The sequence below is a fragment of the Candidatus Accumulibacter sp. ACC007 genome, assembly GCF_907163205.1.
Taxonomy (GTDB): Bacteria; Pseudomonadota; Gammaproteobacteria; order Burkholderiales; family Rhodocyclaceae; genus Accumulibacter; species Accumulibacter regalis.
In genome coordinates this window covers 1-57671 of the sequence record NZ_CAJQUD010000009.1, presented here as the reverse complement: position 1 = coordinate 57671, position 57671 = coordinate 1, and the positions used below count along the sequence as shown (strand labels likewise).

The following is a 57671-nucleotide window of genomic DNA, read 5'->3' as shown; positions in this document are numbered from 1 at the left end:
GCCGGCCATCAGGCTGAAGCCGGTCTGATACGCGGTGGCATCATAAATGCGGGCACCACCTGCCGTAACTCCCAGCCAGTTGTCGTCGAGCAGCCAGCCAACGGCCGGTTGCAGCAACATGCCGCCGAGCAGCGGCCCCATGTTGCAGATCCCCGAAGCGGTTCCCGTCAGGCGTGCCGGCACCGATTCCTTGGCGAAAGCGAAGCCGATGATCAGATTGCCGGAGACCAGACCGGTGAACAACAGGGTGACGATCAGCAACCACATCGGTATCGGCGCGTAGATGACCACCAGCCAGCCGGCGAGTGCCGCCGCGGTCGTCCACACATAGAGCGGTCGGCGGCGGCCCATGCGCTGGGACAGGGTGCCGAGGAGCGGTCCTCCGACCGCCCAGGCGATCAGCAGCAGCGAGGTAATCGCCGCCGCGGTCCGGGTATCGAGGCCATGTACCTGGCGCAGAAAGGGTACGCCCCACAGACCGGCGAAGGTGAGGATCGATCCGGCAATGCCAATCGGCGTAATCAGCAGAATCCAGGTGTTGCGGTAGGAGAGCACTTCGGCCATCCCGCGCAGGATCGAACCGTGCTGCCCGCTGCCGTGCGCTGCCTGCGCGTGGCTTTCGTAAGCCCAGTCGGCCGGGTCGTCGCGCACGCGCAGCCAGATGGCGATGGCCAGCAGCGCGGTCAGCGCCGCCGAGACGCCCATCACCGAGCGCCAGCCCCAGGCTTCGATGAGCATGCGCAGAGGGACGCCGGCAATCACTCCGCCGACGACGCCAAAGACCAGTGCCAGTCCGGAGGCGAGGGCGAATTGCTGCGCCGCGAACCAATGGCTGGCCAGCTTGAGCATCGAAACGAAGGCGACGGCGACCGAGGCGCCGATCAGCAGACGTCCGCCGTTCGCCCACCACAGATCGGGAGCGCAGGCGAAGAGCGCGCTGCCTAAAGCCGCCACGAACGCGCCCGCGCTCAGCAGACGGCGTGGCCCCCAGCGGTCGGCAAGGATCCCGGTCGAGATCTGCATCGCCACGTACGAGTAGAAATAGAAGGCCGAGAGATTGCCGAGTTCGGTCGCCCCGATCGAGAAGTCGATCATCAGCTGGTCGGTCATCACCGCGGGGGCGACACGCTGGTAGAAGCCAATCAGATAGAGGAGGGCGCCCAGCCCCCATACGCTCCAGGCGACGGCGGCGGGTGGATAGCCGCGCCGGCCAGCGTTCAAGGGCGATCCTGGCGACAGCACGCAGTGCATTCTCCGGCTTCTGCCGAGCGACGCCGTCGCCGGCCCCCGTCTGCGCGGCGTCCGCATTTGCTGATCGGCTGCGCTGCCTTGCGGGCAGTACCTGCGGGGTCGATCGGGCTCACAGGGGCTCCTTGCTTTCGGGTCGTCTATACTCGCGGCTTCGCGGAACCGATTCTAGTCGCAGTCAGTGGAGCGCGGTAAAACATGTCGATGAAACTCTTCGCCGGTCTTCTCCTTTCCGGACTGGCCGCACTTGCGTTCTCGGCCTGCGATGCGGACAGGCTGAGCAAACTCAAACCCGGCATCAGCAGTGCCGATGAAGTGCGCAAACTTATGGGTGAACCCACTCTGGAGTGGGTGCAAGCCGACGGCACGCGTGTCTGGGAGTATCCGCGCACGCCCGAGGGGGTCGTCAACTACATGCTGGTCATCGGGCCCGACAAGTTGCTGCGCGAGGTGCGTCAGGTGCTCACCGAGGAAAACTTCGCCAAAGTTCGCCCGGGCATGAGCAGCGACGAAGTGCGTTACCTGCTCGGTCGACCGGCGCACGAGCTTTACTTCTCGCTGAAACAGGAAAAGGTGTGGGACTGGAAGACCAAGGTCGAGCCGGGGATGACCTGGTATTTCAACGTCCATTTCAACAACGACGGGGTGGTCACCAGGACCAGTACCAACTTCGCGCCGGCCGGCCGTTGATGCCGCGCTGCTTGGCCAACGCTCCCTGCCCGTGGCAGGCACGGGCGCAAACCCGCAGATGACAGCTTCCAGCGCCTCGGTTGCCCAGGAGAGGGCGGTCTTGCGCAGCCCGTAACACTGACCTTCCGGTGTGTTTTGCCGCGCCGCTCAGTGTTCGGCGGTGGTGATCAGTAGGGGTGTCCCGGGGTATACTCCGCGGATTCGCTCAACAAGAAGAATGCCGGGAGGTTTCGTGGAATCGCTGCGCATTACCCTCGACCAGTCCGAAATTCCGACGCACTGGTACAACGTCGTCGCCGACCTGCCGACGCCGCCGCTGCCGCCGCTCGCTGCGGATGGCCAGCCGGTTTCGCCGGAGCAGATGGGGGCGATATTTCCGGCGGCGATCATTGAGCAGGAAATGTCGGGTGAGCGCTGGATTCCGATCCCCGAGCCGGTGCGCGAAGTTTATCGGCTGTGGCGTCCGTCACCCTTGATCCGCGCTCGGCGGCTCGAAGAGCTGCTCGCCACACCGGCGAGGATCTATTACAAGTACGAGGGCGTTTCACCCGCCGGTTCGCACAAGCCAAACACCGCCGTAGCACAGGCTTTCTACAACCAGCAGGCGGGGATAAAACGGATCACTACCGAGACGGGGGCTGGCCAGTGGGGTTGCTCGATGGCTTTTGCCGGCCAGATGTTCGGCCTTGACGTGCGCGTCTACATGGTCAAGGTCAGCTTCCAGCAGAAGCCCTACCGGCGTTCGATGATGCAGACCTGGGGTGCCGAGGTGTTCGCCAGCCCTTCGCCAATGACGCAGACTGGGCGTGATCTGCTGGCGAGCGATCCAGACAACCAGGGCTCGCTCGGAATTGCCATTTCCGAGGCCGTCGAAGAGGCCGCCGGGCGCGCGGATACCAGTTACGCACTCGGCTCGGTGCTCAATCACGTGGCGCTTCATCAGACGATCATTGGTCAGGAAGCGAAGAAACAGTTCGAGAAGGTCGCCGACTGGCCGGACGTCATTTTTGCACCCTGTGGTGGCGGTTCGTCGTTCGCCGGGCTGGCGTTTCCGTTCATCGCCGACAACGCCGCCGGTGGCCGGAACGGTCGACCGACAAGGCTGGTTGCCGTCGAGCCGACCTCGTGCCCGACCTTGACGCGTGGCGCCTACGCCTATGACTTTGGCGATGCCTCGGGCTTTACGCCCTTGATGAAGATGTACACCCTCGGGCATGACTTCATGCCACCGGGGATTCATGCCGGTGGATTGCGTTACCATGGTGACTCGCCGCTGGTCTCGCAGCTCTACCACGAGGGCCTGATCGAGGCGGTCGCGGTCGCGCAGCTGGCCACTTTTGAAGCCGGCGTCATGTTTTCTCGTGCCGAGGGCATCATTCCGGCGCCCGAGTCCAATCACGCGCTGCGGGCGGCGATCGACGAGGCCTTGCGCTGCAAACTCAGTGGCGAGGCGAAAACGATTCTTGTCAATCTAACGGGTCACGGGCATTTCGACATGGCGGCCTACGACCGGTATTTCGCCGGCGAACTCGATGATTTCGAGTATCCGGCGGAAGCCATACGTGCGTCGCTAGAAAACCTGCCCAAGGTCGGATGATCATTTCGATGCGAATCACCGTTTTCCTGCTCCTCCTCGCCAACCTTCTGTTGTTCGTGTGGACGCAGGGTTACCTGGGCGCGTCGGACAACCCTGACGCGCGGCGCCTTGCGCAGCAACTCGTGCCGGAGCGTGTGAGTATCGTCTCGCGTGGCGAACCGCCCCGGCCAACGAGCAAGAAAACGGACGCCGAGAAAGTGCTCGACAATGGGGGGGACAAGAAGCCCGTCGAAAGCTGTCAGCTGTGGAGTCAGCTGGTCGCTGGCGATGCCGACCAGGTCGAGCGTCTGCTGGCGGATCGGTTTGCGGCGCTGAAGGTGAAACGCAATACGGTTGGCGAGATCACTGGTTACTGGGTTTTCATTCCGCCGCTGGCCAGCAGGGAGGAAGCCAACCGGAAAGTCGTCGAGTTGCAGGAACTCGGTGTAAAGGACTATTTCATCGTTTCGAGCAGCGGCCCCAGCCCCCTGGCGATTTCACTGGGAACCTATCGCAACGAGGACGCCGCCAAGGCGCGCCTCGAAGCGCTGCGCGCCAGAGGGGTACGGTCGGCCCGCGTGGGCGAGCGCCGGAGTGAGGCGGCGCTTACTCAGCTTGAAGTCCATGGTCCTGCTGTCGAGCTGGACGCCTTGCGTCGGGCGATTGTCGTGCTGCTGCCGAAGGCCGGCGCTGCCCCCTGTCCAGCGCCGGCTGAGGTGACGCAATGAGTTTTGTGGTTGGTTTGACCGGAGGCATCGGCAGTGGCAAGAGTACGGTGGCTGAGCTCTTCGCGGCGCGTGGCGCGGTGCTAGTCGATACTGACGCCATCGCCCATGAGCTGAGTGGCCCGCAGGGTGCGGCAATGCCGGCGATCGAGGCGGCCTTCGGTGACACTGTGCTGCGTGCTGACGGCGGTCTCGATCGCACTGCGATGCGCCGTCTCGTGTTTGCCGATCCGCTCGCCAAGGAGAAGCTGGAAGCGATCCTGCATCCGCTGATTCGCCTGCGCAGCGACGCTTGCTGTGCCGCCGCCGAGAATGCCCCGTACGTGCTGTTGGTGGTGCCCTTGCTGATCGAAACGGCGAGCTATCGTCGGCGCGCTGATCGGGTGCTGGTGGTCGATTGCCCCGAAGCTCTGCAGATTTCCCGGGTTACGGCGCGAAACGGCCTGGCCGTCGAGGCCGTACAGGCGATCATGGCCGCGCAGGCGACGCGTGCCGAGCGGCGAGCGGCGGCCGACGACGTGCTGCACAACGATGGCGGACTCGACGCCTTGCGTCCTCAGATCGAAGCCCTGCACCAGCGCTATCTGCAGCTGGCCAGTGCCAAACTTCATGCTGGGCGTTGAGGTTTTGTTGCAAATGCTTCAGAATTATCGAAAATTCCCGTTTCTGACGCTGGCGGAAGTGTGATTACCTACGAATATCCTTTCAATGAACGCATACGCACCCTGTTGCGTCTGGAGGATTTGTTCCAGAAGGTTGGCAGCTTCATGCAGCGTGACGGCTCGCATGAGCACCACGTCGCGCTGCTGACCCTGTTCGAGATTCTCGATGTCTCGGGCCGTGCCGACCTGAAAATGGACTTGATTCAAGAGCTGGAACGTCAGCGCCAGAGTCTGCTCGCTTTTCGCAACAACCCGGAAATCTCTGAACAAGCGCTCAACGCCGCCCTCCAGGAGGTCGAGCAGGCGTCGGCGGCGCTGCTCGCCATGACTGGAAAGATCGGCCAGCACCTGCGCGACAACGACTGGCTGATGAGTATCAAGAGTCGGGCCAGCATTCCCGGTGGTGTCTGCCAGTTCGATCTACCGTCCTACCACTACTGGCGGCACCAGGAGCCTGGCGCGCGGCGTGAGGCGCTGCTTGGCTGGCTGCAACCGATGCTGCCCTTGCGTGATGCCCTGGCAATCGTCCTGCGCCTGTTGCGTGCGAGTGGTCGTCCCGAACATCATGTGGCTGCCAATGGTGCTTTCCAGATGATGCTCGGTGGTAGCAGCTCACAGATGGTGCGTATTTCTCTGAAACTCGACGATCCCTACATTCCCGAAATCAGCGCCAACAAGTACGCACTGAATATCCGCTTCACTCGTCCCGACAGCGATCATCGACCGCGTCAGTCGGATAGTGAAGTCGAATTCGACATGCTTTTCTGCAATCTGTAGGCAGCACGAGTGCCCTTTTGGGCTGGCTTCAGATCACGCCGGCCTCGCTTCCTGCTTCCTTCTCCCTGTTTCACTGCCTAGTGCCTCCCTGATCCAGCCCGCTCCTTGCCCGTCGGCAAGCGCCTGGCCGTCGGCAGGGTCGGCAAAAGGCCGACCCGAACGGGAGCCAACTCGTTCTACAATCCTGGCTTCCGGACGACAGTCCGCCAGATCACGAGCCGCCCGATGTTCCGAACTCTCAATCAACCTGCCTTGTGGGCGATCACGCTGTCGGCTGCCGGCATCCTGATGGTCACCATGGGCGCCCGGCAATCGCTCGGGCTTTTCCTCTCGCCGTTGAATACCAGCACCGGCCTGGGCGTCGTCTCGATCAGTCTGGCGATGGCCGTCGGGCAATTCACCTGGGGCGCCATTCAGCCCCTCGCCGGCGCAGTTGCTGACCGTTACGGGCCGGGGCGGGTGCTGTTCGGCGGGCTGCTGCTCCTCGCTTTTGGCAGCGCGATTACCCCATTCATGAGCAGCACCGCCGGTCTGATCGTATCGCTCGGCCTGTTCTCGGCGATCGGCTCCGGTGCCGGCAGCTTCTCGGTTCTGATCGGGGCTTCCAGTCAGCGGCTGCCGCCCGCGGCGCGTGCGGCAGCTTCCGGGGTGATCAATGCTGGTGGATCGTTCGGTCAGTTCGTTTTTGCGCCCCTCCTGCAGGCCTTGATCCAGATGTTTGGCTGGATGGGGGCGATGTGGTCACTGGCGGTGATGACTCTGGCGGCGACGCCGCTGGTCCGAGTGGTCTCGCGACCGATTGAAAAGCCGTCGGCGCCCGCCGCCGGCGAAGCGGGTTTGTGGCAGAGCGTGCGCGGCGCTGTCGGCGATGGCAGTTACCAGCTGCTCAATCTCGGCTTTTTCAGCTGTGGCTTCCACATCGCCTTTCTGGTGACGCACTTGCCGGGCGAAGTCGCCCTTTGCGGCCTGCCGTCGTCGGTCGCCAGCTGGGCACTGGCGATCATCGGCCTGACCAATATCTTCGGCAGCCTCTACGCGGGTGCCTGCATCGGCCGCTACCGCAGCAAGTACGTCCTGTTCTGGATGTATGCCTCGCGTGCGGCGATGATTGCCATCTACCTGCTGGCACCGAAGACCGACCTGACCTTCTACATTTTTGCCGCTGGACTGGGTTTCACCTGGCTGGCCACGGTGCCCCCAACGGCGGCGATCGTCGGCAAGCTCTTCGGCGTGCGCTACCTCGGAACGCTGTTCGGCATGACTCTGCTCTCGCACCAGATCGGCGGTTTTTTTGGCGCCTATCTTGGTGGCCTTGCGCTGACGCAGTTCGGCGACTACAGCTGGATGTGGTACGCCGACATTGCCTTGGCGGCGGTGGCAGCCTTGCTGAACCTGCCGATTAGGGAGGCGGCGCTAGCCCACCAGCCCGGCACGGCGAGCTAGCGCTTCAGGGCGTCGCGCTGTTTCCGGTAGGCGGCGTGGAAAGCGCTGCGCTCGGCGGCACTCCAGCCTTCGGTATGGCGCATCAACTGGTCGAGATCGTGCGCACCGACCCGCTCGCGGCTGATCCCCTGGCGTAGTTTTTCCAGGTCGATGAAGCGGATGTCGCTTTCCTGGTAGGCGGCGTCCAGCGTCGCCGCGCGCGGCACGAAGATATGTTTGCCGTACAGACAGCTGTGCTGCAGGCGATGATGATGCAGGCGCGCGCAGGCTTGGGCAACGGCCGTAATCAGCGATTGGCGCTGCCCCCGCCCGCTGTCCGCATGCGCGACATTCCACTCGTCGAGGCTGCTGAAGCTGTCGAGTGCGCGGGTGACCAGGATTGCCCGCCAGTGACCGGCTTCCTGCCGGTGGCCATAATAGAAGGCCTCGAGCGTGCCAATCCGGTGCTGGTCTAGGCGCCGGATGTTGCCGTATTCGCGATAGAAGGTCGGGATGCCGCGGAGGGGATGGCGCAGCGTCCGGCAGAGATGGTTGTCCTGTCGCTTGAGGAAGATGGCGCTGCCGTCGCGCAGCAGGTGCCGACTGACGCCGCTCCAGCCGCCGCGCCGTTCATTGGGCGCCTCGTGCCAGTCGGTATCCAGAGACCACAGTGCGCCAAAGCCCGCCAGATCGTTGGCGGCCAGTTGCTCGCGGCTTGCCTGGTCGGGAAAGAGGTCGACAGCGTTCATCGCGCAAGTCCAGCCCGTCTGGCCGTCGAGGGTTCAGGCGGCTTTCTTGCGCAGAACGCAGGGGCGCCATATGAACAGGCGTAACCGGAAGTCGATAGGCGGTCGGAGAGCCACGTGCGATGGCGAAAGTGGAGGTGCCGTCGCGAACGGACGTCCGCCGAGGAATCCGAAACGGATGGCTGGAGGGGCCGTTCTTGCTTGCCGCGCATAGGTCTGCTCTGAGTCGGAGGCCCGGGCCGGAGCGGCACTCGGGAGGGCACAAGCATAGCACAGCGCCCTCACGGCCAAGCCCGGGCTGGCGTTGCGCGCCGATGGTGTGTTGGACACCGCGCAGCAATGCTTCCGCATGAGGGCCGCTGGCGGCCGGGCCGTGCTAGCTGAGAACGAGGTTGTCGCGGTGGATGATCTCGGGCTCCTCGACGTAGCCGAGGATGCTTTCGATATCCTGGCTGGGGTGACGTGCAATTCGTCGCGCGTCGCTGCTGCCATAGTTGATCAGGCCGCGTGCGATCTCGCGGCCTTCATTCGAAACGCAGGCTACGGCTGCGCCGCGCTCGAAATCACCGCGCACGGCGGCGACGCCGATGGACAGGAGGCTCTTCCCTTCGCGCAGGGCATTGATCGCGCCGTTGTCGAGAACAAGTTTGCCGTTTAGTTGCAGGTGGTCGGCGAGCCATTGCTTGCGTGCCGTGATTGGCTGCGTTTCGGCCACCAGCAGCGTACCCAGCGACTCACCCCGCGCCAGACGCAGAATGACGTCCTGTTCGCGACCACTGGCGATGACGGTATGCGCGCCGCTACGCGCGGCGCGCTTGGCGGCGATGACCTTGGTCAGCATGCCGCCGGTTCCGAACTGCGTGCCGGCGCCCCCAGCCATGGCCTCCAGAGCGGCGATCCCGGCGCGCGCCTCACTGATCAGGCTGGCTGCCTGATCCTTGCGCGGGTCGGCGGTGAACAGGCCCTGCTGATCGGTGAGAATGATCAGGCAGTCGGCTTCGACGAGGTTCGCCACCAGTGCCCCAAGCGTGTCATTGTCGCCAAACTTGATCTCGTCGGTGACCACGGTATCGTTTTCGTTGACGATCGGCACGACGCCGAAGCGGAGCAGCGTGTTCAGGGTCGAGCGCGCATTGAGGTAGCGCTTGCGATCGGCGAGGTCGTCATGGGTCAGCAGGACCTGCGCCGTGTGCAGCGAGTACCTGGCAAAGGCTCTCTCGTAGACCTGTGCCAATCCCATCTGGCCGACGGCTGCCGCTGCCTGCAGCTCGTGCACGGCGTGTGGGCGCTTGCGCCAGCCAAGACGCTGCATTCCACAGGCGATCGCACCGGAGGAGACGAGAATGACCTGCTTGCCCGCCTGGCGCAACTCGGCGATCTGTCTCGCCCATTCGTCGATGGCGCCAAGATCCAGGCCTTCACCGTTGTTGGTGATCAGCGCCGATCCGGCCTTGATCACCAGTCTGCGGGCGTTGGCGATGCGGCTACTGGCCATCTTCAGGTTTCGTCTTGCTCGTCTGCGAACAGGTCGCCGGCGAAGGGGGCGGCGACTGTGGTGCTGCTCGTCTCGACGGCTGCGGCGGCGACCAGGTTCTGCAGCGCCTCCTGTAACTGGCGCGTGAGTTCGCGGCAACCTTCGGCGCTGATCGCGCTGATGCGGAAATGCGGAATGCCCGTCGCCTCCGCGTGACAGCCCTGCAGGAAGTCCGCAATGCGTTGCTCGCGTTCGTCCGCGGGGATCAGGTCAAGCTTGTTGAGGACCAGCCAGCGCGGCCGGGTGGCGAGTTCCGGATCGTACTTCTCGAGTTCGCGAACGACCGTTTCTACGTCGTGTACGGGATCGGCGGCGGGGTCGACCGGCGCCAGATCGACAATGTGCAGCAGCAGGCGGGTTCGGGCGAGGTGCTTGAGAAAGCGGATACCGAGGCCAGCGCCCTCTGCCGCGCCGTCGATCAGCCCGGGGATGTCGGCGATGACGAAGCTCTGGTCGTGGCCTACCCGCACCACACCGAGATGTGGTTGCAGAGTGGTGAACGGGTAGTCGGCGACCTTGGGACGTGCTGCCGAGACGGCGCGCAGGAAGGTGCTCTTGCCGGCGTTGGGCAGGCCGAGCAAACCGACATCGGCCAGCAACCGTAGTTCCAGGCGCAGTTCGCGCTGCTCGCCTTCCTCGCCACGCGTGCACTGACGGGGCGTGCGATTGACGCTCGACTTGAAATGGATGTTGCCGAGGCCGCCTCGTCCGCCTTTGGCGAGCAGCACCTTCTTGCCGTCGACGTCAAGGTCGGCAAGAAGTTCGTTGCTGTTGACGTCGGCGATGGTGGTGCCGACCGGGACGCGCAGCGTCAGGTCTTTGCCGCGCTTGCCGTAGCAGTCGCTGGAGCCGCCATTCTGGCCGCGCTGGGCGCGATGCCGGCGCGCGTAGCGATATTCGATCAGGGTGTTGACGTTGCGATCAGCGACAAAATGCACGCTGCCGCCGTTGCCGCCATCGCCGCCGTCCGGGCCGCCCTCGGGCTCGTACTTGTCGCGTCGGAACGAGGCGATGCCGTTGCCGCCGTCACCAGCGGCGACAAGAATTCTCGCCTCATCGATAAATTTCATGGCTGCGTCTGTCCGCTCTGTCCGTCTTTCCAGATATGCAAGCAAAAAGCCCTATCGCCAGCGATAGGGCTTGGTACCGTCGGGCTGGCTGTTTGCGCTAGCCAGCGTGCCGGTGGTTCAGTCGGCAGTGGGAACGATGCTTACTGTGCGCCGGCGCTGGGCGCCTTTGATGGCAAATTGGACGTGGCCGTCGACCAGCGCAAAGAGCGTGTGATCCTTGCCCAGGCCCATGTTCTCGCCGGGGTGAAAGGCCGTGCCACGCTGGCGGACGATGATGTTGCCGGCGCGGACCAATTGACCGCCGTAGCGCTTGACGCCCAGCCGTTTTGCTTCGGAATCGCGGCCGTTGCGTACGCTGCCGCCAGCTTTCTTGTGTGCCATGAGTCAGACTCCTCTCAAATCAGGCTGAAGGGTCGAGCGCTGCACCATTGGCAATCGCGTCAACCCGGATTTCGGTGTAATTCTGGCGATGCCCCTGATGCTTCTGCGAATGCTTGCGCCGACGAAACTTGAAGATCCGGATCTTGTCGTGACGACCTTGCGAAAGCACAGTGGCCTTGACCGAGGCGCTGGCGATGAACGGTGTGCCGATGGCCACCGTTTCGCCTTCGCCAACCATGAGCACCTGGTCGAAGGTGATTTCTGCGCCAACGTCTGCCGGTATCTGTTCTATTTTCAATTTTTCGCCGTTGACAACGCGATATTGCTTGCCACCGGTTTTTATGACCGCGTACATGTTGGACTCCAAGGAACTGAACAAAGTGAGATGAAGAACCGCGCATTATACGTAATCTTCCTGCTCCGTCAAAGAGTTTGCGATCACTTTGGCCATCGCTCGCTTGACGCAAGGCGGGCCGGCGCCTAAGATTCCGGGGTTTTTGTGCCAAGGTGCCTTCTCGTGAGAATGGAGCAGTTGTACAGCCTGATCGGGGCGGACATGAGGGCCGTTGACGCGGTGATCCGCCAGCGCCTCCATTCCGAAGTCGCTTTGGTCCGTCAGGTTGCCGAGTACATCGTGCAGAGCGGCGGCAAGCGCTTGCGTCCGGCGCTGGTGCTGCTGTCGGCAGGGGCCTTGGGCTACCGTGGCACCCATCATCACGAGTTGGCGGCGGTGATCGAGTTCATCCACACGGCCACCTTGCTCCATGACGATGTCGTCGATGGCTCGGACTTGCGGCGCGGCCGTGAGACGGCCAATGCCATGTTCGGCAATTCGGCCAGTGTACTGGTCGGCGATTTCCTGTATTCGCGAGCTTTCCAGATGATGGTGGTGGTCGACGACATGCGCATCATGCGGGTGTTGTCGGATGCGACGAACGTCATCGCCGAGGGCGAAGTACTGCAGTTGATGAACTGCCATGACGCGAGCATCGATGAACAGGGCTACCTGCAGGTCATTCGTTACAAGACTGCCAAGTTGTTCGAAGCGGCGGCGCAATTGGGTGCAATCATCGGTGGCGGTGACGCAGCGGTCGAAAAGGCCATGGCCATTTACGGCATCCACCTGGGCACGGCGTTTCAGTTGATTGACGACGTTCTCGATTACTCGGGCGCCGAAGTCGAGACCGGCAAACATCTCGGCGATGATCTGGCTGAAGGCAAGCCGACGCTGCCGCTGATTTTTGTCCTGCGCAACGGCAATCCGGAACAGGCGGCCTGCGTACGGCGGGCCATCGAGAACGGTGGCCGGGACGATTTCCCGCAGGTTCTGGCGGCCATTCGTACTACCGGTGCACTCGACTACGCAAAACAGAAAGCCAAGGCCGAGGCGGAACTTGCAGCAGCAGCTTTAGACCTCGTGCCGGCTTCTCAATACAAGGATTCCTTGCTAGAATTATGCCTCTTCGCTGTCGCTAGAAATTATTAGCGCAGTTGTCGCCTCGGTCGGGGCGTAGCTCAGCCTGGTAGAGTACTGCGTTCGGGACGCAGGAGTCGGAGGTTCGAATCCTCTCGCCCCGACCACCCCCTTCACCGCGGCCTTTCTGGCCTTCGCGGCATCGTTTGATCCTCTTCGTGACCAGCCGCAGCCATCTTCGCGGTAGCTGCCAGTCGCGTGCTGTGCGCCATGATCGGTGATAATGGTTCGCCCCTGCGGGCCGTGGCTGGTGAGGCTTCTTCCTGCCATCTTGTCGCTTGCCGTTCCCCGTCTGCGGGCGCCTCTGCTATTCTTGAGCGCTGTGCTGGGTTTTTCTTTCGATGACGAAATTTCTACTGCTAATAGGGCTGGTTTGGGTGCTCTGGTGGTTCTGGCGCAAGTCGCGGACGTCGTCACGCGGCAGCGCGTCCAACCACACCACCGTCCAGCGCGAAGCCGAACGCATGGTGCAGTGCACGCGTTGCGGGGTTAATCAGCCAGTAAGCGAGAGTGTTCTGGCCGACGGCCGCTATTACTGCTGCGCTGCCCATCGCGACGATGGTGCGTCTGACGATTCCTGAGGTGCCCTCTTGACCACCGCTACCCTCGGCGTTGAACATTTCTCCGAGACGCACTGGAAGTCACTACGCTACTTCAACCTCTACCGCTTCGTCGTCGCCTCGCTGCTCTTCACGTCGGCGCTGTTGTACCCCTCCGCTTTTCCCTTCCTCAGCCCGAACGAGAGTCTGCAGCACCTGGCCCTGGCCAGCGCGTACCTGTTGAGCACGGCGCTGGCGGTGATCCTGGCGTATCGTCATCGGCAGCACGCCACCATGCAGTTGACGGCCAGCGTGCTGGTCGATGTCCTGGTCATGACGCTGTTGATCCATGTCGGCGGCGGCCTGGGCAGCGGTCTTGGTTCGATGCTGCTGGTGACCCTGGCCGGTGCCGGTCTCGTCGGGCAGGGGCGCCTGGTCTTGTTCTACGCGGCGATGGCGACCTTGGCAGTCTTGTTCGAGCACTCCTACCGCGCCTTGCAGGACGCTGTCGACGTTGCCGGATTCTTTCACGCCGGCCTGTTCAGCGCCGGCTTCTTTGCGGTCGCGGTATCGGCGCGCTTGCTGGCTCGCCGGGTGATCGCCAATGAGGCCTTGGCGCTGCAGCGTGGCGTCGACCTGAAGAACCAGACGGTGATCAGTCAGCGGGTCATCGAGGAGATGCAGGATGGTGTGGTCGTACTTCGCCGTGATGGCCGGGTCAGGCAGAGCAATCCGCGCGCCAGGCAATTGCTGGCCCTCGACAGCAGTCGCGAAGATCTATTGGCCGAGTACTCGCCCGAACTGGCGCTTGGTTTCGTCGAGTGGTGTCGGAGCGGCGGCGAAGAGGTGGTGCTGGTGCGCATTCCGGGGAGCGGCATGCAGTTGCGAGCAAGGTTTGCGCCGACCGCGAGTTCGGAAAGCGATGTCCTGGTCTTTCTTGAAGATCTCGGTCGTTTGCAGGAACAGGCTCAGCAACTCAAGCTGGCCGCGCTCGGCCGCCTGACGGCCAATATCGCGCACGAAATCCGCAACCCGCTGTCGGCGATCAGTCATGCCGGCGAACTGCTGCGTGAAGAACGCCGTGGCGAGATGTACGAACGCTTGCTGCGCATCATGCTGGATAATACCAAGAGGCTTGAGCGTATCGTCAGCGATGTGCTTGAACTCGGACGCCGCGATCGCACCTATCGGGAACTGATCAACTTGCGCGAGACGTTGCCGTTGTTGATCGAGGAGTATCTGGTCAAGGAGGAATTGTCGGCCGACGTGGTGCACCTCGAGTTGTCGGGCGTGGCAGCTCTTTGTTTCGATCGCTCACACTTTCATCAGGTGTTGGGAAATCTTCTCGGCAATGCGCTACGTCATTCGCAGCGCAGCGCCGGCAGCGTCTGTGTCCTCGCTTGCGATGGCAAGGCCGACACGCAGGTCGAATTGCATGTCATTGACGACGGCGAGGGGGTTGCCGCCGAGCAGCGCGAACACATTTTCGAGCCCTTCTTCACCACGCATCACCGCGGTACCGGTCTGGGTCTCTACATCGCGCGCGAATTGTGTGAGGCGAACGGAGCGCTGCTCGAACTTCATGGCGCCGGACCGGGTGCCGATTTTCGTTTGTCGGGGAGGTCTACAGGGTGTCAATAGCCAAGACGGAGCGTCGCCCGCGCGGCGAGTTGGCGAGAGTGCTGGTGGTCGATGACGAGGCAGACATTCGTGAACTTCTCGATCTGACGGTGGCGCGTATGGGTTTGTCCGCCGACTGCGCGGCAAGTATCGCCGAGGCACGGGGATTTCTCGAACGGCAGTCCTATCAGTTGTGCATTACCGACATGCGTTTGACCGACGGTGACGGGCTGGAGATCGTCAAGCTGATCGGCGAGGATTACGGCGAGACGCCGGTGGCGGTGATCACGGCTTTCGGCAGCGCCCAGAACGCCGTCGCTGCACTCAAGGCGGGTGCCTTTGATTATCTGGCCAAACCGGTCGCCCTGGACCAGCTGCGCAGCCTGATCAAGTCGGCGCTCAGTTTGCCAGGGCGGAACGGCGTTTCGGATGACGGGCGTTTGGTCGCCGCCACCGGCCAGCTGATCGGTGCGTCGGGGGCGATCGAGCAGGTTCGCCAGATGATCGAAAAGCTGGCACGAAGTCAGGCGCCGGTCTACATCTCGGGCGAGTCAGGAACCGGAAAGGAACTCGCTGCACGCCTGATCCACGACCAGAGTTCACGGCATGCGGCGCCCTTCGTTCCCGTGAATTGTGGCGCGATTCCCGAGAACTTGATGGAGAGCGAGTTCTTCGGCTATCGCAAGGGGGCGTTTACCGGCGCCGATAGCGACCGTGAAGGTTTTTTTCAGGCGGCGAAAGGGGGAACGCTCTTTCTCGACGAGGTCGCTGATTTGCCATTGGCGATGCAGGTAAAGCTGCTGCGCGCTGTACAGGAGAAGAAAGTCCGCAAGGTGGGTAGTGCCGTCGAGGAGTTGGTCGACGTGCGCATCATCTCGGCGACCCACCAGATCCTGAAGGTCTGCGTTGAGGAGGGGCTCTTTCGCCAGGATCTTTATTACCGCCTGAACGTCATCGAACTGCGTATGCCGCCGCTGCGCGAACGTCACGAAGATGTGGCGCCACTGGTGGCGGCCTTGCTGGCGCGCATTTGTGGCGAGCAAGTACCTCGTCTGGAGCCGCAAGCCTTGCGTGCGCTGGAGAATTACAGTTTTCCAGGCAATGTCCGCGAACTTGAGAATATTCTCGAACGCGCCACTGCCTTGTGCTCCGGCAATGCGGTCCTCGTTGACGATCTGCAACTGGCGCCCGCCGCCGCGGTCGGTGGCAGCCTCGGTCGGGACGGTGAAACACTCGACGATTACATCAACCGCATCGAGAAGCAGGCGATTCTGGAGGCCTTGAGCAAGACTGCTTTCAATCGTACTGCCGCGGCCAGACTGCTTGGTGTGAGCTTCCGTTCCTTGCGCTATCGCATCGAGCGGCTGCGCATCGAGGAATGACCTTGCGCCATTGCGCGAGCGCTTGCCAGCTGGGCCCTGACGGCTGGTTGCCAGGCGCGCGGCGAAGCGAATCGGCCAATCAGGACGCGCGTCCCGAAGGAGAGGCGGTGTCACTGATCGTCGTCCATGCGATCAGCCTGCCGCCGGGAGAGTTCGGTGGTGACGGGATCGTTCGTCTGTTCGGGAATTGCCTCGACGCATCTGCGCACCCCTATTTTGCGCAGATCAGCACGCTGCGCGTTTCGGCCCATTTCCTGCTCCGTCGAGACGGCGAGCTGATCCAGTTTGTTTCCTGCGCGCAACGCGCCTGGCATGCGGGTCTGTCGAGCTGGAACGGGCGCCAGCGGTGCAACGACTTTTCTCTGGGTATCGAACTCGAGGGCTGCGACGATTCTCCCTTCGCGCCGGTTCAGTACCGTCGTCTTCGCGCCTTGATCAGGGTCTTGTGCGCGGCCTACCCGATCGAAGCGGTCGTTGGCCACAGCGATATCGCGCCAGGTCGAAAGACCGACCCGGGTCCTCACTTTGACTGGCGCCGCCTGGCGTCAATCGGCGCCTTCCCGGGTGCTTGCCGCTGACGGCCTGGTGCGGCAGGTGAGGGCCGTTCTCGCGATCGGTCAGCCAAGAAAGCGGCGAATCCTGTCGACCGCTTCGGCCAGGCGCTCGACGCTGGCCGTATAGGCGAAGCGCAAGTATTTTTGTGGGTCGTTGCGACCGAAGTCGAGGCCGGGGGTGACCGCCACACCAGCCGCCTCGAGCAATTCGCGCGCAAAGCGATCGCTGTTGTCGGTCAGTTCACTGCAATTGGCGTAGACGTAGAAGGCGCCCTCCGGCTTGGCCGCCTGGCGGAAACCGAGGTTTTCCAGCGCTGGCGCCAGGAAGTCACGGCGGCGCTGGAACTCCTGACGGCGCATTTCGAGGATGGCGAGGGTGGCTGGCGAGAATGCGGCCAGCGCCGCGTGCTGGGCCGGCGTCGATGGCGAGATAAACAGATTTTGCGCCAGCTTCTCGATTTCGCGCGTGTAGTGCTCGGGCACGACCAGCCAGCCGAGTCGCCAGCCAGTCATGTTGAAGTACTTGGAAAAGCTCTGCACGACAAAGATGTCATCGCCGAAGGCCAACGCCGTCGTTGCAGCACGCTCGTAGGTCAGGCCGTGGTAGATCTCGTCGACCACCAGTTGTCCGCCTTTCCGACGAACAAAATTGGCGATGGCGGCCAGCGTTGCGTCATCGATGAGAGTGCCGGTAGGGTTGGCCGGTGAGGCCAGCAAGGCACCTGCCGTACGTGCTGTCCAATGCGCTTCCACTTCGGCCAGCGTTGGCTGGAAGTTGTTTTCGGCGCGCACCGGGATGCTTACCGGTAGCCCTTCGAAGCTGCGCACGAAGTTGCGGTTGCAGGGGTAACCGGGGTCGGAGAGCAACCATTCGCTGCCCGGTTCTGCGAGGCAGGCCATGGTCAGCAGCAAGGCGCCGGAGGCTCCGGCAGTGACCACGATGCGCGATGCGGGAATGTCGATGGCGTAGCGTGTGGCATAGAAACCGGCGATCGCCGCACGCAATTCGGGAAGTCCGAGCGCTGGCGTGTAGAACACGCGGCCGCTGGCAATCTGCCCTTGCGCGGCGGCGACGATGGGCTCGGGCGTCGGGAAATCGGGTTCGCCGATTTCCATATGAATGATGTCGCGTCCGGCCGCTTCGAGTGCTTTGGCGCGGGTCAGAAGTTCCATGACGTGGAAGGGCGCGATGTGCGCAAGGCGGCTGGCGGGAAAGATCGGCATGATTCGTCGGGAGCAGTTGGTGGCGAAGAAAACAGTCTAACGACTGGCTGTGATCGAGGCGAAAAAAAAAGGCCGCCCGCAGGCGGCCTTTCCAGGACCCGGATCGGGTCGAGATCACGGGTCAGGCGGCGAAACCCTTCTCGAGTTCGTCACGGATGGTCGCCAGCTTGGGCGGCAACTTGTCGCCCATCTTCCCGAACCATTCCTTGACGCCATCGAGCTCGCTCTTCCAGGCCTGCTTGTCGAGGCTGGTCACGTTGGCGAATTCCTCCTTCGAGAAGTCGCTGCCGGACCAGTCGATGTCCTCGTAGTTGGGCATCCAGCCGAGGGTCGTCTTGTTGGCTGAAACCTTGCCTTCGCAGCGGTCGATGATCCACTTGAGGACGCGCGCGTTATCGCCAAAGCCGGGCCACGCGAATTCGCCTTTTTCGTTCATCCGGAACCAGTTGACCATAAAGATCGGCACCGGAGTGTCGGCGGCATTGCCCATCTTCAGCCAGTGGCTGTAATAGTCGGCCATGTTGTAACCACAGAACGGAAGCATGGCAAACGGGTCGCGTCGAACGACGCCCTGCGCGCCAAAGGCGGCGGCAGTGGTTTCCGAACCCAGCGTCGCGGCAGCATAGACGCCGTGATCCCAGTCAACGGTCTCGCAGACCAGCGGCACGGTCGAGGCGCGACGGCCGCCGAACAGGAAGGCCGAGATCGGGACCCCTTCAGTGCTCTCCCACTGGTCGTCGATGCACGGGCACTGCGAGGCGGGAGCGGTGAAGCGGGAGTTTGGATGCGCGGCCTTGGTGCCCTTCTCCTTGGCGATGGCTGGCGTCCAGTCGTTACCCTGCCAGTCGATGGCGTGCTCGGGTGCCGGGCCCATGCCTTCCCACCACACGTCGCCATCGTCGGTCAGCGCGACATTGGTGAAGATGGTGTTCTCGGCCAGAGAGGCCATGGCGTTGAAGTTGGTCTTGTCGTTGGTGCCCGGGGCTACACCGAAGAAGCCCGCTTCCGGGTTGATGGCGTAGAGGCGGGTGACTCCGTTGGCATCCTTGCGCGGCTTGATCCAGGCGATGTCGTCGCCGATGGTGGTGACTTTCCAGCCGCTCAGGGTGGCCGGCGGGACGAGCATGGCGAAGTTGGTCTTCCCGCAGGCCGATGGGAAGGCAGCAGCGACGTAATGCTTCTTCCCCTCGGGCGATTGGACGCCGAGGATCAGCATGTGCTCGGCCATCCATCCGTCATCACGCGCCATGTTCGAGGCAATGCGCAGGGCCAGGCACTTCTTGCCGAGCAGCGCGTTGCCGCCGTAGCCCGAACCGTAGGACCAGATTTCGCGCGTTTCGGGATAATGGACGATGTACTTGGTCGTCGGGTTGCACGGCCAGCGCGGATCCTTCTGGCCAGGTTCCTTGGGTGCGCCGATCGAATGCACACACGGAATGAAGGTCCCGTCGGTGCCGAGGACGGGGAATACGGCCTTGCCCATGCGGGTCATGATCTTCATGTTGACGACGACGTAAGCGCTGTCGCTGATCTCGACGCCGATCTGGGCGATCGGCGAGCCAACCGGACCCATCGAGAACGGGATCACGTACATCGTGCGGCCCTTCATGCAGCCCTTGAAGACGCCCTTCAGCGTTTCACGCATCTTGGCCGGGTCTTCCCAGTTATTGGTCGGGCCGGCGTCTTCCTTTTTCTCCGAGCAGATGTAGGTGCGGTCTTCGACGCGGGCAACGTCGGAGGGATCGGAAAAGGCCAGGAACGAGTTCTTGCGCTTCTTTAGCTGGGTGAAGGTGCCGGCTTCAACCAACTCGGCGCATAGACGGTCGTACTCGGCCTGAGATCCGTCTGCCCAGACGACATTGGCGGGTTCGGTGAGGGCAGCGATATCGGCAACCCATTTCTTCAGGCGTTCATGTTTGACGTAGTCCGGGGCATTGATGGAAACAGTCTGGTTCATGGTAATCACTCTCAAAGTAGGTGGAGGAGCGGAACTTACCGTGGCGTGGCGCGCGCAGAAGCTGCCCAACGGAGCCGGGCCCACGAGGGCCCGTCCAGCTCAGTCGGGGGCGACGCGTCGGTCGCGGCTGGAAAAAACAAGCGCGGTGCAGGCGGGGGTGTTCGGCATGCGCGGCGTTGGTGCTGCAATATGGTCAATGTTTGTGTAATTATGCCACAGGTCCAACACGCACTGGCGACCCTTCGCTACACGCCGCGCTGTCCGCAAGGCAGTGTGGGGCACTACGGGACAGATCGTCGGTCGATAGTTGGCACGCTATCAGCAACCGCTGTGGCCTGTCATATGCTGCCAGGAGAATGAGCATGAGGAAAGAAAAAGATCAGCTGCGTGCAGCCGCCCTCTTCTATCACCGCAATCCGAAACCGGGCAAGGTGGCGATACTGCCAACCAAGCAGTTGACCAACCAGTACGACCTGTCGATGGCGTATTCGCCGGGGGTTGCCGCCGCCTGCGAGGAGATCGTCGCCTTCCCGGCCGAAGCGAGCACACTGACCTCGCGCGCCAATCTGGTCGGCGTGATCACCAACGGGACGGCGGTCCTCGGACTTGGTGCGATTGGTCCGCTGGCGGCCAAGCCGGTCATGGAAGGTAAGGCCGTGCTGTTCAAGAAGTTCGCCGACATCGATGTTTTCGATCTCGAGGTCGAAGAGCGCGATCCCGATAAGCTGGTCGAGATCATCGCCTCCCTGGAGCCGACCTTCGGCGGCATCAATCTGGAGGACATCAAGGCGCCGGAGTGCTTCTACGTCGAGCGGAAGCTGCGCGAACGGATGAAGATTCCGGTCTTTCACGACGACCAGCACGGCACGGCGATCGTCGTTGGTGCGGCGATCCTCAATGGCCTGCACCTGCAGGGGAAGGACCTCGACAAGGTAAAACTGGTCACCTCCGGCGCTGGCGCCGCGGCCCTGGCCTGCCTCGATCTACTGGTGATGCTCGGAATTCCGGTGGACAACATCTGGGTGACCGACATCAAGGGGCTGGTCTACGAGGGGCGCGTCGAGGACATGGACGAGATCAAGGCGCGCTACGCGAAGCAGACCGACGCGCGCACGCTTGGCGAGGTCATCGCGGGTGCCGATGTCTTCCTCGGCTTGTCGGCCGGTGGCGTCCTGAAGCAGGAAATGGTGGCCAAGATGGCGCCATCACCGTTGATCATGGCGCTGGCAAACCCCAACCCCGAGATCCTCCCGGAAGACGTCAAGGCTGTGCGTAGCGATGCGATCATGGCCACGGGGCGTTCGGACTATCCCAACCAGGTGAACAATGTCCTTTGTTTCCCGTTCATCTTTCGTGGTGCGCTCGACGTCGGCGCGACGACCATCACCGAAGAGATGAAGCTGGCCGCGGTCAAGGCGATCGCTGAACTGGCGCGCGCCGAGCAGTCGGAAGTGGCGGTCAGGGCCTACGGCGAGAAGGTTGCCAACTTCGGCCCCGAGTATCTGATTCCGAACCCCTTCGATCCGCGCCTGATCAGCAAGATCGCGCCGGCAGTTGCCGAGGCGGCGATGGCCTCAGGCGTTGCTACCAGACCGATCAAGGACCTGGAGGCGTACCAGGACAGCCTTGACGAGTTCGTGTATCACTCCGGTCTGATCATGAAGCCGGTCTTTTCGCAGGCCAAGCAGGCGCCACGGCGCATCGTCTTTGCTGAAGGTGGTGACGACCGCGTGCTGCGCGCGGTGCAGGTCATTGTCGACGAAGGTATCGCCAAGCCGATTCTCATCGGTCATCCCGGTGATATCGCCCGCAAGCTCGAGGCCGCGAACCTGCGCGTACGTCCGGGTATCGACTTCGAGGTCATTTGCGCCGGTCACAGTCACTTTTTCGACGACCATTTCGAGGCTTACTGGCAGGAGTATCGACGGCTGATGGAGCGCAAGGGGGTGTCGGCCGATTTTGCCCGGCGTGAGGTGCGCCGTCGCCCCTCGCTCTTTGGCGCGCTGATGGTACGCCAGGGCGATGCCGACGGCCTGATCTGCGGCACCTTCGGTCGCCACCGCGTACACAGGGAGCACGTCGAGAATGTCATTGGTCTGGCGCCGGGGGTCAAGAGTCTGTATGCCATGAGCGCGTTGCTGCTGCCCGATCGCACGCTGTTCATCGCCGATACCTATATCAACTACGAGCCAAACGCCGAACAGCTGGTGGACATGACGCTGCTGGCTGCCGACGAGGTTCGCCGTTTCGGCGTTACCCCGCGCGTGGCGCTACTGTCGCATTCATCGTTTGGTTCCGAGAACACGCCAACGGCCTTGAAAATGCGCGAAACCTTGCGCTTGCTGAGGGAGCGCGCCCCGCGCCTCGAGGTCGAGGGCGAGATGCACGGCGACGCGGCGATCGACGATCAAATTCGCCAGCGAGTTTTTCCGGGCGACGCGCGCCTGAAAGGGCAGGCCAACCTGTTGATCATGCCGACGCTCGACGCCGCCAACATCTCGTTCAACCTGTTGAAGGTCGCTTCGGGCAATAACGTCACTATCGGGCCCATTCTGCTTGGCGCCGCCCAGCCGGTGCATATCCTGACGCCGACGGCGACCGTTCGCCGCCTGGTCAACATGACGGCTCTGGCCGTTGTCGACAAGCTGATGAACGAGCGCTGAGCATCCGGCGCGGAACTGGTCTGAGCAGATTCATCCTGTTCGAGAGGTCCCGTGGCGCCGCGCTGAGCGATCTTGCTCAGCACGTCGCCACGGTCGGTAGGGAGCAGCTGAACGCCGTCCTTGAACTCTGAATAATTGATGTGCTACATTACATAGCCTGTCTATCCCCTTATTTTTTCAGCCGTTGGCTCGCGGGTGATGGGCTGCAGTAGAATTGTCGTCAATTATCGGTTCATGCAGGAGGCTTGCGATGCGGATGATGCTGAGAGCAGTAGTGCTGTGGGGGGCCCTGGTAGTGGGTACCGGTCTGGCCTCGATGGACGCCGTGCACGCGGCCGACAAGGCCGGCAGCAAGAGCGAAGCGCAGAAGAGCAAAGCCCGGACAGCGGAAAAAGCGAAAGCGGCACCGGTCAGCAAGAAGGCGTCGAGCAAGAAAGTTGCGCAGCAAGGCAAGGCAGTGCCGCGGGTGTCGAAGGCCAAATCCACCCGTGTCGCCAAGGCCAGTACGGCGGCGCCGATTGGAAAAAGCAGTGCTTCGCGCACAGCTAAGAAGCAGAGGACTGTCGACCCGTCGATGGCCAGCGCCGTTGACCTGTGGCATGGCCAGGAGCACCTGGCGGTCCGCTCGGGTTCGGCACTGGTGATCGCACAGGACGGGGGTGAGGCTCTCTACGAGAAGAACGCCAGGATTGTCGTTCCCATCGCGTCGATCACCAAGGTAATGACGGCCATGGTGGTGCTTGACTCGATGCCTAACCTGCAAGCGCCGATTACCATTACCGACGAGGATGTCGACTACCTGAAGGGGAGTCGTTCTCGCTTGCAGGTGGGCGCTGTGCTCACCCGTGAAATGGCCCTCTTGCTGGCGCTGATGTCCTCCGAGAATCGTGCAGCAAACGCCCTCGGTCGTCACTATCCCGGGGGCTTGTCGGCCTTCGTGGCGGCAATGAATCGCAAGGCTGCAGCGCTGGGAATGAGCAGGACGCATTTCGAGGATCCGACCGGCCTGACCAGCAATAACGTGTCCACCGCACACGACCTGGCGAGAATGGTCGCTGCCGCCTATCGCTACCCACTAATTCGCGAGTTTTCGACGACCCCGGGCGCCACCGCGGAAGTGAAGGGGCGCGACCTCGAGTATCGCAATACCAATCAATTGGTCAAGAGCCCGACCTGGGAAATTGGTCTGTCGAAGACCGGCTACATTCAGGAAGCAGGAAAATGCCTGGTTATGCAGGCGCGTGTCGCCGACCGACCGGTGGTGATCGTGCTGCTTGACTCATCTGGCAAGCAAACGCGTATCGGTGATGCAAATCGCATCAAGCGTTGGATGGAAAGCGCATCAGCATCAGGCAAAGCAACGCCCGCGTGACCCTGCAGCAGCGGACGAAAGCCACGGCATGCCGTGGCTTTTTTTTTCCGCTACCGAGCGATTCGTCGTCGTTCTGCGATCATGCCCGGCCCGGCCTGGAGGAACGCGCATTCAGGGCAGCGGTCGCGCAGTTTCCCGGCTGGCTGGCAGGCGGTGACGGAGGAGTCTGAATGAATTGCGGGCCCTGACTGCCGTACGTGGAATCGCTCTCCTCACGTTCGCTGAAGCGCGAATTCTTGCGCATCTTGTCTGGTAGGATGCGCCGTGATGGAAAAGACTCTTATCATTAAATTCGTGAGTTGGATTCGCTGGGCACAGTTGCTTTGCGTGCTGGCGGTCGCCTTGCTGGCCGCCAGAGCGCAGGCGCAGCCAGTCGAGCCAGTGATGGTGGTCATCGCTCACCAGGCGACCAGCGAAGAAGCCATCCCGCGAGCATCCTTGCGCGCCATCTTTGGCATGCTTCTGCAGAAATGGCCGAGCAACACGCCGGTGAAGGTTTTCGTTCTGCGCGATGACGCCCCCGAGCACGCCACTTTCAGCAAGAGCGTGCTGCAGGTGTTTCCCCACCAATTGCGAATGGCATGGGACCGACAGGTGTTTTCGGGTCAGGGACAGTACCCCGAACAGGTCGGTTCAACCAAGGAGATGCTCTCTCGGGTGGCGTCCACGCCTGGCGCAATGGGTTACGTCAAGGCGAGCGAGGTTGATCAGAATGTACGTGTACTCAAAGTTCGCTAGGTCCCTCTTGGGCATTGCCGCGATAGCGGTGCTGTCGCTATCGGCGACACGGGCGCGGGCCGTCGATTTCCTGGACGGCGATCTGCAGTTGCATGGCTTCTTTTCACTGACCCTGGTGAACACCTCGGACAACAACTTTTTCGGGCCGAGTGATGACCAGATCAGCAATGAATTCAGCGAGGTCGGGGTGAACGCTTCGTGGCGACTGACACCAGACGTTCAACTGTCTGGCCAGCTGCTTTCGCATCGAGCGGGTGGCACCGATGATGGCCAGGTGCGCCTCGATTACGGTCTGCTTGACTGGACTACGGCATCGAGTGAGGAGGGGCGGAGCGGCGTGCGGGTAGGGCGGATCAAGACCGCCTACGGTTTGTACAACAAGACGCGCGATGTTCCATTTACCCGACCGAGCATTATCCTGCCGCAATCGATCTACTTCGATCGAACGCGTAACTTGACGGTTTCTGCCGATGGTGCGGAGATCTACCTGGAACGCTACGACGAGGCTGGTTCGCTTTCCGCCAGTTTCGCGCTTGGCCAGCCGCAGACGAACAGCGAGTCGGCGACGGTGGCCTTGGTCGGTCTGAATCCACCAGGTCATCTGGATGCGAAGCTGGCTCCGGATTTTCAGGTGCTTTACGAAGGCCAGGGCGGCAAGTACCGGCTCGGGTTCACCGCCCTGCAGGTCGACCTGCGTTACAAGCCAGGCTACGCTGACCGCCTTGGTGCTGGCCGTTTCAAGCTTACGCCCCTGATCTTCTCGGCCCAGTACAACGCCGAGAACTGGAGCCTGACGGGTGAGTACGCCAGTCGTCGTATCTCGGTGAAGGATTTCGGCCCCTTCTTCTACAACGGCGATGCGCTTGGCGAGAGTTACTATCTGCAGGCCACCTACCGCCTGGCACCAAAGTGGGAAGCGCTTCTGCGTTACGACGTGTACTATGCGGACAAGGGTGATCGTAATGGCGAGGACTTTGCCGCAGCCACCCGTATGCCCGGCTTTACGCGCTATGCCAAAGACTGGACAGCCGGCGTTCGTTTCGACGTCACTCCGCAGTTCATGCTCCGCGCGGAGGTGCATCAGGTTGATGGAACAGGTTTTCTGGCGGTCCAGGACAATCCTAACCCGCAGGATCTTCATCGTTACTGGGACAGCTTCATGCTCCTCGGTTCGTTCCGTTTCTAGTCTCTGCAAATGTTGGCCAGTTCGCCTCCGGCGAAAGCGCGTAGCGCTGCCCGTTTCCTCAGTCTGAGGTGGAAAATCCTGTTGACTCTTGGCGGAGTGATGCTATCGGTCAACGGGGCGCTGTCGTGGCTGCACTTCCATGACCTGACGACGCGCTTCGAAGTGCAGCGGACGGCGACCAGAGAGCGTCTGGTGGGCCAGGCACTTGCTCTGCGCACCGACTTCGGGCTCCGTTTGCAGGCGCTGGCCGGCATGCTGGCCGCTCTGGACTCGGTCGGCGTCGGCCTTTTCCAGACGCAGGCAGGCAATGCCCTGCTGCGACAGCACTTCGACAGCTACTGGTCGGTCCTGCAACTCGACCTGGGGCTGGATTCGCTGCAGGTCTACGCGCAAAGCGGTCCGCCCTTGGCCACCTGGCGCACCCATGCACTCGCTGCGGTGGAGCCGGACGCGGAGGTTCGCGCCGTCATCGGGCAGGAACGAGCGATGCACTGGACGCGCTGCGAGCAGGTGTGCACGCAGTTCGCCGCGGCGCCGATCCTCTCGGCTGGTCGCGTTGCCGGAGCGGTGGTCCTGGGCAGTTCTCTGGCCGACGTGGTGGTCTCGTTCCACCGCTTGTCCGGTGCTGATCTCGGCGTTCTCGTTCCAGCCGCCGACCCGGTTGGCAGGAACGCGCTGCCTGCCTTGGGTCTGCAGGTCATCGGTTTGAGCAATATGGAGCGCACCCTGCCCCTGCTGCAGCAGTTGACGGCCCTTCCGCCGCTGCGTGCTGAGCGCGCCTGGCGTCTGCTCGCGTACGATGGCCGGCAGTTCGAGTTGTCGTTTCTGGCGCTCGATCCCGGCGTTGAGGGACAGGCGGAGGCCGTGCTGGTCGTCGTCGACGATCTCACCCAGGCGCTGGCCGATATTCGAAAATCGGTCTGGAGTCGCCTGCAGGGCGAATTGCTGGCTTCGCTGTTCTCGCTACTATTGCTGGCGCTGCTGGTGCACGCGCCCTTGCAACGTATGACACAGGCAGTGCGTGCCATTCCTCTGCTCGGGCGCAGCGCCTTCGCCGAGGCACGGGCGAGGATCGCGCCGCGCACTCGGCGACTGGTCGATGACGAAATCGACAGCCTGGACGAGGCGGCGGTTGCCCTGTCGCATCGGCTGGAAATTTTGGAGAGCGACGTCGCGGCCCATTCTGCAGAGATGCAGGGAATGTTGCAGCGGATTTCGGTCGAGCGCGATTTCAGCAGGAACCTGCTCGATACCGCGCAAGTGATCATTCTGACCCAGGCTGCCAACGGCCAGATTCTTACCCTGAATCGCTACGGGCAGTTGCTCTCGGGTTGGGCGGAGGAGGATTTGCCGGGCAAGCACTTTTCCGAACTGGTCTGTCCGGACGGATCTTCGGAACTGTTGATTCAGCAGGCAGTGCGGGAAATTGCTGCCGGCGAACGTCAACACGTGCAACTGGAATCGATTATGGCGAGCGCCAACGGCCAGTTGTATGAGATTACCTGGAACCACTCCCGGCTTTCCGGGTCTCGCGATGCAGTGATGATTCTCTCGGTGGGCATCGACCACACGGAACGCAAGCGCGCCGAGTCGCATGTCAGCTATCTGGCCGAGCACGATCCGCTCACGGGTCTGGTGAATCGACAGCATTTCCAGCATGAACTCGATCAGGCGCTGGCCAGCGCCCGCCGTTCCTCGCATGACGGAGCACTGCTTTATCTCGACCTCGACGGGTTCAAATACGTCAACGATCTGAACGGGCACCAGGCAGGTGATGCCCTCCTGCGGGTGGTCGCCGATGAAGTCGGCAGTGTGGCGCGCGGCAGCGATCTGTTGGGCCGCCTGGGTGGTGATGAACTGGGCATCTTGCTGCACGAATGTGATCGCGACGGTGCCATCCAGGTGGCCGAGAAAATCAACAGGCAACTTGCCGAGATCAAGTTCCCGGGCTTGGGAGCGAACCATCGTGTCTCTGCCAGCATCGGGATCGTCGTTTTTTCCGAGGCCATGATGGACGTCAAGCAGCTTCTCGCCAATGCCGACATCGCCATGTATCAGGCCAAGTCGAAAGGCGGCGCCGGCTGGCACCTCTATTCAGAGGGTGAGGGTGTGCAGGAGAAGATGCAGAGTCGCCTGTACTGGGAGGAGATGATCAATCGCTCACTGGGCGACAGCGGTTTCATCGTGTACTACCAGCCGATCCTGGATATTCGCGCTCGGCAGGTCAGTCATTACGAGGCCCTGGTACGCATGCGGGGAGAAGATGGCTCGCCGATCCCGCCCGGTGCGTTCATGGAAGTGGCCGAGAACAGTGGCCTGATACGCGAGATCGATCGCTATGTGATCCATGACGTCTTTGGCAAGATGCTGGCCCTGTTTGCTGCCGGAAAGTACTACAAATTCTCGATCAACCTGTCGGGCGTCAGCATCAATGATCCGCGCCTGCTTTCATTCATTCGAGATGAACTCGCGCGTGGCGCGATGTTGCCGAGCCATGTCATCTTTGAGATTACCGAGACCGCGGCCGTGTCGGATTTTTCCAAGGCCCGAGCGTTCATGAACGCCGTACGGGAACTCGGTTGCGCGTTTTCGCTCGACGACTTTGGCGTCGGCTTTTCTTCGTTCAACTACGTCAAGCAGTTGCCTGTCGACTACGTCAAGATCGACGGATCGTTTGTCCGCACCCTGGTCGACAGCCCGGATGATCAGGTCTTCGTACGCGCGCTCGCCGAGGTGGCGCGTGGCTTTGGCAAGAAGACGGTGGCCGAGTTCGTGGAAGACGAACGGGCGCTGAACATGTTGCGCGCCTTTGGTGTCGATTACGCGCAGGGCTACTTCATCGGCAAGCCCGGCCCGGAGATTGTCTGAGCCGCGGGCTTCGGCCGGATTGAGCACGCTTGCGTGCGCGGGGAGGCTTTCGGCGGCGGTGCTATAATCGCCTGCTGACTTGCCACCCCTCTGCCTACCGTCCCCCAAGCATGGCGCTGTTCACCATTGGTATCAACCACCACACAGCACCACTCTCGGTTCGCGAGCAGCTGGCGTTTCATGCCGAAAGCCTGCCGCATGCCCTGGCTGACCTGGCCCACTGCAAACCGGTCCACGAGGCGGCGATCTTGTCGACCTGCAACCGCACCGAGCTCTACTTCGCTACCGATGCACTCGATGTCGCGACCCAGTGGCTTGCCGACTACCATCGCCTGGCGCGTCATGAAATTGTTCCCTACCTCTACACCTATCCCGAGCGCGACGCCGTACGGCATGCCTTTCGAGTCGCCAGCGGGCTGGATTCGATGGTTCTCGGCGAGCCGCAGATTCTCGGTCAGATGAAGGAGGCGGTACGTGTTGCCGAGGAGGCCGGAACTCTTGGCACGACACTGCACAAGCTCTTCCAGCACTCCTTTGCAGTGGCCAAGGAGGTGCGGTCGACGACGGCGATTGGGGCCAATGTGGTCTCCATGGCCGCCGCCGCCGTGCGCCTGGCGGAGCGAATTTTCGAACGTATCGCCGAGCAGAAGATCCTCTTTATCGGCGCTGGTGAAATGATCGAGCTGTGCGCCACGCATTTTGCGGCGCAGCATCCGAAACAGGTGGTCATCGCCAACCGCACGGTTGAACGCGGCCTGGTGCTGGCCGATCGGCTGGGAGGAACGGCGATCAGGCTTGAGGATCTCGGCGAGCGCTTGTCGCAGTTCGACATTGTCGTCTCATGCACCGCCAGCCCGCTGCCGATCCTCGGACTAGGGATGGTCGAGCGGGCGATCAAGGTTCGCCGCCATCGCCCGATGTTCATGGTCGACCTGGCCGTTCCTCGCGATATCGAGGTCGAGGTCGGCGAAATGGACGACGTTTTCCTGTACACCGTCGACGACCTGGCGCAGGTCGTTGAATCGGGTCTCGAGTCGCGTCAGGCCGCGGTGGTGGACGCGGAGTCGATCATCAGCGAACGTGTCGAGGGCTTCCTGCGCTGGCTTGCCACGCGTGGTACAGTGCCGCTCATTCGGTCACTGCGCGATGCTGCCGACCGTGCGCGTCGCCACGAGATGGAGCACGCGCTGAAGCTGCTGGCCAAAGGTGAAGACCCGGCCCGCGTCCTCGAGCGCTTCTCGCATCGCCTGACCAACAAGTTTCTGCATGCGCCGACGCAAGCATTGAACCAGGCCGGTGCAGACCAGGACGAGTTGCAGACGCTGGTCGGACGCTTGTTCCACCTCCATCCGGATTCCCGCTTCGGCGAGTAGCCCCCTCCGGCAACCGACGCCAGGCGGGTGCATCATTTTTCGCAGCTCGGCGCGCTTTAAGCGACTTCCCCATGAACCAGAGCATTTGCGACAAACTTGAACAGCTGACCGGTCGCCTCGACGAAGTCGGCCGCATGTTGGCCAGCAGCGAAGCAACGCAGGACATGGACGAGTTCCGCAAGTTGTCGTGCGAGTACGCCGAACTTGGCCCGGTGGTCGCTCTTTACCAGACCTGGCGACATGCCGAGGCCGAGCTGTCGTCGGCGCTCGAGATGCTCGCCGATCCGGAGATGAAGGAGTTGGCGGCAGCGGAAGTGGTCGCCGTCAGGGAGCGCTTGCCGCAGATCGAGAAGGATCTGCAGAAAATGCTGCTGCCAAAGGATGCCAACGACGATCGCAACGTTTTTCTCGAGGTGCGCGCCGGCACCGGCGGTGAGGAATCGGCGCTTTTTGCCGGCAATCTCTTTCGCATGTATACCCGCTTCGCTGAACGCCAGCGGTGGCAGGTCGAAGTCATTTCGGCCAGCGTTTCGGACCTCGGCGGCTACCGTGAGGTGATTGCGCGAGTCATCGGCAACGGCGTCTACTCGCGACTGAAGTTCGAGTCAGGGGCCCATCGCGTGCAACGCGTTCCCGACACGGAAACGCAGGGTCGGATCCACACCTCGGCGTGCACGGTGGCGGTGATGCCGGAGGCCGACGCGCTGGAGGAGGTGCAGATCAACCCGGCCGAGATTCGCGTTGACACCTACCGCGCTTCCGGTGCGGGCGGACAGCACATCAACAAGACGGATTCGGCGGTACGGATTACCCATCTGCCGACGGGGATCGTCGTCGAATGCCAGGATGATCGTTCGCAACACAAGAACAAGGCACAGGCCCTGTCGGTCCTGGCGGCGCGCATCAGGGACGGGCAGGAGCGCGAGCAGCACGCGAACATCGCATCGACGCGGCGGGACCTGATTGGCAGTGGCGACCGCTCGGAGCGAATTCGAACCTACAATTTCCCGCAGGGTCGAGTTACCGACCACCGCATCAATCTGACCCTGTACAAGATCGAAGCGATCATGGACGGCGACCTGGACGAATTGCTGGCTGCGCTTGCCGCCGAACACCAAGCCGATCAGCTGGCGATGCTTGCCGACAGCGAGTGATGCGAACTGCCCGCAACGAATGGCGGAGATCACTCCCGACGCTGCTCTGCGCTTTGGCTGAGCGCCTATCCGAATGACGATGACGCTGCATGCTGCATGGCGCTCGGCGAGCCGGCGCATCGATCGCCTTGATGCGCGCCTGCTTGTCGAGCAGGTGGCCACCTGTACGCATGCCGACCTGATTGCGCACCCGACACGCACACTCTCGGCAGATCAGCTGTGCCGGCTCGATGCACTGGTCAGCCGGCGCGCGTCCGGCGAGCCGCTGGCCTATCTTCTGGGCAGCGCAGAATTTTATGGCCGGGAGTTTGTCGTGACGCCGGCGGTGCTGATTCCGCGTCCGGAGACGGAACTACTGGTCGACCTGGCGATCGAACGTGTTCGCTCGTTGCCCTGCGCTCAGATACTGGATCTCGGGACCGGGTCCGGTGTTCTGGCGGTGACCCTGGCGCGGTTATGCCCGGGGGCGTTGGTTACGGCGGTTGATCTTTCGCCGGCTGCTCTTGCCGTAGCCAGCGGCAATGCGGTACGGCACGCAGTAGAAGTGAGCTTTCTTGCCGGTCACTGGTACACGCCGCTTGGCGAAATCCGCTTCGATCTGATCGTCGCCAACCCGCCTTATGTGGCGCACGCGGACCCGCACCTGCAGGGAGATGGTTTGCCTCATGAACCACGCATCGCGCTGACCGATGGCGTGGTCGGCGGTGACGGTCTGGCCTGCCTTCGCGAGATCATCCGCGGCGCCGTGAGGCATCTGAGGCCGGCTGGCTGCTTGCTGGTCGAGCACGGATACGATCAGGCCGCTGCGGTGCGGCAATTGTTGGGCCAGCAAAGGTTTGTCGAGCTCGGCTCGTGGTGTGACTTGGCGGGAATTGAACGCGTCAGTGGGGGGCGACTCGATTGACGCTGGACGCCGCGAGCCGGTAAACTGTTCTGTTGATTGTTTTTCATAACGAGTGGTCACTAAGAGGTTTTACGATGGATGCGCAGCAATTGATCAAAGAGCAGGTAACAGGCAACCCCGTGGTCCTCTACATGAAGGGGACGCCGCAGGCGCCACAATGTGGGTTCTCGTCGGTAACGGTGCAAATCCTCAAGGCCTGCGGAGTGTCGAGCTTCCTGAGCGTGAACGTACTCGAGAACCCCGAGATCCGTAGCGGTATCAAGTCCTACGCCAACTGGCCAACGATTCCTCAGCTTTACGTGCGCGGCGAGTTTGTCGGCGGCTGCGACATCATGCGCGAGATGTACGAGGACGGCGAGTTGCAGAAACTTCTTGAAGGCCTGGTCGATCCGCTCTGATCGCCAAAGTGCTTCTGCGGCCGGGCCCTCGCAGTGCGTCTCGCTGCGCGGGCCTTTTCTCAAGCGCTGGCCGGCGTCGCCTTGCCGACGCTCAATTCCTCGTACGCCCTGACCGCCTCGGCGGCATACATCAGTGTCGGGCCACCACCCATGTAGGTGCAGACGGCAAGTGTTTCCATCAGCTGTGCACGACTGACACCCAGGCGAATCAGCGCTTTCACATGAAACCCGATGCAGGCGTCGCAGCGGCTGGAGACGCCGATCGCCAGGGCGATCAGTTCCTTATCCAGCGCCGACAGCACGCCTGGCGCGAGGGCCGCTTTGGCCAGCGCATTGAAGCCCTGAATCGTCTCGGGAATTTCGTGGCGCAGGGTTCCGAGTGCCTTCGAAACATCGTGGGTGATCGTGCCAAATGACTTGCTCATCTGCGTCATGCTCCATTAATCAGAAAGCACTAATATACTGCGACGGAGCGTCTTCAGGCAACCCGTCTCCAGGCTGGAAACCTTGCGCGATTCGGGGTCTGCGCAGCGCCAATGGACGAGCGACTGGTGAATGATGGACGACGGCCGGGCTTGTGGGGGACGGGGTGGCGCCGGATGCACTCTGCTCTCTGATGTGCGGTCGCCGTGGATACTGTCAGAAGGTTACCAGGCGCGTGTTGGCTGATGTCAAGCGCTCGCTGAGGACCGCCAGAAATGACTGGTAGAAGTGCCCTCGGCAAGCGTCCGAAGCAGAACGCAACGAGCAGACGGCTATTCGTACCAGCTTGGCTTCGGTCACCGCCACGATGTCGGCGCTGCGTTTGCAGGTCGACTTGCCGATGACGGCCATTTCACCGAAGCAATCACCGGATGTCAGCATGTCCAGGAGCAGGCCATTCTTGAGCACCTTCAATTCGCCTTCGGCGAGGAAGCAGAAGAAGTCACCGAGGTCGCCGTCGCGAATGATCAACGTTCCGGGTGAAGCGCGGCTCCACTGCGAGAAGCCCATGATCTCCCATATCTCGACGTCGGAAAAGTCCGCAAAGAATGGGAAGCCACGCAGCGTGTCGAACTTTTCGAGATCGGCCATCTCGTGGGAGGACGCTTTCGGTTGCCCCTCACGAAAGGCTTGTGCCAGATCCTGGGCGAACTCCCGCCAGGTGGCGTAGCGAGTCTCGAGTCGCTTGCTCATTGCACGCGCGACGATGGCGTCGAGCGCTGCGGGGATCTCTCGGCGCAGCGTCGAAGGCCGGCGTGGTTCAGCGTTGATGATTTGGTAAACCATGTCGTAACTGTTGCGCGCCTGAAAAGGCAACTGACCGGTCAGCAACTGATACATGACGACGCCCAGTGAGTAGATGTCGGTCTGCTGATCGAGGACCTGTTCCTTGACCTGTTGCGGCGACATGTAGGCGGGGGATCCGATTCCCTGCACCAGGGTGTGATCGGGTGAGCCGATGATCGCCGCGCCGAAATCCGAGATCTTGATGTCGCCTTCGCTGGGGTCGGTGCCGGTGAACAGGATGTTTGCCGGCTTGATGTCGCGGTGGATGATGCCTGCCCGGAAGGCGAAGTCGAGCGCCCGTGTGCACTTGAAAACGATCTCAACGATGCGTTCGATCGATAACCGTCGGTCGGGCGTGCAGACCGTTTCCAGCGTGCCGCCGGCAACGTATTCCATGACGATGTAGCAGAGGTGGTCGTCTACGACCGCGTCGTAGATCTGGACGATGTGCGGGTGCGACAGCTTGCCGATCAGTGCCGCTTCGTTGAGGAAGAGGTGAGTGTAGAGTCTGCCCCGCTTCGGGTCTTTCAGGATGCCGGGAAACGCTACCTTGACCGCCACTTCGCGCTGGGTGAACGCGTCGCTGCCCAGGTAGACGGTAGACGTTGCTCCATGGCCGATTTCGCGGCGCAGTTCGTATTTGCCGATCTTTTCCACTGCCCGGATGCCTGCGGTGGGGGCCTAGCCGTGACGGGCGCGGGAAACTGCGGCCAGGACCTGCTCCGGCGCGGTACCGCCGATGTGCCTGCGGGCGGCCAGCGAGCCGTCGACGGTAAGCACCGCAAAGACATCGTTGCCAAGCAGCGGTGAGAAGCGTTGCAGTTCGGCGAGCGGGAGTTGTGCCAGGTCGACGCCAAGTTCTTCCGCTCGACGCACGGCCAGTCCGACGGCTTCGTGTGCGTCGCGAAAAGGCAGCCCCTTGCGGGTCAGATAATCCGCCAGGTCGGTCGCGGTGGCGAAACCTTCGGCCAGGGCGCTGTACATCCTTTCGCGATTGACGGTGATGCCGGCAATCATTTCGGCGAAGATGCGCAGCGTGTCGCTTACCGTATCGATGGCGTCAAACAGCGGCTCCTTGTCTTCCTGGTTGTCCTTGTTGTAAGCCAGCGGTTGGCCTTTCATCAGCGTCAGCAAGGCCGTCAGGTCGCCGTACACGCGGGCGGTCTTGCCTCGTGCCAGTTCCGGGACGTCGGGGTTTTTCTTCTGCGGCATGATCGAACTACCCGTACAGAAGCGGTCGGCGATCCTGATGAAGCCGAAGCACGGATTCATCCACAGCACCAGCTCTTCCGATAGGCGCGACAGGTGCATCATCAGCATGGCGCAGACGGCGCAGAATTCGATCGCGAAGTCGCGATCAGAAACTGCGTCGAGCGAGTTTTCGCAAACCCCCTCGAAGCCCAGCAGCTCGGCAACGTAATGGCGGTCGATCGGGTAGGTGGTGCCGGCCAGCGCCGCCGCACCCAGTGGCAGACGGTTGGTGCGGCGCCGGCACTCGGCAAGGCGTTCGGCATCACGCTGCATCATCTCGAAATAGGCGAGCAGGTGATGGCCGAAAGTGACGGGTTGGGCGACCTGGAGATGGGTGAAGCCGGGCAGCGGCGTGGCGGCTTCCTTTTCAGCCAGGTTGAGCAGACTGGTCTGGAACTGACGCAGCAGCGGAAGCAGGTCGTCAATCGCGTCGCGCAGATACAGGCGAATGTCGGTCGCTACCTGGTCGTTTCGCGAGCGCCCGGTATGCAGGCGCTTGCCGGCGTCGCCAACGAGGGTGGTCAGGCGCTTCTCGATGTTCAGGTGGACATCCTCGAGGTCGAGCGTCCAGACAAAGGTGCCGTCCTCGATCTCGCCGACCACCTGCGCCATGCCACGTTCGATATCGGCGAGGTCAGCGACGCTGATGATTTCCTGCTTGGCGAGCATGGTCGCGTGCGCTAGCGAGGCGCGAATATCCTGTCGCCACATCCGGCGATCAAAGTCTACCGAGGCGGTATAGCGTTTGACGAGGTCGGACATTGGCTCGGAAAAGCGGCCGGCCCAAGTGTATTGGGAAGAATCCGATTGGCTCATGGGGGACGGGTTCCTGGGCTAGAATCACTCGTAGAACCTTGGACAGGCGCCAATTCGAGTAATGGCAAGTATAAAGCAAAACCTGGCCGGCCAGCCGCTACCGGATTTCCGGAATTCCGGAGTCATGCTGCGAATCCTGCTCGGCGTGAACCTGCTGGCGCTGGGCGCCGCACTGGTGCAGAGCCAGGGGGTGCAGGACAGCGTGCAGCAGTTCATCGACATGGCCGCCTGGGTGCAGCCCTTGCTGCTCTTCAATCTGGCGCTGCTGGCGTTCGGCGCCAATATCCTGCGGCGAGTGCCGGCCTGGATAGGGCGTTCGACGGTGTTGCTGCTGGCAGCCGCTTCGGCGATCGTGTTGTCGGCGCTGTGGAATCACCTGCTCTTCGCCGACGCTGGTGGCCAGAGCCTGCTCAGGGCAGGCCTGCTTGCCGGGCTGGCGGCCGGCTTCATGCTTGCCTACTTTGCCTTGCGCGTCGGCGCCCTGTCGCCGGCGCTGGTCGAGGCGCGACTACAGGCGCTGACCGCACGCATCCGGCCGCATTTTCTCTTCAACACCCTGAATGCGGTGCTCTCGCTGATTCGCGCCGACCCGCGCCGTGCCGAGACGGCGCTTGAGGAACTGGCCGAGCTTTTTCGCGCGCTGATGCGCGATCATCGCGAACTGGTGCCGTTGGCTGACGAGCTGGCCCTGTGCCGGCAGTACCTGGATCTCGAAAAACTGCGTCTCGCCGAGCGTCTGCACGTCGAATGGGACATCGCGCCCGATCTGCCGCTCGACCTGAAAGTCCCGCCACTGATGGTGCAGCCACTGCTGGAGAACGCCGTTTATCACGGCATCGAGCCGTTGGGTGATCGCGGGTGCATTCGCATCAGCATCGGCCGCCGCGCTGACGCGCTGCAACTCGATATCGTCAATCCCTGCGCGGGCGGCGCCGATAATCAGCACGGCAGCCACATGGCGCTCGCCAACATTCGCGAGCGCCTTGCGCTTTACTATGACCTTGAGGCGCGCCTCGAAACCGACGCAGTAGCACTGGCCGACGGCCGGCACGAGTACCGGGTGCGCATCGTTCTGCCGTGCCGGGAGCAGGGGCGATGACTGTGTCCGTTGCCGCTTCCCCTCTTGCTCTGCTGGTTTGCGACGATGAGGCGCCGGCACTGGCGCGTCTGCGTGACCTGTTGACCGATATCGCGCCGGAACTGCCAAACGAGATCGTCGCCGAAGCCGACAACGGCCTGCGGGCTCTGGCGGCCGTCGAGGGCCGCCGGGTTGATGTGGCGCTGGTCGACATCCGCATGCCGAAAATGGACGGGATTGAACTGGCGCGTCATTTGTCTCGGCTTGAACACCCGCCGGCGGTGATCTTTGTTACCGCCTACGACGCCTACGCGGTGCAGGCCTTCGAGCTCAATGCCATTGACTACCTGGTGAAGCCGGTGCGTGCGTGGCGCCTGTTGGAGGCGTTGCGGAAAGTGCGCCGGAAACGAGTGCCGCCCGGGTTGCTCGCGCAACTGCCGCAGGCTGCGCGCAGCCACCTTTCCTGCCACGAACGGGGCCGGCTGTTGCTGATTGCGGTGGCTGACATCATTTACTTGCGGGCCGACTTGAAATACGTCACGGCGCGTACCCGTGATCGCGAGTTCCTGCTTGACGAGTCGCTGACCCATCTCGAACAGGAGTTCGGCGCACAGTTCATTCGTCTGCATCGCAGTGTATTGGCAGCGCGGAATGCGCTTTCTGGTTTCGAGAAGGGTGGCGATTGCGACGACGCTGACGCGCAGTGGCAGGCTATCCTGCGCGACGTGCCGGATCGGCTGCCGGTCAGTCGCCGGCAGTGGTCCTTGCTCAAATCCTTCGCGCGCCAGCTGAGTTCCTGAGCGGCAACCGCGGCACCCGGAGGAGGCTCGGGAGTCGCTTCTTGACGCTCATCAAGGTAGCCGGTGACGGTTTTTCTATAATTCCGGCTGCCATCCGACGAGGTCGTCATGAAGTACTTTCAAGGCTTGAGAAAACTGTTCTGCCTCCTGCTCGGGGGAGCGCTCGTTCTGCCGGCTGCGGCGCTCGACATCGATCGCGCCAAGGATATCTACGGTCCGTGCGCGGCCTGCCATGGCCCCTTCGGCGCTGGCGGCAAGCAAGGCGAGTACCCACGCATCGCCGGCCAGTCGCCAAAATACGTCGAGCAGCAGCTACTGGCCTTCCAGAGTCAGGTGCGAATCAACTTGCCGATGTATCCGTATACCAGGGAGCGCGAACTCGATGATCAGGATATGAAGCTGGTCGCCGCTTACCTGGCGCAGATCGAACTGCCGACGCGGCCGCCGGAATTCAAGGACAGCGACGACGCTCTGGCGCGCCTGCTGGCAATGGAGAAGGTGATGATCATCCCGCGTGCCGCCGGCGATATCGAAAACGGCAAGTCGGTCTACCAGAAAAACTGCGCCGTCTGCCATGGCAAGACGGCGCAGGGGCGCGGCATGTTCCCGATGCTCGTTGGCCAATACACGAACTACCTGCAAAAGCAGATCGACGCCTACCTCCAGGGGGATCGCCCGCACGACGAAGAAGGCGCCAAAACGGGAACCTTGTACAGGCTGAAGGACGGCGATAGCCAGGATGTCCTGGCCTATCTGACGACCCTTCAGGCGGTCGAGCGGTAAGCGGCGCCGTTCGAGGGGGCGCGGTTTGGAATGACATGCTCATTCCCGCTTTCCGGGTAACAGTCCGCGTAGGTAGCCAGCGAAGGCCAGTCTTTCCGGTGCTGCGCGCGCGCAGGAATCGATTTCAACGACGGCATTGTCGGGGCAAGCGCGCTGGCCAAGCGTGTTAGAATCGCCTCTGATCGAGATGCCTTTGGGGTGATGCTGCCCTCGCGCGCCGGCTTTCTGGTGCGCTTGGCAGCGCGTTTGCCGGAGACCTGCCTTGAACTCTGCACGTCCAGATGAGTCGCGTATCGTCATCGCCTCGCGAGAGTCGCGCCTTGCCATGTGGCAAGCGGAGTTCGTGCGCGGGCGTCTCGCAGAACTATACCCGCAGCGCAACGTCGAGATCCTTGGCATGACCACCCGTGGCGACCAGATCCTCGATCGCCCGCTGGCGACCATCGGCGGCAAGGGTTTGTTCATCAAGGAACTCGAAGTGGCGATGCAGAACGGCCAGGCCGATATCGCGGTGCATTCGATGAAGGACCTGCCGATGGACATGCCCGATGGCTTTGTCCTTGGCGCCATCTCGTCGCGCGAGAACCCGTGCGACGCCTTTGTTTCCAACCGCTTTGCCAGGCTCGACGACCTGCCGGCCAAGGCCGTGATCGGCACCTCGAGCCTGCGCCGCGAGGCGAGTCTGCGCGCTTGCTATCCTGATCTGGTCATCAGGAGCCTGCGCGGCAACCTCGATACGCGTCTGCGGAAGCTTGATGCGGGTGAGTACGACGCCATAATCCTCGCTGCCGCGGGCCTGATTCGACTCGGGCTGGTCGGCCGAATTGCGTCCGTGTTGACCCCCGAGCAGTCCTTGCCGGCGCCAGGCCAGGGTGTGCTCGGTATCGAGGTGCCAGCCCAGCGCGCTGATTTGATCGCCTTGGTGGCTCCGCTCAACGATCCTGCTGCGGCTCAATGCGTGCGCGCGGAGCGTGCTTTTTCACGCGCCCTGGGCGGCAGCTGCCAGCTTCCTCTGGCCGCGCATGCGATGCTCGAGGACGGTCTGCTCTGGCTGCGTGGCTTTGTCGCTTCACCAGACGGCAGGCAGCTGCTTGCGGGTGAGTTGCGCGGCACGCCAGACGACGACGAGGCCGTCGGCCGTGCCCTGGCGCAGATGCTGCGCGACCAGGGAGCAGACGCCATACTTGACCAGCTTGCAGCAGGGCAATGACCGAGGCATTGCGCGGCAAGAGAATCGTCGTCACGCGGCCGCGTGCGCAAGCGCCCCGGCTGGCCGCCTGGATCGCCGAACACGGCGGCGAGCCGCTGCTTTTTCCGTTGCTCGAGATAGCGCCAGCTGACGACCCGGAGCCGTTGCGCTTGGCCATCGCAGCGCTTGACGGCTATTCGCTGGCGATCTTCATCAGCCCGAATGCCGTCGAGCACAGCGTTCCGGAAATCCTTGCGGCTCGTCAGTGGCCGGCCGGTTTGCAGGCGGTCGCCATTGGTCAGGGGAGCCTTTCCTTGCTGCTGGCGTACGGGATCAGGAACCCGCTCGCTCCGCTCGAACGCTTCGATTCAGAGTCCTTGCTCGAACTTCCGGCATTGCAGAGCCCCGGTGTTGCTGGCAAACGGGTGGTAATCTTTCGCGGCAACGGTGGCCGTGAGTTCCTTGCCGACAGCTTGCGGGAGCGCGGGGCGGAGGTCGACTACGTGAGCTGTTACCAGCGTTCGTCGCCGGCGAGTGCCGCCGTGCTCGAAGCGCTTTGGCGCAACGGCCGCCTTGACGCCCTGACAGTCTCCTCCAGCGAGGGTTTGCGGAACCTTGTCGACCTGCTCGACGCCTCCGCGCGTGCGTCTCTGTGTACCACTCCGGTGTTCGTGCCACACCAGCGGATCGCCGATTTGGCGCAGAAACTTGGTTTGCAGCGGGTGATTCTGACCGAACCGGCAGATGCTGGGATCATTGCTGCTCTGAACGTATATAATTGGCGGTCATGATGAAAGAAGAAATCGACCCAAGGTCTCCACTTTCCGAACAAGCTGCCGCGGAGTCGGCTGGCAAGCCGCCACCAGAGGAGCAGCCGTCAGCGGGTACTCGCGCAGAACCCGAGAGCGAGTCGTTGCCCGCGGGCGAACAGCGGCCGGAGACGGGGCAGGTCCCGGAAGCTGAGTCACCGGTCGACAAGGAGCCGTTGCCGGAAAGTCGAGCAACGACGCCCGAGGATCCGCCACGCGCCGAGGTGCAAGCATCTGCAGAGAGTGCTGCTCAGACGCCATCGCCGGCCAGTCAGCCAACGCCTGACAGTGCACAGGGTACAGGCCAGCCCCCGGCAAGCCGGGCGGCGGCGGATCAGCAGTCGCCCGGCTGGCGCAGTCCGTGGTTGCTGGTGGTGCTGGTAGCCCTTGGGCTGGCCGGCTGGCAGTGGTTCGAAACCCGGGAGAAACTGGCCGATACGCAACAGGAGTTGGCCCGTCGCCTCGCCGACAGCGATTCGAGTGGCGCCGAAATCCGCGCGCTATCCAAGGGTGCGACCGAGCAGGTGGCTGGTGTTCTCGGTCGCCTTGCGGCCCTTGAGGGGAAAATTGGCGAATCGCAGAGCCAGCAGGCGATGCTCGAGAAGTTGTACCAGGATATCGCCCGCAACCGGGATGAGTGGGCACTCGCCGAAGTCGAACAAAGTGTGACCCTGGCCGCGCAGCAGTTGCAGCTGGCGGGCAATGTGCAGGCAGCCGTACTCGCCCTGCAAACCGCCGACGCCCGCCTGGCGGCGAGCAGCCGGCCACAGTTCGTCAGCCTGCGCAAGGTTTTGAGCAATGATCTCGACCGCCTGCGTGCTTTGCCGCAGATCGATGTTGCGGCCATGAGTTTGCGCCTGGAAAGTGTCATCAACGCCATCGACACGATTCCCCTGGCTGTCGATGGACGTTCCCGGCCGAACGGCGAGGGCGCGAAAGAAAGCGCAGACGGTGCGGCGGCGGAAGTGTCGTCGCCCCCGGCTGCTGAATGGCCTTCGGTAAGCAGCGTCGAGTTCTGGGAGAAACTGGTCAGCGCTGAGCTGTGGCAGCGATTGGGTCGCGAGATCTGGGGCGAAGTCAAGTCGCTGATCCGGATCCAGCGCGTTGACCGCGATGAGCCGGCCTTGCTCGCGCCGGGCCAGGCGTTTTTCTTGCGCGAGAATCTCAAGTTGCGTCTACTCAACGCGCGCCTGGCTTTGCTGGCGCGCGATCAATGGACTTTCCAGAACGAGCTGAAGCATGCCCGGGCGTGGATCGATCGCTACTTTGATACCAGCGATAGCTCGCTGCAGACCGCGCAAAGCAATCTGGACCAGCTCGTTGCCACCGAGATCAACATCGAGATGCCGACGCTCAATGAAAGCCTGTCGGCGGTCAAGACCTTCAAGCTCGGTCAGGAGCGCCAGTGAGAGGGCTACTTTGGCTACTGGCACTTGCTGCCACGGCTGTCGGCGTTTCGCTGGCAGCACGGTACAACGACGGCTATCTGCTGCTGATCGTCCCGCCGTATCGCATCGAGATCGCACTCAGTCTGGCGATTCTTCTCTTCTTCACCTCCTTCGCCCTGCTGTACCTGCTGCTGCGGACAATTGGGCTGACGCTCTCCCTGCCCGGCCGGTTTGGCGACTATCGCGCACGTCGCCGTCGCGAGAAGGCCACGGCGTCTCTTCATGAGGCCATTCGCCTGCTCTTCGAAGGGCGTTTCACGCAGGCTTTGAAGAAAGCCGGCGAGGCGCACGCTGCTGGCCAGTCGCCGGGCGTGGCAGCCTTGCTGGCCGCACGGGCCGCGCACGGTCTTTGCGAACCCGAGAAGGAGCAGGAGTGGCTCGGCCGCGTCAACGACTCGCGGCTGGATCCTGCCCGGCTGATGCTGGAAGCCGAAATGGCCATCGACCATGAGCAGTATGTCGAGGCGGTGAGCTTGTTGCACGCCCTGCAGAACATTTCTGGTCGGCACATCGCCGCGTTGCGCCTTGAACTGCGTGCCCAGCAGGGTTGCGGCAACTGGCCGGAGGTGTTGCGGCTGGCACGCCTGCTCGAGAAGCGCGAAGCTTTGGCTCCGGAATTGGCGCAGGAAATCAAGACCCAGGCGCACCAGGAAACCATCCGCCGGCAGCAACAGGCCGACGAGGGCCAATTGCTCGCCTACCTGCGTGCCATACCGGCCAAGGAGCGCAGCCTGAGGCTGACGCACACCGCCTGCGAAGCCTTGCTTGAACACGGGGTTGACGATGATGCGCAGCGCATGATCGAGAAACAGCTCGACGTGCAGTGGGATTCGGACTTGGTGCAACTCTATGGCCAGGTGCGGGGCAGCGACCTGACTTCGTGTATTGCTCGCGCCGAGAAATGGCTGCCGCAGCATCCCGACGACGCACAACTGCTGCTCGCCTTGGGCCGCCTGTGTTTGCAGCAGCGTTTGTGGGGTAAAGCGCAAATCTACCTCGAGGCCTCACTGTCGCTGGTCGATCAGCGCGCGGTCAGGCTTGAGTTGGCTCGCCTCTTCGAGCAGACCGAACGCTGGGATGAGGCCATGCCGCATTACCGGGCCGCCGCCGAGCAGGTCGCCCTGCGTCCTTCAACGCCGCTTCTTCGCCCTGGCCTGAGCTCTCCTCGCGCAGTGCCTCGTTTGCCCGGCTAGGTCTATCGGTCTCCCTCCCGCTTAGACCCACTCTCGCGGTTCCAGCAGCGCGTAGAGTTCTGCTTCCGGGCTGCCGGCCGTGGGTCGCCAGTCGTAACGCCATTTGACGGTCGGTGGCAGCGACATCAGGATCGACTCGGTTCGTCCGCCCGACTGCAGGCCAAACAGCGTTCCGCGATCCCAGACCAGATTGAATTCGACGTAGCGCCCCCGCCTATACGCCTGAAAGTCGCGCTCGCGTTCTCCGTAGGGCGTTCCCTGGCGCTTGTCGATGATCGGCAGGTAGGCTTCGGTAAACGCTTCTCCGACGGCTTGAGTCAGGGCGAAGCAACGCTCGAAACCACCCTCGCTCAGGTCGTCGAAGAACACGCCACCGACGCCACGTGGTTCATTGCGGTGTTTGAGGAAAAAGTACTCGTCGCACCATTTCTTGTAGCGCGCGTGGACGTCTTTCCCGAAAGGGAGCAGCGCCTTCTTGCACGTGGCGTGGAAATGCCGGATGTCTTCGCTGAATGGATAGTAGGGGGTCAGGTCCATGCCACCGCCGAACCACCACACCGGTTCAGCATCGCTCCTGGTCGCCACCAGCGCGCGCACGTTCATGTGCGCGGTCGGGCAGTAAGGGTTTTGCGGGTGTAACACCAGCGATACGCCCATCGCTTCGAAGGCGCGACCAGCCAGTTCTGGCCGCTTTGCGGTCGCCGAAGCGGGCAGCGTGGAACCGCTGACCTGCGAGAAGGCTACGCCACCGCGCTCGAAGACGCGACCGCCCTCGATGATGCACGTGCAGCCCCTGCCGGCGAGCGGCCCACCGGCTGCCTTTTGCCAGCTATCGGCGCGGAATTGTCTGCCGTCGGCGCCCTCGATTGCTTCCAGCGCCGCGACTATGCGCGTCTGCAAGCCGGTGAAATAGCTCCTCAGGAGTGCCGCGTCGATCATTTCGAGGGTTCGCCGGCCGACCCCCACCAGATCCCCTGCCTGCTCTGACTCCTCATCGTGGCACGGCGCGGTGGCCGATGTCGTGGCGATACTGCATACCGTCGAAGTGAATTCCGATAATCAGATTGTAGGCGCGCTTCTGCGCCTGCTTGACGTTGTCGCCGAGCGCCGTGACGCAGAGTACGCGGCCACCGGCGGTGACCGTCTGGCCCTCGCGTTCGCTGGTCCCGGCGTGGAAAACATGACTGTCTTCGCTGCTTGCGCCGCCTTTCGGCAGGCCGCTGATCACGTCGCCCATGTGCGGGGTGCCAGGGTAGTTGGCGGCCGCGAGAACGACGCCCAGGGCGACGCGACGATCCCAGCTCGCTTCGACCTGGTCGAGCCGGCCGGCGACAGCGTGGTCGAGCAGCATGAACAGGTCCGACTTCAGGCGCATCAGGATCGGTTGCGCTTCCGGGTCGCCGAGACGGCAATTGAATTCAACCGTCTTGACCGATCCGTCCCTGCCGATCATCAGCCCGGCGTAGAGGAAACCGGTGTAGGGGATTCCCTCGGCGGCCATTCCCCGTACCGTCGGCAGGATGATTTCGCGCATCGTCCTGGCGTGCACCTCCGGGGTCACCACCAGCGCTGGCGAGTAGGCGCCCATGCCGCCGGTGTTGGGGCCGGTATCGCCGTCGCCGATACGCTTGTGGTCCTGGCTCGATGCCAGCGGCAGGACATCCTTGCCGTCGACCAGGACGATGAAGCTGGCTTCCTCGCCCTCCAGGAACTCTTCGACGACCACCTGCGTCGGCGTGCCACCCTCCGGCGCGCACGCGCCATTCTCTGGCAGCATGCGGTCGAGCGCAGCGTGCGCCTCGCCGAGAGTCATCGCCACCACCACCCCCTTGCCGGCAGCGAGGCCATCGGCCTTGATGACAATTGGCGCACCCTGCTGGTCTACGTAGGCGTGCGCCGAAGCGCGGTCGGTGAAACTTGCAAAGCGCGCCGTCGGGATGCCGTGCCTGGCCATGAAGCGCTTGGCAAAGTCCTTCGAGCTTTCAAGTTGCGCGGCTTCCTTGCTCGGGCCGAAGATCTTCAGGCCGCGGGCGCGAAAAAGGTTGACGATGCCGGCCGCCAGCGGCGCTTCGGGGCCGACGATGGTCAGCGACACCCTTTCTTGCTCGGCGAAGTCGGCGAGCGCGTCGAGATCGGTGATGGCCACGTTCTCCAGCGCCCGGTCCGCAGCCGTGCCGGCGTTGCCAGGCGCGACGAAGACCTTCTGCAGGCCGGGCGTCTTGGCCAGACACCAGGCGAGTGCGTGTTCGCGACCGCCCGAACCGATGACCAGTAACTTCATAAAAATCCTCTCCCCCGAGAGCGGCCGCGGCGGCATGCTGCTGGTCCGCAGCAGAACGATTGCCGTCGACAATTCCGCTGGTATTTAGATCAGCTCAAAAGCCCGTCACACTTCGCGTCTTTGCCGCCGCACTGCGATCAGTGCCGGAAGTGACGGGCGCCGGTGAACACCATCGTCAGTCCATGCTCGTTGGCGGCGGCAATCACCTCCTCGTCGCGCATCGACCCTCCCGGCTGGATGACCGCCTTGGCGCCCGCCGCCGCGAGGACATCGATGCCGTCACGGAAGGGGAAGAACGCGTCGGAGGCGACCACCGAACCGGCCAGTTCGAGACAGGCGTTCTGGGCCTTGCTTACGGCAATTCGCGTCGAGTCGACGCGGCTCATCTGGCCGGCGCCAACGCCCAGGGTCATGCCGCGGCCACAGAAGACGATGGCATTGGACTTGACGAACTTGGCGACGCGGTAGGCAAAAGAAGGTTCTCGATCTGCGACTCGCTTGGCGCCAGGGCGCTGACCACCCTGAGGTCGGACGCCTGCACGTTGAATCGGTCCGGTGTCTGCAGCAACAGGCCACCGCCGATGCGCTTCATCTCGAAGTCGTGGTAGACCTTGGCCAGTGGCAGTTCCAGGACGCGCAGGTTTTGCTTGCCGGACAGCAGTTCCCTGGCCGCGGCGGTGAACGCGGGAGCGAGCAGAACCTCGACGAAATGCTTGCGCGAATTCATGGCCACGACGACGTCGGCGTCTACCGTGCCGTTGAAAGCAATGATGCCGCCAAACGCCGACGTCGAGTCGGTCTGAAAGGCTTTTTCGTAAGCCGACAGAAGGTCGGCGCTGATCGCGACGCCACAGGGATTGGCGTGCTTGACGATCACGCAGGCGGGCGTGTCGAAGGTCTTGACGCATTCCCAGGCGGCGTCCGCGTCGGCGATGTTGTTGTAGGACAGTTCCTTGCCCTGTAGCTGCCGGTAGTTGGCGATCGAGCCTGAGACCGGCTCTGGATCACGGTAGAAGGCGGCCTGCTGGTGTGGGTTTTCGCCGTAACGCAGCGTCTCGCCACGATCGAAAGCCAGCTGCAGCCGCTCGGGAAAGGGCTTTGCCTGTTCGCTATCGTCAAGGGAGGTCAGCCAGTTGGCGATGGCCGCGTCATAGCGCGCGGTATGTACGAAGGCTTTCTTGGCCAGGGCGAAGCGGGTGGCCGCGCTCAGCCCGCCGTCGTTGGTCGCCATTTCCGAGAGGAGTGCCGGGTAGTCTTCGGGATCGGTGACCACGGCCACGCCGGTGTAATTCTTGGCCGCCGAACGGACCATGGCTGGACCGCCAATGTCGATGTTCTCGATGGCCTCGGCGAGCGTGACGTCGGGTTTGGCAATCGTCTCGCGGAAAGGGTAGAGGTTGACGCAAACCAGATCGATCGCCGGAATGCCGTGCTGCTCGATGGTCGCCAGGTGTTCCGGCAGATCGCGGCGGGCGAGGATGCCGCCGTGCACCTTCGGATGCAGCGTTTTCACGCGGCCGTCGAGCATTTCCGGGAAGCCCGTGTAATCGCCGACCTCGGTGACCTCAAGGCCGGCATCGCGCAGCATTTTGGCCGTGCCGCCGGTCGACAGCAGTCTGACGCCGTAGGCGGCAAGGCCCTGGGCAAATTCGAGAGCACGATTCTTGTTGGAGAGGCTGATCAGGGCTTGGCGTATTTTCATGGTGGCAGGTTTGCGGCAGGGTAAGGAGGATTGGAGCAAGAGGTCGGCTCAGGCGATGAGCCGGTGATCGATCAGTTTCTTGCGCAGAGTGTTGCGGTTGATTCCGAGAATTTCGGCAGCGAAAGTCTGGTTGCCGCCGGCCTGTTTGAGCACGACTTCGAGCATCGGGCGTTCGACGCTCTTGATCACCATCTCGTACACCGGTGCCGGCTTTTCGCCGTCAAGGTGCTGGAAATAGTTTTCCAGCGCCTTGCGGACGAAGCTTGCAATGTCCTCATCCTCATCGTGTTGTCGCTTCATGCGGCGAGATCCTCACAATTGGCGTTGGCCAGCGCCGGCGTGGCCGGATCGCTGCTGACGTAGGGCAGGTGCTCGTTGTGCTCGGCGAGCGCCAGGAAAAAGTCGTTGACCGCTTGCCGTTGCAGGGCGATCGTCGGCAATTGGTTCATCATGTGGCGGAAGGCTGCCGATCCGACCAGCCCCTTGGTGTACCACGAGATATGCTTGCGGGCGACGCGCACGCCAGTTTCCGTCCCGTAGAAGAGGTAGAGGTCTTCCAGGTGGGCGAGCAGGATGCGGTGAATCTCGGTGACCCGCGGCGGCATCAGATGCGTGCCGGTGTTCAGGAAGTGCTCGATCTCGCGGAACAGCCAGGGACGACCCTGGGCCGCGCGGCCGATCATCAGCGCGTCGGCGCGGGTGCTCTCGAGAACGAACTTCGCCGTCTCCGGAGAGACGATGTCGCCGTTGGCGATCAGCGGAATGCGGGCCTCGGCCTTCACCGCGCGGATGGTGTCGTACTCCGCGTGACCGCTGTAGCCACAGGCGCGCGTCCGTCCATGCATGGCCAGGGCCCGGATCCCGGACTGCTCGGCAATTTTCAGAATGCTCAGGGCGTTACGGTTGCTGGTGTCCCAGCCGGTCCGGATCTTCAGCGTCACCGGCGTCTGCGGTACCGCATTGACCACCGCCGACAGGATCTTGCCGACCAGCGGCTCGTCACGGAGCAGGGCAGAGCCGGCCATCACATTGCAGATCTTCTTGGCCGGGCAACCCATGTTGATATCGATGATCTGCGCTCCGCGGTCGACGTTGTAGCGCGCCGCATCGGCCATCATCGCCGGGTCTGCGCCGGCGATCTGCACCGAGATCGGCGCTACTTCGCCATCGTGATTGGCGCGGCGGCGGGTTTTCGCGCTACCGTAGAGCAGTGAGTTCGAAGTCACCATTTCGGAGACGGCGAGGCCGGCGCCAAGGCTCTTGCAGAGCTGTCTGAAAGGCCGGTCGGTCACACCTGCCATCGGCGCGACAAACAGGTTGTTGCGAAGCGTAAATCCGAGGAATTCCATGGCGGTGCGGTGCCGGGCGCAAGGCAAGACGGGGATTCTACCGCGATTGGCGCCCGAAAAAACAGACGATCTTGCGTGCCGGCGAGTTTGCTTGGCAGGGATGCCGCATCGCGCAATTGCCAGGCTCAATGCCAAGCTGCGCATTTAGGGGCGGGGCCGCCTGGGTCTGTTGCGCACGGCGTCACGCGACATTGGCTCGCGACCACCGACGCGAGTTTCTCCGCTCGGAAGTCGAGCTTCGGGCTAGGTCTTGATGGCCTTGTACGGCATGACGATGTTCACTCGAGTACTCCATGTTCCGGCTTCTCGATCGACACCTTGATGCTTCCGGGTTTACCGAGATGTACTTCGAGATCACGGCAATCAATTCCTGCTGCAACGCGGCAGGAAGAAATTCGGGCGGTGTTACTGTCATTGCTGTTCGTGGGCAATGATCGCTGCAGGCCATTTCCGTGGCAATGGACGCCGTTCAGGGCTTGCTGCAGCCGAAGATCAGGGAGAACAGGGAATCTTATTACCCCGAAGAATCGCTTGAAAGGCCGGGTTTTTTCGTAGGCGACAGTAACGTAGGGGGATGTGGTTCGCAGAGGAAGCGGCCCGAAACACACCCGTCGATGTAGGCGACGGCAACATCGCTGTGGCGAGGTGGATCGCCGGCGACCCGCGTTCGACGAACTGCAACGTGACCTGCTTACGAATCGGCAAGACGCCGAGATCGGCAAGCGCAGAATCTACTGGACTCTTGTACGAGAGCATTTTCCCCTTCCTCCCGACGCGTTTCGGCGAGTAGAGGTGATCAGCAGATGTTCATTTGGACCGCTCGCCGCGTCAGGGCGCGGGAGTGACTTGGCATGGGATGTGATGCCGAGAATGCGGGTACGAGTAGCGTACCGAGGAAACTTCGGGTGCTGACCCACCAGCGCCCGTCGACAAAGGTAAGGGCCAGAACGCGCCGCGCTCGATGCACGCGGACGATCGCAGACGGAAGTATCGAAGGCCAGTGTTCGAGTTCTTGAGGACTCTTCTACGACACCTTTTGCGTGAGCGAGTCAATTGTCGCGGGTCTGTGAAGCCCGGAAGGACGAAGAGATTGCCGTTCTCGCAGTGCTTGTCCTTGATCGCGCCTGGCTTGTGAGCGTCAGCTTCTCGTTGAGAACGTTGACCAGGTCCTAGACACGCGGCCGCTCGCAGCCCATGATGAGATCCAGGCTGCGCCAGGGAACCGACGTCAAAATCGATGAGAAGTTTGTAACCACGCAGGGCGAGCCTGATGCGAAGCTGGCGCTGGTGTGGTCTTGCCGACCCCACCCTTGCCCGACGTTCCCCCGACGACAATAAGTGTCACGGGATGTTCTCCGCAGATAAAGACGAGATCTACCCGCAGAATGGGATTTCTGTTGATCCGCGCAGCGATGGCAGTGCCATTGCCGCTCCCGAGTCGCTTCTATCGATCCTGAGTGGTTCGACGACCAGCTTACGGAGCTGTCGCCAGTTCTTTCAGCGAGCGACCTTGCACCGCTTGCCCGCAGATCGTCGGTACGCCACGGTCGAAAGTCCGATACAGCCGCAAACCGAGACCAGTGGGCATCGAAGCGAGTGCTGGAAAGTAGCGTGATCCGGTACGCCGCTGGCACCCGCCAGCGCACGACAGTGCAAGGGAGAGTAGATGTGGATGTTGCCGCGGCGATGATTCCGGCACCGGAGTGTTGACCGCGGCGGAGAACGACCAGGTCGCCCGACACGGGCGTAGATCTGTTGCCCGACGCAAGGGCGAGTGAGGAACAGCCGAGCTGGCACGACACCGGTGCTGGCCAGCGCCTGGCGGACGAGCACTCGGCTTTGCTTCCGGCGCTCTCGGGCGTTGCCTCCGGCTTTGGTTCCCAGCGCTGGCGGCGGCGCGGTGGGCACAGGACGCTCGTCGTCGGCACGGGGCGCGCGAGCGTTAGCGAACGACGACGGTCGGCGTAGGTCGGCAGGCGGCCGTGCGGGCGCTTTCGCGAAGCTCATCCGCTGCAGCCCCGGGACACCGATACGTTCAGCCCGTGGGTCCTGAAGAGCTACTCAAGAACTGCCATTTGGGTTCCGACGAGGCGGCACCCGGGGCCCCACCCGCGACAGGTCGAGCACGCAGCGTCGCCATCGAAAAAGTGGATCGTCGCCGAAACAGCGCGCTGGCTGCTTCGCGAGTTCGCCCAGTTGCAGCGATCGCAGGCTGACCCGTGACGATGGCAGGGTGGTTCCTTGAACTCGACCAGAGGTGGGGTCTTGTTGTGTTGGCGGCAGGGATCGTGAGGGCGCGATGGCAGGAATGGGGAATCGACGAAGTCTAGCGGAATGCCTGTAAAAATAGCGAACTGCGGCCCCGATGGGGGACCATTTTGAGTGCCTTGCGGGATCTGTCTCAGACGTTCAACCGCAGCCCGCAGCCCAGGCGTCGGACCGGCTATGGCCAGGCGCGGGCTCACCAAATCATTGTCTGGCGACCGAAGTGGCGCAGTGGCGTGCAAGTATCGTCGAAGTGCCAGCAGGGCTGCGCCACGAGCGATCCCGAGCGCGCAGGTCATTGCGACGAGGCGCACGAGGGCCGTCGGTGAAGGCGATGCGCCCGGCGGTCTCGAGGCGGCGAGCACGCGCGTAGGCAGGACAGGACACCGGCATCTCCGCGTCGTCGCTGGCGTGGCGAGCAGGCCGACGCGAGTTAGTTCCCAGGCGTCGCGCACAAACCGAGGTGAAGCCCTGTCCGGAAACCGGGTGCAGGCTTGCGCTTTTTTTTTTTTTTTTGTTTGTTTCATCTTGTTGCCAGACAGATCCCAAGCCCACCTGGCGGGGGCCAACCAGTTGCTCGCGGACCGCCGCGCCAACGGAAAGCTGGTCGCGGGACCACTGGCAACGAAAGCGAGGCGGCTTGCCGAAATTGCGCCCGTAGCGAGGCGCGGAAATCACCCTCGTCGAGGGCGAGAATGTTGGCGGCCCTTTCCGGTGGCACGTGTAAAACAAGACCAGGAGATGTGATGTAGTCCGCGCCCCTAGCGGGACAGCAGGAACGGCGGACCATCTGGCGTACAAACGTTTCCCAGGCGCGGCTGCTGGTGACCAGGAACGGGGGACGTCGGCGACACGGCGTGCTAGCCGGTAGATCGTATAAACGCGCACGTCGGGGGTCGCTGACCGGCGTACTTGCGGGTGCACAAAGAGTAGGGCCCGGATCCGGCGCGGTGCGGCGGGGTCGCCGTCTGCGCAGCCGAGTGATCCGGCCGTGTCGGTTTGCCGGTCGTGATGCCGAGCAGCGTGCGTCGTGCAAGTGTGTGTGTTCGCGGCGATGCGTGCGTCGGGGGTGGCGGCGAGATCGCGGATAGGGCATCACGTAGCCGAAAAGCGCTGGTCGATGCCGTATTCGCTGGCAGATCAGCGTGCGAACAAAACCGACGCGTGTCGAAAAGTGGATACTTGATCGCCGTTGCGGCGTGCTTCAAGGCAACGAGACGTTCAAGCAGCTGGCGCGCTACCAGTGCGCCAGCGCCAGCGCGCGCGGATAGCGGGCCCAGGCGGGCGTGCGGGGCGGTCTGGCGCGCAACGACAGTCACGCTCTCGCGGCCGCCGGCCAGCTGCCCAATGCCAGCGACATGCCAACTGCCCGGCACCGACGATGGCGACTGTCGACAGAGCGTGCGCTGCTGCGTGCGTCCGCGCCGTTCGCCGGCTCAATCATGGCGCAGAACTCCTCGATTTCGGCAAACGTTCGTGTGGCGTGGTGTACACAAGGCAACCGCGCTGCGTGAACCAGTTACGTCGTCCTCGATGTCGCACGCCAAGGCCGTTGCAGGTGTCCGGAACGGCGCGCTTCCGGGGCGCAGGTAGAGGCCGGGTCACGGTCAGCGTCATGCCAGCAGCCAGCTGAACACAGGAGTGTCGGCGGTGCGGTCTTGTAGTGCGGCATCGTGGACCGTCGGCCCCAGCAGTGACGGTGCGGGGTATGTACCAGGGTTGTAGGCTTCGTTTCGACGGCGCCGGCGACCGCATGCCGGTGAGCAGCTTGAGATTCGTCAGCCCATGCCCAGGACGCGCAGGGCCGCCTGGTGATAGGGTGAACGAGGCGCCGGGTGTGTACCGCGGCAATCCGACGCCTGCGCGCCGCGCGGACGATTTCATAGACCTAGCGTTGCTCCGGCGCTGAAGCGGCCGCCTGACGGGAAGGTGCGGGTTGATGTCCGAGGCGTAGCCAGCGACCTCGCAGACGCTTCGAGCAGGACCAGCGTGGACCGCCGGAGCTTTGTTGTTTGCGACGTAGTGCATGGGTTTGCAGGGACTGCTTGGCGGGGGGCCACCGGCAGACGATCGCGCGTGTAGGCGTGGCGTCGGAGCAGCGGCGGCGAAATCCGTTAGCGCAGTTCTGCTTCGGTAGCTATATCGGCCATGCCGGCCTGCAACGCGCATGCGATGTCGGCGGTGGCCGGCCGAAGCCGATGTCGCCAGGCGGGGAGCGATTTAGCGGGACTTCGTGTCGTCCTTGTTCGGCGCATCTGATCCAGCAAGTGCGCAGGTCGCGGATTTCGCCGGGGCGCGCGCGTGCCGATGCGTCCCTGGGACGAACGCATTCAAGCGCGTGCGGATGCGGCTGTTCCCATTCTTGTCGTGACCAGCGTATGTGCCACAGCGCCGCGCGGTTGGCGATCAACCGGGCCAGCATATCGTCGAGACAGCCGATCGGATGCGCTTCGCAGACAAGCCGAAGCGGCGGCGGGGCAAGCGTCGGGCCGTTAGCAGAAAAACCGTCCAGGTTCGCCCCCCCGCCCTCGTTCTTCGGCGGACCAGAAGAGGATCGCTTCGCTTCCGCGCGGCCGACCAGTGCGATCACCGCATCGGGCTCGGTGGAAGACGACAGGTTACCGAAGTAAGCTGTCGAGAGCGGTAGGGATAATGCGGAGTCGCGGCTTAAGCCAGAACGCTCTGGTGCCGTGGCCAGGCGGCGACGCAGCCAAGTCACCGATGGCTGTTGTCCGAAACTCCGCTGGCGACGTGTTTTTCGGCGTAGGGTATTAGGCTCATCTGGCTTGGGGCAAGCCTCCATGTCGAGTTCAGACCAGACGTTCGCGACGGGGGTCTACCCAGCGACCCGCCGGTGTCGTTCGCCGGAGCGGCCGCGGGCACATGGCCCGCGTCCAGCAGGGTGCGAAAGTGTCATTTTCACAGCCGGCCCGCGACGGTGGCGAGATTGGGCGGAAGAACGCCAATGCCGCGTAGGTCAGAGTGCCGAGTTTCGGTTTCCGGTCGCCTGTGCGCACGAGCCTGCCATCCAGGGAAAAGTCGCCGCCCGGAAGGTGTGGCGGGTTGTCCGACCAGCACAGATGGGCACGCTCACCGTCGATTGTGCCTGGCGATGCCCCTGGCCCGCGATAAATCCCAGTTCGCACCAATTCGCCGTTGACCACCAGGAAGGGTTCACCTCTCCAAGCATGGCAAGCGCTTGGCGATGCCCGCCACGGGTTTCCAGCGCTCCCCCGGTTCGGGCGAGTACGACTATGTGCAGACCGAATTCGCTAACCGTCGCTGCCCAGTGCCCGCCTCGATCTGTTCGCCGAGATGGGCGTGGTTGATCACCACTCGTGCCAACCGCCCTGGCAGCGCTTGCAGATCCATGCGATCACGCCCTGCCGGCCGGCCATCAGACAGCGGTTTGGGGGGGTGGTACATCCTGGTGAGCGCCGCAGGCGTCGCGCGCCCCGGCGGCAAGAATATGGCTTTCACATCATTAACTGTATCCGACGATCGGGTCCCCGTCGTTTCCGACCACGTCGAGCAGCGTGGGCCAGCTGGCGCGTTCCCTGTAGCGCTAGCAGCTCGCGCAGATACGCAGAGCACGCGCGGCATGGCCGCAAGTAGTTTTCCTTGCCGTCGCGATTGGGCAAGGCGCGCGGACAACGATTGCGAGCAACTTGAGTGGCGCTGTACACCCATCCATTCGTAGTCACGGTAGAAATCGTGGATGTGGAAATCGGGCGGTACCGGCCAGTCCGGATGGCGCGCGCTTCCAGTAACGGATCACGAAATTCGACGATACCGATCTTCGGGCCCAGTCAATGTAGGCTCACGGTTAGAGCGAGGACGCCTATAGGTCGTAGGTCAGAGGACGTAAACAGCATCTGGAAATCGAGGATTCCGGGGGTTGCTCGGAAAAGCGGGACGAGGAGTTCGCCGACGAGAATCTAGGTTGCGCGAGTGGGTAGTCGCGATGGAGCGTAGACCCTTGGACTTTGAAGGTTTGGCCAGGAGCGCTGCGAAACCGTCTGCAAGGTGGATGATGCCTTTGTCGAGGTCACTCCGAGGTGACGGGCAGGTACCAGTCGGGGAACAGGGCCAGTTCGCGGGCCGAGCAGGTCACCGTCGTATTCGGAAAGGGAACCCACGGGTCTCGACTGCGAGGAATGGCGAGAGTGCCCGTGTTGGCGGTCGGCGTACAGTCAGCGCCGCCGTGCTCCGGTCATGAAGGGCACGCAGGTAAGGTGCTGTTGCCGAGTCGGAGAGGAGAGGACAGCCTTGTTCGGATCCGGCGGCGGAGCACGGGGTAGGTGGCATCGCCTCGCGAAACCAGGTCGGACGGCAACCTTGATGAAGGCGGGCGCAGTCTTCTTCTCCGGCGGGCGCGTCAATGAGATGCCGCGTCGTTCGATCGGGTGAGCTCTACCGCGAAGTAACGCGGCGGAAGCTGGCGTCGGCCGAGACGCTTCCGAGGACGCGCATCCCAGCATGGGAAAGGAAGTGGATCAATGACCATGTCGGAGCCAGTTGCGCGCAGGGCGGTAACGCGGCATGCCGCTTCTCCGTGAAACGATGGTGCTAAAATATGCGCCGATTCTACCATCCGGGCAGTGCTTGAAGTGCCGCCGCAGAGACGGCCAAGCCAAAACCAGACCAGGCGTATGAGCAATCGGAAGGTCCAACAATTCCTGCATCCTTTACTGACAACTTTGGCATGGACGTTTTCCCTTTACGGTGCGCAAGCAGCGGACTGGAATCTTTCGCGCGCCGTGGCCACGACGATTCTAGCCAGACGCAAGGAAGTCGCGCAGGAGCAGACGGCGCCACCGTGCGCGTCGATTCCGGCGTGGCATGGCTTGGACGGCAATGCGCCAGCCTTGCGGTCAAGCGGCGCCTGCGGGGCAGGAGACAGTGAGCCTGCGGGAGGCAAGCCTGTCGTGCTCCGGTCGTCGGAAGCAGCGACCAGTGCCATCGCCGAAGACAGAGGGAAGAGCCAGTGCAGGCTTCAGCCGAGGTCAGCAAGGGCAGCCAGCGGCTGAAAAGCCGCGTTTCGCCGGCACGAAACGTCAGGCCCGACGGCAGACGGGAAAAGAGCGCGGAGCGGGTGAGCGGAGCAGCCGGGGATCAGCCGGACCGAATAAGGCCTGGCCGAACCGCTCGGCCGAGAAGGCCGAAGCCAGTGCTCGTGGCGCGGAGCGCCCGGCCCCGTCGGAGATATCCGGATCGCGGCCACGACGGACCGCCGTGCGCGCCTGCTGAAAAGGCGGCGCCGAAGAGTGATTTCCACGCCATCGCCGGTGTGCGGTCAAGCCCGCCCGGGGTGGGGATGCCGTTGAGTCGTCCTCGTCGCGGCCAGCGCTACGCCGGCCACCCGAAACGGAGGCCGGGTTGCAAGCAACCTTCTGAGTGCGCAGAGATTTGGGCGCGTGACCGGGAGACATTGGCCCAGGACGGACGCCGAGTTGCGCCATGGCCGAGAAGGTAGAGGCCGATTCCACTGAACCTATGGCCGGTCGACGACGAGGTAGAGGGCGGTCGGGAGCGCGCGCTGTCAGCAGCGTGATGGCACGTCGTATAAGGGGGACCAAGATGCGTATGCGGCTTCGAAGATCATTTTGGTTTCTTCGACGATGCTTTCGTATTTCGTGACGGCGCCCGCCGCGTCTGTGGCACGCGCGAAATCCGGCGGCGACGTGGCTTCCGGCTGGACGCCAACGAAGCCAGAGGAAGACAGACCGAATTTCAGCGCCGGTTTTGCGGCACCCATGTTCCTTCGGCCTGGTGCCCGGGCAGACCAAGTCAGAAAGTATCGCAGGAGGCAAAACGGCAGAGCCGACCGAAGCGCGCGGGCCGCAATGTGTTGTGCAGGCATCGATTCGAGGCGAGAAACAGATTGTTGAGCTCGGCTACCTACACCAACTGGCAAGCCCGGTTAATGACGATGGTTCTCGCGTCGCCGACTGAAGCTCGAATACGATAAACGAGGTGGGTAGTGGCAATGCTGCCAACGTCCACTTCCTCGGAGTGCAGCATTCTCTACTCGCCCGTTGGTTACTTTTCGCTCCAACAACACCGCCAAGTAGGTTTTCTAGCAAGCTATGGATCCCGACAGCGACAGCGGTTTGAATTCACCCTTGCCCTACTATGGAAATTGGCACGAAACATGGATGCCAGTTCGAGGCCGACCATGAATCAACCAAGAGCGGTGTGTGCCGGCACCGCCTTTCGTAACCCTCAAACGCGGCCTACGGGCGGAAGACCTAAGTCGGACAACGTCCGTGGTGAGATCTTCGATGAATCGGCGCTGGCGCAACAGCGATTCGCTGGGGGGTGGCCTTGGACCCATTCTCAGGTTGCCGCCAACGGTTTCTTATCGGGCCGCCCCCGATCAACTACAACGGGTCTCGGAACAGCGAGACAAAAGACCTGTCGAGCCGAGATCCACCAAGACCTCCGAAAAACGCACACTTCTGCAGCAGGGCTTGCTAGTACGTGGTGAGAGGATGTGGAAGCGACGGCTAAAGTGCAGTCCTTCCAGACCCTGAAGCCGGACCCAGACAGGCACGCGCCCTATCAGCTCTTGCCGCAATCACCGTAGTTAAACGCGAGCCAGCCGGCTTTGTGTCGGACGACAGCGCCTTTTTGGGCAGTACACCCAGTTTTGTACCGTCCCGATTTTCTACCGTCGAAGGACAGCGGACGGTGTGCAAACACAGATTTAACCTGCCTACATCACCAACCGGCTGGTATGTCACGCCGCAGCGTCGGGGCAATGTATCACTATGCCCTGGAATTATCCAGCTCGACGAAATGTCCTCACGGACGTCGATCAATCGCAACCTGCGATCTTCAGCGTCGAGTCGGGATGACTTCGAGCGGCCCCAGCAATGGTTCGGTCGCGGACTTACGCAGAACCTGGAGCCCGCTGTACTACCCTCAACATACAGTACCGAGGACCAGGAACGATATTCCGATCTCGATACTGCGTGGCGAATTCAATTTGCGCAGATCTTTGCCGTAACCAGTTCTCCGGTGGCGGACCGTTAAACAACGCCAATCAGCTGAGCGCCGCCTTCCTCGCGCCTGATCAATCCGACTCGGTAATGAGATCATTGCCGGGTGGCGGTCCGCGAGCTCTATTTCACCAAGGACACGGTGGCGCTGGGGAGCGAGCACCGGCAGTGGGATAAGTCGGATTTCTGGCCGCTTA

43 protein-coding genes, 1 tRNA gene and 1 pseudogene (1 of these 45 running past the window's edge) are annotated in these 57671 nt (G+C 62.6%); 28 read left to right on the top strand and 17 right to left on the bottom strand.

Annotation, left to right across the window (positions count from 1 at the left end; genetic code table 11):
* Positions 1–1251, bottom strand: partial view of an MFS transporter gene (locus tag QZ634_RS17950; RefSeq protein ID WP_291990785.1) — the 5' portion only. 66 nt of this gene lie to the left of the window's left edge; the window shows 1251 of its 1317 coding nt (coding positions 1–1251); the start codon lies at positions 1249–1251; its stop codon lies off the left edge, out of view.
* Between the two features lie 195 nt (positions 1252–1446).
* On the opposite strand from QZ634_RS17950, the gene bamE reads away from it, so the two are divergent.
* The 6 genes from bamE (at position 1447) to QZ634_RS17920 (ending at position 7121) form a co-directional block, all read left to right on the top strand.
* The gene (gene bamE, locus QZ634_RS17945) at positions 1447–1938 is read left to right on the top strand and encodes an outer membrane protein assembly factor BamE (RefSeq protein ID WP_291990783.1); all 492 of its coding nucleotides are present in this window, start codon (positions 1447–1449) and stop codon (positions 1936–1938) included.
* Positions 1939–2170: 232 nt separating this feature from the next.
* The gene (locus QZ634_RS17940; protein ID WP_291990782.1) at positions 2171–3535 is read left to right on the top strand and encodes a TrpB-like pyridoxal phosphate-dependent enzyme; all 1365 of its coding nucleotides are present in this window, start codon (positions 2171–2173) and stop codon (positions 3533–3535) included.
* Positions 3536–3543: 8 nt separating this feature from the next.
* On the top strand, positions 3544–4242 hold the full coding sequence (locus QZ634_RS17935) for an SPOR domain-containing protein (RefSeq protein ID WP_291990780.1): 699 nt from the start codon (positions 3544–3546) through the stop codon (positions 4240–4242).
* Entirely contained in the window at positions 4239–4862 is a 624-nt protein-coding gene (coaE, locus tag QZ634_RS17930; protein WP_291990778.1) for a dephospho-CoA kinase, read from the top strand. Before QZ634_RS17935 ends, coaE begins: the two co-directional genes overlap by 4 nt.
* A gap of 60 nt (positions 4863–4922) precedes the next feature.
* Entirely contained in the window at positions 4923–5678 is a 756-nt protein-coding gene (zapD, locus tag QZ634_RS17925) for a cell division protein ZapD (RefSeq protein ID WP_043567095.1), read from the top strand.
* Between the two features lie 225 nt (positions 5679–5903).
* On the top strand, positions 5904–7121 hold the full coding sequence (locus QZ634_RS17920; protein ID WP_291990775.1) for an MFS transporter: 1218 nt from the start codon (positions 5904–5906) through the stop codon (positions 7119–7121).
* Here the strand turns inward: QZ634_RS17920 and QZ634_RS17915 are convergent.
* From QZ634_RS17915 to rplU, 5 genes are all read right to left on the bottom strand, one after another.
* Entirely contained in the window at positions 7118–7849 is a 732-nt protein-coding gene (locus QZ634_RS17915) for a lipopolysaccharide kinase InaA family protein (protein WP_291990773.1), read from the bottom strand. The genes QZ634_RS17920 and QZ634_RS17915 overlap by 4 nt on opposite strands.
* A gap of 373 nt (positions 7850–8222) precedes the next feature.
* Positions 8223–9341 (bottom strand): glutamate 5-kinase, encoded by a 1119-nt coding sequence (gene proB, locus QZ634_RS17910; protein ID WP_291990771.1) that lies wholly within the window; start codon positions 9339–9341, stop codon positions 8223–8225.
* A gap of 2 nt (positions 9342–9343) precedes the next feature.
* Positions 9344–10450 (bottom strand): Obg family GTPase CgtA, encoded by a 1107-nt coding sequence (gene cgtA / locus QZ634_RS17905; RefSeq protein WP_291990769.1) that lies wholly within the window; start codon positions 10448–10450, stop codon positions 9344–9346.
* A 117-nt stretch (positions 10451–10567) separates the two neighbouring features.
* On the bottom strand, positions 10568–10831 hold the full coding sequence (rpmA, locus tag QZ634_RS17900; protein ID WP_043567090.1) for a 50S ribosomal protein L27: 264 nt from the start codon (positions 10829–10831) through the stop codon (positions 10568–10570).
* A 19-nt stretch (positions 10832–10850) separates the two neighbouring features.
* Positions 10851–11186, bottom strand: a complete 336-nt coding sequence (gene rplU / locus QZ634_RS17895; protein WP_291990767.1) for a 50S ribosomal protein L21 — start codon at positions 11184–11186, stop codon at positions 10851–10853.
* Between the two features lie 162 nt (positions 11187–11348).
* Here rplU and QZ634_RS17890 point away from each other — a divergent pair, with 162 nt between their 5' ends.
* The 6 genes from QZ634_RS17890 (at position 11349) to ampD (ending at position 16424) form a co-directional block, all read left to right on the top strand.
* Positions 11349–12317 (top strand): polyprenyl synthetase family protein, encoded by a 969-nt coding sequence (locus tag QZ634_RS17890; protein WP_291990765.1) that lies wholly within the window; start codon positions 11349–11351, stop codon positions 12315–12317.
* A gap of 18 nt (positions 12318–12335) precedes the next feature.
* Positions 12336–12412, top strand: a tRNA-Pro gene (locus QZ634_RS17885).
* 234 nt (positions 12413–12646) lie between these two features.
* The gene (locus tag QZ634_RS17880; protein WP_291990763.1) at positions 12647–12886 is read left to right on the top strand and encodes a PP0621 family protein; all 240 of its coding nucleotides are present in this window, start codon (positions 12647–12649) and stop codon (positions 12884–12886) included.
* A 9-nt stretch (positions 12887–12895) separates the two neighbouring features.
* Positions 12896–14485, top strand: a complete 1590-nt coding sequence (locus QZ634_RS17875) for an ATP-binding protein (protein ID WP_291990761.1) — start codon at positions 12896–12898, stop codon at positions 14483–14485.
* A complete protein-coding gene (locus tag QZ634_RS17870) occupies positions 14476–15846 on the top strand; it encodes a sigma-54 dependent transcriptional regulator (protein ID WP_291990759.1) in 1371 nt (456 codons plus the stop codon). The genes QZ634_RS17875 and QZ634_RS17870 overlap by 10 nt, the downstream gene beginning before the upstream one ends.
* On the top strand, positions 15843–16424 hold the full coding sequence (ampD, locus tag QZ634_RS17865; protein WP_291990757.1) for a 1,6-anhydro-N-acetylmuramyl-L-alanine amidase AmpD: 582 nt from the start codon (positions 15843–15845) through the stop codon (positions 16422–16424). The genes QZ634_RS17870 and ampD overlap by 4 nt, the downstream gene beginning before the upstream one ends.
* A gap of 39 nt (positions 16425–16463) precedes the next feature.
* On the opposite strand, the gene QZ634_RS17860 is transcribed toward ampD, so the two are convergent.
* Together QZ634_RS17860 and QZ634_RS17855 are read right to left on the bottom strand one after the other, a co-directional pair.
* Positions 16464–17624: a pyridoxal phosphate-dependent aminotransferase gene (locus QZ634_RS17860; RefSeq protein ID WP_291990755.1), complete on the bottom strand. Its 1161-nt coding sequence runs from the start codon at positions 17622–17624 to the stop codon at positions 16464–16466.
* A gap of 121 nt (positions 17625–17745) precedes the next feature.
* A complete protein-coding gene (locus tag QZ634_RS17855) occupies positions 17746–19581 on the bottom strand; it encodes a phosphoenolpyruvate carboxykinase (GTP) (RefSeq protein ID WP_291990753.1) in 1836 nt (611 codons plus the stop codon).
* Between the two features lie 362 nt (positions 19582–19943).
* On the opposite strand from QZ634_RS17855, the gene QZ634_RS17850 reads away from it, so the two are divergent.
* The 9 genes from QZ634_RS17850 to grxD all read left to right on the top strand — a co-directional run bounded on the left by QZ634_RS17850 (position 19944) and on the right by grxD (position 32237).
* On the top strand, positions 19944–22244 hold the full coding sequence (locus tag QZ634_RS17850) for an NADP-dependent malic enzyme (RefSeq protein WP_291990751.1): 2301 nt from the start codon (positions 19944–19946) through the stop codon (positions 22242–22244).
* A 250-nt stretch (positions 22245–22494) separates the two neighbouring features.
* Positions 22495–23616, top strand: coding sequence for a D-alanyl-D-alanine endopeptidase (gene pbpG, locus QZ634_RS17845; protein WP_291990749.1), 1122 nt, complete (start codon positions 22495–22497; stop codon positions 23614–23616).
* A gap of 267 nt (positions 23617–23883) precedes the next feature.
* On the top strand, positions 23884–24354 hold the full coding sequence (locus QZ634_RS17840) for a hypothetical protein (protein WP_291990747.1): 471 nt from the start codon (positions 23884–23886) through the stop codon (positions 24352–24354).
* Positions 24329–25540, top strand: coding sequence for a hypothetical protein (locus QZ634_RS17835; protein ID WP_291990745.1), 1212 nt, complete (start codon positions 24329–24331; stop codon positions 25538–25540). Before QZ634_RS17840 ends, QZ634_RS17835 begins: the two co-directional genes overlap by 26 nt.
* Positions 25541–25621: 81 nt before the next feature.
* Positions 25622–28408 carry an EAL domain-containing protein gene (locus QZ634_RS17830; RefSeq protein ID WP_291990743.1) on the top strand — a complete coding sequence of 929 codons (2787 nt, stop codon included), beginning with the start codon at positions 25622–25624 and terminating at the stop codon, positions 28406–28408.
* A gap of 110 nt (positions 28409–28518) precedes the next feature.
* The gene (hemA, locus tag QZ634_RS17825; RefSeq protein WP_291990741.1) at positions 28519–29781 is read left to right on the top strand and encodes a glutamyl-tRNA reductase; all 1263 of its coding nucleotides are present in this window, start codon (positions 28519–28521) and stop codon (positions 29779–29781) included.
* A gap of 71 nt (positions 29782–29852) precedes the next feature.
* Positions 29853–30935 (top strand): peptide chain release factor 1, encoded by a 1083-nt coding sequence (gene prfA / locus QZ634_RS17820; protein WP_291990739.1) that lies wholly within the window; start codon positions 29853–29855, stop codon positions 30933–30935.
* Between the two features lie 73 nt (positions 30936–31008).
* Entirely contained in the window at positions 31009–31839 is an 831-nt protein-coding gene (prmC, locus tag QZ634_RS17815) for a peptide chain release factor N(5)-glutamine methyltransferase (RefSeq protein ID WP_291990737.1), read from the top strand.
* Between the two features lie 74 nt (positions 31840–31913).
* A complete protein-coding gene (gene grxD, locus QZ634_RS17810) occupies positions 31914–32237 on the top strand; it encodes a Grx4 family monothiol glutaredoxin (protein WP_291990735.1) in 324 nt (107 codons plus the stop codon).
* Between the two features lie 59 nt (positions 32238–32296).
* Here grxD and QZ634_RS17805 read toward each other — a convergent pair whose 3' ends face one another.
* The 3 genes from QZ634_RS17805 to argH form a co-directional block, all read right to left on the bottom strand.
* The gene (locus tag QZ634_RS17805; protein WP_291990733.1) at positions 32297–32662 is read right to left on the bottom strand and encodes a carboxymuconolactone decarboxylase family protein; all 366 of its coding nucleotides are present in this window, start codon (positions 32660–32662) and stop codon (positions 32297–32299) included.
* A 214-nt stretch (positions 32663–32876) separates the two neighbouring features.
* Positions 32877–34163 carry a serine/threonine-protein kinase gene (locus tag QZ634_RS17800; RefSeq protein WP_291990731.1) on the bottom strand — a complete coding sequence of 429 codons (1287 nt, stop codon included), beginning with the start codon at positions 34161–34163 and terminating at the stop codon, positions 32877–32879.
* 24 nt (positions 34164–34187) lie between these two features.
* Positions 34188–35573, bottom strand: coding sequence for an argininosuccinate lyase (gene argH / locus QZ634_RS17795; protein ID WP_291990728.1), 1386 nt, complete (start codon positions 35571–35573; stop codon positions 34188–34190).
* Positions 35574–35697: 124 nt separating this feature from the next.
* Here argH and QZ634_RS17790 point away from each other — a divergent pair, with 124 nt between their 5' ends.
* From QZ634_RS17790 to QZ634_RS17760, 7 genes are all read left to right on the top strand, one after another.
* Complete coding sequence (locus QZ634_RS17790) at positions 35698–36672, top strand: histidine kinase (protein WP_291990726.1); 975 nt, start codon at positions 35698–35700, stop codon at positions 36670–36672.
* Positions 36669–37451, top strand: coding sequence for a LytTR family DNA-binding domain-containing protein (locus tag QZ634_RS17785; protein ID WP_291990724.1), 783 nt, complete (start codon positions 36669–36671; stop codon positions 37449–37451). Before QZ634_RS17790 ends, QZ634_RS17785 begins: the two co-directional genes overlap by 4 nt.
* A 108-nt stretch (positions 37452–37559) precedes the next feature.
* On the top strand, positions 37560–38234 hold the full coding sequence (locus tag QZ634_RS17780) for a c-type cytochrome (RefSeq protein ID WP_291990722.1): 675 nt from the start codon (positions 37560–37562) through the stop codon (positions 38232–38234).
* A 262-nt stretch (positions 38235–38496) separates the two neighbouring features.
* Positions 38497–39444 (top strand): hydroxymethylbilane synthase, encoded by a 948-nt coding sequence (gene hemC, locus QZ634_RS17775; protein ID WP_291990720.1) that lies wholly within the window; start codon positions 38497–38499, stop codon positions 39442–39444.
* Positions 39441–40214 (top strand): uroporphyrinogen-III synthase, encoded by a 774-nt coding sequence (locus tag QZ634_RS17770; protein ID WP_291990718.1) that lies wholly within the window; start codon positions 39441–39443, stop codon positions 40212–40214. The genes hemC and QZ634_RS17770 overlap by 4 nt, the downstream gene beginning before the upstream one ends.
* Positions 40211–41641: a uroporphyrinogen-III C-methyltransferase gene (locus tag QZ634_RS17765; RefSeq protein ID WP_291990716.1), complete on the top strand. Its 1431-nt coding sequence runs from the start codon at positions 40211–40213 to the stop codon at positions 41639–41641. The genes QZ634_RS17770 and QZ634_RS17765 overlap by 4 nt, the downstream gene beginning before the upstream one ends.
* Entirely contained in the window at positions 41638–42873 is a 1236-nt protein-coding gene (locus QZ634_RS17760; protein WP_291990715.1) for a heme biosynthesis HemY N-terminal domain-containing protein, read from the top strand. Before QZ634_RS17765 ends, QZ634_RS17760 begins: the two co-directional genes overlap by 4 nt.
* A gap of 21 nt (positions 42874–42894) precedes the next feature.
* Here QZ634_RS17760 and hemF read toward each other — a convergent pair whose 3' ends face one another.
* From hemF to QZ634_RS17730, 6 genes and pseudogenes are all read right to left on the bottom strand, one after another.
* Positions 42895–43812, bottom strand: coding sequence for an oxygen-dependent coproporphyrinogen oxidase (gene hemF / locus QZ634_RS17755; RefSeq protein WP_291990713.1), 918 nt, complete (start codon positions 43810–43812; stop codon positions 42895–42897).
* A gap of 52 nt (positions 43813–43864) precedes the next feature.
* Positions 43865–45154, bottom strand: coding sequence for a phosphoribosylamine--glycine ligase (gene purD / locus QZ634_RS17750; RefSeq protein WP_291990711.1), 1290 nt, complete (start codon positions 45152–45154; stop codon positions 43865–43867).
* Positions 45155–45291: 137 nt separating this feature from the next.
* Positions 45292–46856: pseudogene (gene purH, locus QZ634_RS17745) on the bottom strand (bifunctional phosphoribosylaminoimidazolecarboxamide formyltransferase/IMP cyclohydrolase).
* Positions 46857–46904: 48 nt separating this feature from the next.
* The gene (locus QZ634_RS17740; RefSeq protein WP_291987900.1) at positions 46905–47156 is read right to left on the bottom strand and encodes a helix-turn-helix domain-containing protein; all 252 of its coding nucleotides are present in this window, start codon (positions 47154–47156) and stop codon (positions 46905–46907) included.
* Positions 47153–48205, bottom strand: coding sequence for a tRNA dihydrouridine synthase DusB (gene dusB, locus QZ634_RS17735; RefSeq protein ID WP_291990709.1), 1053 nt, complete (start codon positions 48203–48205; stop codon positions 47153–47155). The genes QZ634_RS17740 and dusB overlap by 4 nt, the downstream gene beginning before the upstream one ends.
* Before the next feature lie 7807 nt (positions 48206–56012).
* The gene (locus QZ634_RS17730; protein ID WP_291990707.1) at positions 56013–56228 is read right to left on the bottom strand and encodes a hypothetical protein; all 216 of its coding nucleotides are present in this window, start codon (positions 56226–56228) and stop codon (positions 56013–56015) included.
* Positions 56229–57671: the final 1443 nt, after the last annotated feature.

Bases quoted from the DNA above. Each gene is read 5' to 3' on its own strand.
- bamE (WP_291990783.1), top strand. From the start codon at position 1,447: ATGTCGATGAAACTCTTCGCCGGTCTTCTCCTTTCCGGACTGGCCGCA.
- QZ634_RS17935 (WP_291990780.1), top strand. From the start codon at position 3,544: ATGCGAATCACCGTTTTCCTGCTCCTCCTCGCCAACCTTCTGTTGTTC.
- coaE (WP_291990778.1), top strand. From the start codon at position 4,239: ATGAGTTTTGTGGTTGGTTTGACCGGAGGCATCGGCAGTGGCAAGAGT.
- QZ634_RS17920 (WP_291990775.1), top strand. From the start codon at position 5,904: ATGTTCCGAACTCTCAATCAACCTGCCTTGTGGGCGATCACGCTGTCG.
- QZ634_RS17915 (WP_291990773.1), bottom strand. From the start codon at position 7,849: ATGAACGCTGTCGACCTCTTTCCCGACCAGGCAAGCCGCGAGCAACTG.
- proB (WP_291990771.1), bottom strand. From the start codon at position 9,341: ATGGCCAGTAGCCGCATCGCCAACGCCCGCAGACTGGTGATCAAGGCC.
- cgtA (WP_291990769.1), bottom strand. From the start codon at position 10,450: ATGAAATTTATCGATGAGGCGAGAATTCTTGTCGCCGCTGGTGACGGC.
- rpmA (WP_043567090.1), bottom strand. From the start codon at position 10,831: ATGGCACACAAGAAAGCTGGCGGCAGCGTACGCAACGGCCGCGATTCC.
- rplU (WP_291990767.1), bottom strand. From the start codon at position 11,186: ATGTACGCGGTCATAAAAACCGGTGGCAAGCAATATCGCGTTGTCAAC.
- QZ634_RS17880 (WP_291990763.1), top strand. From the start codon at position 12,647: ATGACGAAATTTCTACTGCTAATAGGGCTGGTTTGGGTGCTCTGGTGG.
- ampD (WP_291990757.1), top strand. From the start codon at position 15,843: ATGACCTTGCGCCATTGCGCGAGCGCTTGCCAGCTGGGCCCTGACGGC.
- QZ634_RS17860 (WP_291990755.1), bottom strand. From the start codon at position 17,624: ATGCCGATCTTTCCCGCCAGCCGCCTTGCGCACATCGCGCCCTTCCAC.
- QZ634_RS17855 (WP_291990753.1), bottom strand. From the start codon at position 19,581: ATGAACCAGACTGTTTCCATCAATGCCCCGGACTACGTCAAACATGAA.
- QZ634_RS17850 (WP_291990751.1), top strand. From the start codon at position 19,944: ATGAGGAAAGAAAAAGATCAGCTGCGTGCAGCCGCCCTCTTCTATCAC.
- pbpG (WP_291990749.1), top strand. From the start codon at position 22,495: ATGCGGATGATGCTGAGAGCAGTAGTGCTGTGGGGGGCCCTGGTAGTG.
- QZ634_RS17840 (WP_291990747.1), top strand. From the start codon at position 23,884: ATGGAAAAGACTCTTATCATTAAATTCGTGAGTTGGATTCGCTGGGCA.
- QZ634_RS17835 (WP_291990745.1), top strand. From the start codon at position 24,329: ATGTACGTGTACTCAAAGTTCGCTAGGTCCCTCTTGGGCATTGCCGCG.
- hemA (WP_291990741.1), top strand. From the start codon at position 28,519: ATGGCGCTGTTCACCATTGGTATCAACCACCACACAGCACCACTCTCG.
- prfA (WP_291990739.1), top strand. From the start codon at position 29,853: ATGAACCAGAGCATTTGCGACAAACTTGAACAGCTGACCGGTCGCCTC.
- prmC (WP_291990737.1), top strand. From the start codon at position 31,009: ATGACGATGACGCTGCATGCTGCATGGCGCTCGGCGAGCCGGCGCATC.
- grxD (WP_291990735.1), top strand. From the start codon at position 31,914: ATGGATGCGCAGCAATTGATCAAAGAGCAGGTAACAGGCAACCCCGTG.
- QZ634_RS17805 (WP_291990733.1), bottom strand. From the start codon at position 32,662: ATGAGCAAGTCATTTGGCACGATCACCCACGATGTTTCGAAGGCACTC.
- argH (WP_291990728.1), bottom strand. From the start codon at position 35,573: ATGAGCCAATCGGATTCTTCCCAATACACTTGGGCCGGCCGCTTTTCC.
- QZ634_RS17790 (WP_291990726.1), top strand. From the start codon at position 35,698: ATGCTGCGAATCCTGCTCGGCGTGAACCTGCTGGCGCTGGGCGCCGCA.
- QZ634_RS17785 (WP_291990724.1), top strand. From the start codon at position 36,669: ATGACTGTGTCCGTTGCCGCTTCCCCTCTTGCTCTGCTGGTTTGCGAC.
- QZ634_RS17780 (WP_291990722.1), top strand. From the start codon at position 37,560: ATGAAGTACTTTCAAGGCTTGAGAAAACTGTTCTGCCTCCTGCTCGGG.
- QZ634_RS17770 (WP_291990718.1), top strand. From the start codon at position 39,441: ATGACCGAGGCATTGCGCGGCAAGAGAATCGTCGTCACGCGGCCGCGT.
- QZ634_RS17765 (WP_291990716.1), top strand. From the start codon at position 40,211: ATGATGAAAGAAGAAATCGACCCAAGGTCTCCACTTTCCGAACAAGCT.
- hemF (WP_291990713.1), bottom strand. From the start codon at position 43,812: ATGATCGACGCGGCACTCCTGAGGAGCTATTTCACCGGCTTGCAGACG.
- purD (WP_291990711.1), bottom strand. From the start codon at position 45,154: ATGAAGTTACTGGTCATCGGTTCGGGCGGTCGCGAACACGCACTCGCC.
- QZ634_RS17740 (WP_291987900.1), bottom strand. From the start codon at position 47,156: ATGAAGCGACAACACGATGAGGATGAGGACATTGCAAGCTTCGTCCGC.
- dusB (WP_291990709.1), bottom strand. From the start codon at position 48,205: ATGGAATTCCTCGGATTTACGCTTCGCAACAACCTGTTTGTCGCGCCG.
- QZ634_RS17730 (WP_291990707.1), bottom strand. From the start codon at position 56,228: ATGGGTGCCGCAAAACCGGCGCTGAAATTCGGTCTGTCTTCCTCTGGC.